The organism is Corallococcus sp. AB011P (genome assembly GCF_003611605.1).
In the GTDB taxonomy this organism is placed as follows: Bacteria; Myxococcota; Myxococcia; order Myxococcales; family Myxococcaceae; genus Corallococcus; species Corallococcus coralloides.
This window is the reverse complement of sequence record NZ_RAVX01000024.1, coordinates 57,672-115,342: the sequence shown is the minus strand read 5'-3', so window position 1 is coordinate 115,342 and position 57,671 is coordinate 57,672. Positions and strand designations below refer to the sequence as shown.

Annotated in this window: 48 protein-coding genes (2 of these 48 cut by a window edge); 28 read left to right on the top strand and 20 right to left on the bottom strand. The window is 71.6% G+C overall.

Features of this window, described 5'->3' with window-relative positions; translation table 11 throughout:
* Positions 1–626: the 5' portion of a hypothetical protein gene (locus D7X30_RS36275; protein ID WP_147443406.1), read on the bottom strand. Its footprint begins 298 nt before the window's first position; only the first 626 of its 924 coding nucleotides appear in the window; the start codon lies at positions 624–626; its stop codon lies off the left edge, out of view.
* A gap of 153 nt (positions 627–779) precedes the next feature.
* Between D7X30_RS36275 and D7X30_RS36270 the strand changes: the two genes are divergently transcribed.
* Complete coding sequence (locus tag D7X30_RS36270; protein WP_120567545.1) at positions 780–2,450, top strand: hypothetical protein; 1,671 nt, start codon at positions 780–782, stop codon at positions 2,448–2,450.
* Here the strand turns inward: D7X30_RS36270 and D7X30_RS36265 are convergent.
* Positions 2,441–3,547 carry a hypothetical protein gene (locus D7X30_RS36265; RefSeq protein WP_120567570.1) on the bottom strand — a complete coding sequence of 369 codons (1,107 nt, stop codon included), beginning with the start codon at positions 3,545–3,547 and terminating at the stop codon, positions 2,441–2,443. The genes D7X30_RS36270 and D7X30_RS36265 overlap by 10 nt on opposite strands.
* Before the next feature lie 206 nt (positions 3,548–3,753).
* Here D7X30_RS36265 and D7X30_RS36260 point away from each other — a divergent pair, with 206 nt between their 5' ends.
* From D7X30_RS36260 to D7X30_RS36250, 3 genes are all read left to right on the top strand, one after another.
* Complete coding sequence (locus D7X30_RS36260; protein WP_120567544.1) at positions 3,754–4,068, top strand: hypothetical protein; 315 nt, start codon at positions 3,754–3,756, stop codon at positions 4,066–4,068.
* Positions 4,069–4,302: 234 nt separating this feature from the next.
* Entirely contained in the window at positions 4,303–5,001 is a 699-nt protein-coding gene (locus D7X30_RS36255) for a LysM domain-containing protein (RefSeq protein WP_014393250.1), read from the top strand.
* Positions 5,002–5,231: 230 nt separating this feature from the next.
* Positions 5,232–5,618, top strand: a complete 387-nt coding sequence (locus D7X30_RS36250; protein WP_120567543.1) for a response regulator — start codon at positions 5,232–5,234, stop codon at positions 5,616–5,618.
* Here D7X30_RS36250 and D7X30_RS36245 read toward each other — a convergent pair.
* Both D7X30_RS36245 and D7X30_RS36240 read right to left on the bottom strand, forming a co-directional pair.
* Complete coding sequence (locus tag D7X30_RS36245) at positions 5,612–7,543, bottom strand: PAS domain-containing sensor histidine kinase (RefSeq protein ID WP_233592021.1); 1,932 nt, start codon at positions 7,541–7,543, stop codon at positions 5,612–5,614. The genes D7X30_RS36250 and D7X30_RS36245 overlap by 7 nt on opposite strands.
* 110 nt (positions 7,544–7,653) lie before the next feature.
* Entirely contained in the window at positions 7,654–7,926 is a 273-nt protein-coding gene (locus D7X30_RS36240; protein ID WP_120567542.1) for a hypothetical protein, read from the bottom strand.
* Between the two features lie 177 nt (positions 7,927–8,103).
* On the opposite strand from D7X30_RS36240, the gene D7X30_RS36235 reads away from it, so the two are divergent.
* Positions 8,104–8,790 carry a response regulator gene (locus tag D7X30_RS36235; RefSeq protein WP_120567541.1) on the top strand — a complete coding sequence of 229 codons (687 nt, stop codon included), beginning with the start codon at positions 8,104–8,106 and terminating at the stop codon, positions 8,788–8,790.
* Positions 8,791–8,799: 9 nt separating this feature from the next.
* Here the strand turns inward: D7X30_RS36235 and D7X30_RS36230 are convergent, their stop codons facing one another.
* Genes D7X30_RS36230 through D7X30_RS36220 form a run of 3 tightly spaced genes read right to left on the bottom strand, consistent with a single transcriptional unit; the run spans position 8,800 to position 13,951 of the window.
* Positions 8,800–11,655 carry a bpX6 domain-containing protein gene (locus D7X30_RS36230; protein WP_120567540.1) on the bottom strand — a complete coding sequence of 952 codons (2,856 nt, stop codon included), beginning with the start codon at positions 11,653–11,655 and terminating at the stop codon, positions 8,800–8,802.
* Positions 11,652–13,493 carry an LpqB family beta-propeller domain-containing protein gene (locus D7X30_RS36225; protein WP_120567539.1) on the bottom strand — a complete coding sequence of 614 codons (1,842 nt, stop codon included), beginning with the start codon at positions 13,491–13,493 and terminating at the stop codon, positions 11,652–11,654. Before D7X30_RS36225 ends, D7X30_RS36230 begins: the two co-directional genes overlap by 4 nt.
* Complete coding sequence (locus tag D7X30_RS36220; RefSeq protein WP_120567538.1) at positions 13,490–13,951, bottom strand: hypothetical protein; 462 nt, start codon at positions 13,949–13,951, stop codon at positions 13,490–13,492. Before D7X30_RS36220 ends, D7X30_RS36225 begins: the two co-directional genes overlap by 4 nt.
* 130 nt (positions 13,952–14,081) lie before the next feature.
* Here D7X30_RS36220 and D7X30_RS36215 point away from each other — a divergent pair, with 130 nt between their 5' ends.
* Entirely contained in the window at positions 14,082–14,552 is a 471-nt protein-coding gene (locus tag D7X30_RS36215) for an SRPBCC family protein (protein ID WP_233592019.1), read from the top strand.
* A gap of 228 nt (positions 14,553–14,780) precedes the next feature.
* On the opposite strand, the gene D7X30_RS36210 is transcribed toward D7X30_RS36215, so the two are convergent.
* Complete coding sequence (locus D7X30_RS36210; protein ID WP_120567536.1) at positions 14,781–15,935, bottom strand: AAA family ATPase; 1,155 nt, start codon at positions 15,933–15,935, stop codon at positions 14,781–14,783.
* A gap of 45 nt (positions 15,936–15,980) precedes the next feature.
* On the opposite strand from D7X30_RS36210, the gene D7X30_RS36205 reads away from it, so the two are divergent.
* From D7X30_RS36205 to D7X30_RS36195, 3 genes are all read left to right on the top strand, one after another.
* The gene (locus tag D7X30_RS36205) at positions 15,981–16,601 is read left to right on the top strand and encodes a hypothetical protein (protein ID WP_120567535.1); all 621 of its coding nucleotides are present in this window, start codon (positions 15,981–15,983) and stop codon (positions 16,599–16,601) included.
* 20 nt (positions 16,602–16,621) lie between these two features.
* Positions 16,622–17,332 carry a YqiA/YcfP family alpha/beta fold hydrolase gene (locus tag D7X30_RS36200; protein WP_120567534.1) on the top strand — a complete coding sequence of 237 codons (711 nt, stop codon included), beginning with the start codon at positions 16,622–16,624 and terminating at the stop codon, positions 17,330–17,332.
* Between the two features lie 62 nt (positions 17,333–17,394).
* Entirely contained in the window at positions 17,395–18,108 is a 714-nt protein-coding gene (locus D7X30_RS36195) for an esterase family protein (RefSeq protein WP_120567533.1), read from the top strand.
* An 86-nt stretch (positions 18,109–18,194) separates the two neighbouring features.
* Here D7X30_RS36195 and D7X30_RS36190 read toward each other — a convergent pair whose 3' ends face one another.
* The 5 genes from D7X30_RS36190 to D7X30_RS36170 form a co-directional block, all read right to left on the bottom strand.
* Entirely contained in the window at positions 18,195–18,833 is a 639-nt protein-coding gene (locus D7X30_RS36190) for a LysM domain-containing protein (RefSeq protein WP_199724646.1), read from the bottom strand.
* A 103-nt stretch (positions 18,834–18,936) separates the two neighbouring features.
* The gene (locus tag D7X30_RS36185) at positions 18,937–20,343 is read right to left on the bottom strand and encodes an MATE family efflux transporter (RefSeq protein ID WP_120567532.1); all 1,407 of its coding nucleotides are present in this window, start codon (positions 20,341–20,343) and stop codon (positions 18,937–18,939) included.
* 78 nt (positions 20,344–20,421) lie between these two features.
* Positions 20,422–22,566, bottom strand: a complete 2,145-nt coding sequence (locus D7X30_RS36180) for a beta-propeller domain-containing protein (protein WP_120567531.1) — start codon at positions 22,564–22,566, stop codon at positions 20,422–20,424.
* Positions 22,567–22,692: 126 nt separating this feature from the next.
* Entirely contained in the window at positions 22,693–23,865 is a 1,173-nt protein-coding gene (locus D7X30_RS36175; protein ID WP_120567530.1) for a TIGR02266 family protein, read from the bottom strand.
* A 93-nt stretch (positions 23,866–23,958) separates the two neighbouring features.
* Entirely contained in the window at positions 23,959–25,785 is a 1,827-nt protein-coding gene (locus D7X30_RS36170; RefSeq protein ID WP_120567567.1) for an Hsp70 family protein, read from the bottom strand.
* Positions 25,786–26,044: 259 nt separating this feature from the next.
* On the opposite strand from D7X30_RS36170, the gene atpH reads away from it, so the two are divergent.
* From atpH to atpA, 3 genes are all read left to right on the top strand, one after another.
* On the top strand, positions 26,045–26,587 hold the full coding sequence (gene atpH / locus D7X30_RS36165; RefSeq protein ID WP_120567529.1) for an ATP synthase F1 subunit delta: 543 nt from the start codon (positions 26,045–26,047) through the stop codon (positions 26,585–26,587).
* Between the two features lie 148 nt (positions 26,588–26,735).
* A complete protein-coding gene (locus tag D7X30_RS36160; protein WP_120567528.1) occupies positions 26,736–28,220 on the top strand; it encodes a PAS domain S-box protein in 1,485 nt (494 codons plus the stop codon).
* 231 nt (positions 28,221–28,451) lie between these two features.
* Entirely contained in the window at positions 28,452–29,999 is a 1,548-nt protein-coding gene (gene atpA, locus D7X30_RS36155) for a F0F1 ATP synthase subunit alpha (protein WP_120567527.1), read from the top strand.
* A gap of 94 nt (positions 30,000–30,093) precedes the next feature.
* On the opposite strand, the gene D7X30_RS36150 is transcribed toward atpA, so the two are convergent.
* On the bottom strand, positions 30,094–30,942 hold the full coding sequence (locus D7X30_RS36150) for an HAD family hydrolase (RefSeq protein ID WP_120567526.1): 849 nt from the start codon (positions 30,940–30,942) through the stop codon (positions 30,094–30,096).
* A 219-nt stretch (positions 30,943–31,161) separates the two neighbouring features.
* On the opposite strand from D7X30_RS36150, the gene D7X30_RS36145 reads away from it, so the two are divergent.
* The 4 genes from D7X30_RS36145 to D7X30_RS36130 all read left to right on the top strand — a co-directional run bounded on the left by D7X30_RS36145 (position 31,162) and on the right by D7X30_RS36130 (position 36,638).
* A complete protein-coding gene (locus D7X30_RS36145) occupies positions 31,162–33,759 on the top strand; it encodes a PAS domain-containing protein (protein WP_120567525.1) in 2,598 nt (865 codons plus the stop codon).
* Between the two features lie 69 nt (positions 33,760–33,828).
* Positions 33,829–34,695: an OmpA family protein gene (locus tag D7X30_RS36140; protein ID WP_147443405.1), complete on the top strand. Its 867-nt coding sequence runs from the start codon at positions 33,829–33,831 to the stop codon at positions 34,693–34,695.
* An 87-nt stretch (positions 34,696–34,782) separates the two neighbouring features.
* Complete coding sequence (locus tag D7X30_RS36135; protein ID WP_120567523.1) at positions 34,783–35,643, top strand: hypothetical protein; 861 nt, start codon at positions 34,783–34,785, stop codon at positions 35,641–35,643.
* A 161-nt stretch (positions 35,644–35,804) separates the two neighbouring features.
* Entirely contained in the window at positions 35,805–36,638 is an 834-nt protein-coding gene (locus D7X30_RS36130; RefSeq protein ID WP_120567522.1) for a hypothetical protein, read from the top strand.
* A 71-nt stretch (positions 36,639–36,709) separates the two neighbouring features.
* On the opposite strand, the gene D7X30_RS36125 is transcribed toward D7X30_RS36130, so the two are convergent.
* From D7X30_RS36125 to D7X30_RS36115, 3 genes are all read right to left on the bottom strand, one after another.
* Complete coding sequence (locus D7X30_RS36125; protein ID WP_120567521.1) at positions 36,710–37,399, bottom strand: NTP transferase domain-containing protein; 690 nt, start codon at positions 37,397–37,399, stop codon at positions 36,710–36,712.
* Positions 37,400–37,627: 228 nt separating this feature from the next.
* Positions 37,628–37,936, bottom strand: a complete 309-nt coding sequence (locus D7X30_RS36120) for a CBS domain-containing protein (RefSeq protein ID WP_120567520.1) — start codon at positions 37,934–37,936, stop codon at positions 37,628–37,630.
* Positions 37,937–38,068: 132 nt separating this feature from the next.
* Complete coding sequence (locus tag D7X30_RS36115; RefSeq protein WP_199724645.1) at positions 38,069–38,605, bottom strand: hypothetical protein; 537 nt, start codon at positions 38,603–38,605, stop codon at positions 38,069–38,071.
* Positions 38,606–38,806: 201 nt separating this feature from the next.
* On the opposite strand from D7X30_RS36115, the gene D7X30_RS36110 reads away from it, so the two are divergent.
* The 3 genes from D7X30_RS36110 to D7X30_RS36100 all read left to right on the top strand — a co-directional run bounded on the left by D7X30_RS36110 (position 38,807) and on the right by D7X30_RS36100 (position 44,320).
* Positions 38,807–41,722, top strand: coding sequence for a hypothetical protein (locus D7X30_RS36110; RefSeq protein ID WP_120567518.1), 2,916 nt, complete (start codon positions 38,807–38,809; stop codon positions 41,720–41,722).
* Positions 41,723–41,753: 31 nt separating this feature from the next.
* A complete protein-coding gene (locus tag D7X30_RS36105) occupies positions 41,754–42,944 on the top strand; it encodes an OmpP1/FadL family transporter (RefSeq protein ID WP_120567517.1) in 1,191 nt (396 codons plus the stop codon).
* 86 nt (positions 42,945–43,030) lie between these two features.
* Positions 43,031–44,320: a YecA family protein gene (locus D7X30_RS36100; protein WP_120567516.1), complete on the top strand. Its 1,290-nt coding sequence runs from the start codon at positions 43,031–43,033 to the stop codon at positions 44,318–44,320.
* Positions 44,321–44,327: 7 nt separating this feature from the next.
* Here D7X30_RS36100 and D7X30_RS36095 read toward each other — a convergent pair whose 3' ends face one another.
* Together D7X30_RS36095 and D7X30_RS36090 are read right to left on the bottom strand one after the other, a co-directional pair.
* Positions 44,328–45,497: a cyclic nucleotide-binding domain-containing protein gene (locus D7X30_RS36095; RefSeq protein ID WP_120567515.1), complete on the bottom strand. Its 1,170-nt coding sequence runs from the start codon at positions 45,495–45,497 to the stop codon at positions 44,328–44,330.
* Between the two features lie 107 nt (positions 45,498–45,604).
* Positions 45,605–46,819 carry a cyclic nucleotide-binding domain-containing protein gene (locus D7X30_RS36090; RefSeq protein WP_120567514.1) on the bottom strand — a complete coding sequence of 405 codons (1,215 nt, stop codon included), beginning with the start codon at positions 46,817–46,819 and terminating at the stop codon, positions 45,605–45,607.
* A 244-nt stretch (positions 46,820–47,063) separates the two neighbouring features.
* Between D7X30_RS36090 and D7X30_RS36085 the strand changes: the two genes are divergently transcribed.
* From D7X30_RS36085 to D7X30_RS36050, 8 genes are all read left to right on the top strand, one after another.
* Positions 47,064–47,861 (top strand): hypothetical protein, encoded by a 798-nt coding sequence (locus tag D7X30_RS36085; RefSeq protein WP_120567513.1) that lies wholly within the window; start codon positions 47,064–47,066, stop codon positions 47,859–47,861.
* Positions 47,862–48,015: 154 nt separating this feature from the next.
* Positions 48,016–49,299 (top strand): WD40/YVTN/BNR-like repeat-containing protein, encoded by a 1,284-nt coding sequence (locus D7X30_RS36080; protein ID WP_370051986.1) that lies wholly within the window; start codon positions 48,016–48,018, stop codon positions 49,297–49,299.
* A complete protein-coding gene (locus D7X30_RS36075) occupies positions 49,296–49,946 on the top strand; it encodes a hypothetical protein (protein ID WP_370051984.1) in 651 nt (216 codons plus the stop codon). Before D7X30_RS36080 ends, D7X30_RS36075 begins: the two co-directional genes overlap by 4 nt.
* Positions 49,943–51,181: a YncE family protein gene (locus tag D7X30_RS36070; RefSeq protein ID WP_120567511.1), complete on the top strand. Its 1,239-nt coding sequence runs from the start codon at positions 49,943–49,945 to the stop codon at positions 51,179–51,181. Before D7X30_RS36075 ends, D7X30_RS36070 begins: the two co-directional genes overlap by 4 nt.
* A complete protein-coding gene (locus D7X30_RS36065; RefSeq protein WP_120567510.1) occupies positions 51,178–51,900 on the top strand; it encodes a c-type cytochrome in 723 nt (240 codons plus the stop codon). Before D7X30_RS36070 ends, D7X30_RS36065 begins: the two co-directional genes overlap by 4 nt.
* A 150-nt stretch (positions 51,901–52,050) precedes the next feature.
* Positions 52,051–54,468 (top strand): PAS domain S-box protein, encoded by a 2,418-nt coding sequence (locus tag D7X30_RS36060; protein WP_158619450.1) that lies wholly within the window; start codon positions 52,051–52,053, stop codon positions 54,466–54,468.
* A gap of 224 nt (positions 54,469–54,692) precedes the next feature.
* Entirely contained in the window at positions 54,693–55,472 is a 780-nt protein-coding gene (locus D7X30_RS36055; protein WP_120567508.1) for a hypothetical protein, read from the top strand.
* A gap of 116 nt (positions 55,473–55,588) precedes the next feature.
* Positions 55,589–55,993: a DUF2203 domain-containing protein gene (locus D7X30_RS36050; RefSeq protein ID WP_120567507.1), complete on the top strand. Its 405-nt coding sequence runs from the start codon at positions 55,589–55,591 to the stop codon at positions 55,991–55,993.
* 9 nt (positions 55,994–56,002) lie between these two features.
* Here the strand turns inward: D7X30_RS36050 and D7X30_RS36045 are convergent, their stop codons facing one another.
* Positions 56,003–56,608 carry a hypothetical protein gene (locus D7X30_RS36045; protein ID WP_120567506.1) on the bottom strand — a complete coding sequence of 202 codons (606 nt, stop codon included), beginning with the start codon at positions 56,606–56,608 and terminating at the stop codon, positions 56,003–56,005.
* Positions 56,609–56,767: 159 nt separating this feature from the next.
* Between D7X30_RS36045 and D7X30_RS36040 the strand changes: the two genes are divergently transcribed.
* On the top strand, positions 56,768–57,671 hold the 5' portion of the coding sequence (locus D7X30_RS36040) for an NmrA/HSCARG family protein (RefSeq protein ID WP_199724644.1). It continues 23 nt past the right edge of the window; only the first 904 of its 927 coding nucleotides appear in the window; it begins with the start codon at positions 56,768–56,770; the stop codon falls past the right edge of the window.

Genomic DNA, 57,671 nt, shown 5'->3' with positions numbered 1-57,671 from the left:
CCCGAGACGGTGGTGCCGACGGGCACCGGGGTGGCTTCCGTGAGGGTGTTCGCGAAGTCGTCTGGCCCCAGGTCCAGCAGCCAGTATTTGTAGGAGGGGCTGAAGAAGGAGGGGGAGGCGGAGAAGGCCTGCACGCGGGCGTACACGGTGCCTTCCTGCGTGGCGAGCACGGCCGCCTGGTAGATCGAGCTCCCCCCCGAACCCGCCGAGCCCGGCAACCTGAGCCCGTCCGCGCCGAGGAGTTCGACCCTGCAGGCCGGGTCGTAGCTGGACTTGTTGCTGGAGCAGCTGAATTGGAAGATGCGGCCGGGCGTGACGTGGAACGAAAACAAGTCCACGTCCTCCATGGTGTCCAGGTTCGCGTCCCCCGATTGAGCGGGCTCCATGAGCTCCACGGGGGTCGCGGCCTCGACGTAGTCCCCATGGTCATCCCCCTCGCGCACGTCCCGCCTGCAGGACAGGTCCGCCGGGACGTAGCCCGTGGGGCATTCGCACGCGGCCTGTTCGGAGGACGGCACGCACTGGCCCGGACCGCAGTCGGCGTCCTCGCACGGGTCGGACTCTGAACAAGCACAGAGGATGGCGAGCGCGAGCGTCATCGCCAAAGAAGAAACAGAACGCAGCATGTCGTGGACTCCAACGGAGGCCCGGCCCCAATCCCCCCGCGCGACCATCGTTCGTGAAGGGCGACAGGGTCAACAGGCTGCTGGCCCGGGGCCTCGGGTGCGGCCCGGGGGACACACACCGGGCTGGCCCGGGGTTCGCAATAGGGGTGGCGCATGATGCTCTCCACCCTCACCGCGCTGACCCTCGCCGCCACCGTCACCAACACCGAGACCGTGCACGACCTGGAGCCGTTCGGCGGCCACGTCGTGGCGTGCACCGAAGGCGGCCTGGAGCTGTTCACGCCCGCGGGCCGTCCGGTGCGCGTGCTCACCGTGGAGGACGGACTCCCGAGCCACTACTGCCGCGCGCTGGAGTCCACGGGCGACCGGCTCTTCGTCGCCACGGATGAAGGGCTCGTGTCTCTGGATGCCCGCTTCCAGGTGACGCCCGTGCTGGACGTGCGCTGGCAAGCGCTGCCCGCCGCCGAGGACGCGAGCACGCCGGACTACGTGAGCCGGCTGGAGTCACTGGCCTCGGTGCTGACTCCGGGTGCGACGTACACGGCGTTCTCTCCGCGCTTCGCGGGCACGGCGGAGGGGCGACTGTTCGAGCTGGGCACCCAGCGCGCGTGGTCACTGCCGGGGCCGGTGCGCTTCATCTCCGACACGCACGACGGCGTGGACGTGGGCACCACCGAGGGCGCGTTCTCCATCAGCGCCAGTGGCCGGCTCTCCGCGCTGCGCGACGTGCCCACCGGGCCGCTGTCGTTCACCGTGACGGAGCAGGGCGTGCGCATCGTGGGCAGTCACGGTGAGGTGCACGCGTGGGAGACGGAGTCCGTGCCGCTCCAGGCCGTGAGCGTCCCCAAGGGCGCCACCGTGTTGAACTCAGAATGGGCGGGCACGCGGACCTCCGGCGTGTTCAAGCTCGGGCCGAAGGGGTGGCGCCGCGTCACCTCCACCGGGCAGCTCTGCGGCAATCACATCACCGCGCTGGCCCGGCATCAGGGCCGGCTGGTGGTGGGCACGTTCGACCGGGGCGCCTGCTGGCAGCGCGAGGACGGCAAGTGGCAGACCGTCCGCGCGCCCTCGCTTCCCAGCGACCAGGTGCTGGGCATCAGCAGCGATGGCCCGAACCTCTACGTCGCCACCACGTATGGCCTGGGCTTCCATGACGGGAAGACGTGGACGCAGATCGCCTACGGGTCTCGCAACCCCGTGGCCCTGGGGAAGCTGTCCGTGCTCAACGTGTCCCAGATGGATGACGGCGTCGCGCTGGTGGATGGCCGGGGCATGTCCCTGGTCACTCCCGGGACGGCTCCCCTGTCGCTCGTGAAGCGGCTGCCGCTGCCGAAGGAGTGGAGCAAGCACCCTTCCGTGGGTGAAGCCTCGGGCCGCTTCCTGTGGATGGGCAGCGAGGACCGGGGCCTGCTGCGCTGGGACGGCGCGAAGTGGCAGCGCTTCCACGACGGCCGCGATCTCACCGACAACTGGATCACCGCGCTGTCCACCGACGCGCAAGGACGCGCCGTCGCGGGCACCTGCCAGGATGGCTTCAGCTACTTCGACGGCGTGAAGTGGACTCGCGTGCGCGCCGCGCCCGGCCTGCCCTCGTCCGCCATCGTCTCCGCCGCGCTCGTGCCCGGTGGGGCGCTGGTGGGCACTCTGCTCGGCGCGTCGTACTTCAACGCGGCCACGGGGGAGACGCGGGCCCTGCCGAAGCTGGCCGACCCGCGCGTGTACGCCGTGCTCCCCGACGGCGACTCCGCCCTCTTCGGCACCGAGGGCGGGCTGTCGAGCACAACCTGGAAGGCTGTCTCAGCTCCGGCCCTCAGTCAGCGCTGAGACTTCGGCGCCGTGCCTCGCGCGGCCAGCTCGCGCTCCACGTACAGCCGCAGGATGTGCATGAAGTCCTGCGCGTTCGTCACCACGCCGAAGGCCTGGTGCGTGCCCCGGTCCTTCAGCTTGCTCACCACGAACTCGGACGAGTCCACGCAGATGGTGGGCAGCTCGCGCAAGGAGCCGTCCTTCTCCGTCACGAACGCGGGCAGCATGTTCCCCGTCGCGATGGCGTGCAGCGCCGTGGCCACGAGCACCGCCATCGTCGCCATCACCGCGTGCCGTCGCATTGCGTCCTGCGCCGCCAGATTGTCCGTCACCACGTCCGGCAACGGCCCGTCATCCCGGATGGAGCCCGTCAGCACGAACGGCACCCCGTGCTTCACGCACGCGTGCATGATGCCGTTGGTGATGACGCCCGCCTCCACCGCCTTCGCGATGGAGCCCGCCTGCCGCACCCGGTTGATGGCGCGCATGTGCAGCCCGTGCCCGCCCGACGTCGCCTCGCCCGCGCCGCTCATCCCCAGCGTCGTGCCGTAGATGGACGCCTCGATGTCGTGCACCGCCACCGCGTTGCCCGCGAGCAGCGCCCCCACGAAGCCGTTCTCCACGAACCACGTCATGTCCGCGCGCGCCCGCGAGTGCACCAGCGCCGGCCCCGTCACCCAGATGGGATAGCCGCCCCGCTCGCGCTCCTCCACCAGCAGCCGCGCCATGTGCGCGTAGTCGATGGGCTTCTCGCGCGACACCTCGCTCGTCATGAACTTGAACTCGCCCTCCCCGCCCCCCGCCAGGTAGGCCATGTTCACGTAGACGCCCTCGCTGCCGTCCTCCGCCTTCCCCACCACCACGCGCTCGCCCGCGCGCACCCGGCGGCCCTCACGCACCCAGAGCTCGCCCTGCGCGTCCAGCACCAGCGCGCCGTCCATGCGCGGCTCGCGCGGCATCCGCCACCGCCCGTCCACCCGCACGTACGTGGGCAGGTTCGTCGTGGTGAAGAAGCCCTCCGGCAGCACGCCGTCCGCCGGAGCCGGGGTGAAGCGCGCGTCCGGGTAGCTGGTGAACCGCGCCGCCGTGAAGTCGGGATGAGCAATGGTCGTCACCCCGCCACCATGCGCGGGCGCTCCCACCCGTTCAAGGGTGCCGCACGTCGCCATCCCCTTGGATTGTTTCCCCTTTCATAAGGGCCACCCACCTGGACGCACCCCGTCAAGAATGGCGCCCCGCAACCGCCGCGCGAATCCCGGGTTCAAGCCTTCAAGGACGACGCGCTGGCACTGAGGCCCGCGCCCATCGAGGAGGAATCACCATGAAGCGCAACGGACTGGGGATGCTCGCGGCGGTGCTGGGCCTGACGGTGGCGCTGCCGGCCGTGGCCGCGGAGGCCGACCGGCGCCAGGTGAACCAGCAGCAGCGCATCAACGAAGGCGTGAAGAGCGGCGAGCTCACGGGCCGCGAGGCCGTGCGCCTGGAGCGCCAGCACCGCTCGCTCAACCGCGAAATCCGCCGCGACCGCCGGGACGACGGCCACCTGGACGCCGCCGAGCGCGCCCGCATCGACGCGAAGCAGGACGCCCTCAGCCGCCGCATCGCCCGCCAGAAGCACGACGCCCAGAGCCGCTGAATCCCCGAAATTGCGCACCGCGACAAGGCCTCCCCGGGCGGCCCCCCGGGTGCCCTGCCGCCGGTGCGCGCCCTTTGGGGGGCCAGATTCCGCTCCGGGTACGCCCATTCGCCTGGATGTGTGCGCCTGGAGTGAAAAGCAGGTGGGGGACGCAACACCGGTTCTTGAACGGCGAGAATGGAAACAATCGCAGCCGGTGACCACCTCCGGGTCACTGCTCCTCAGGAGCCCCCCATGAGCTACCGCATCCAATCTGGCGACACCCTGTCTGGTCTGGCGAAGCGCTACGGCACCTCCGTGGACTCGCTGATGAAGGCCAACCCGGACATCCAGAACAAGGACCTCATCTACGCGGGCAAGACGCTGAACATCCCCGGCTCGCGCGACAGCTTCGAGCCCGGCACGCAGGGTGTGCGCGGTGGCGGTTCGGGTGGCTCCAGCGGCGCGGGCAACGTGACGGCGCCTCCGGGCGGCGCGGGCCCGGGCACGCGCGGCCCCGGTGGCAGCCCGTTCGACATCGCGATGTCTCACATGGGCAAGAACGCCGGCTCGCTGAAGTACGAGACGAGTGGCGTGGGCGCGGACATGGAGGACTGGGTCCCCAACAACGTCAACTGCGCCAACTTCGTCTCCGCGTGCCTGGAGCAGGCCGGGCAGATCAAGGACAGCCAGCACAGCGCGTCCGTGATGACGCTCCAGGCGAACCTGGACCGCGACCCGAACTTCAAGCGCGTGGACCTGAAGGACGCGAAGCCCGGCGACGTCGTCTCCATGAAGGTGGGCAGCGGCCAGCACGTGGTGATGTTCGCGGGCTGGAAGGACGGCAAGGCCCAGTTCATCGGCTCCAACAACATCAACTCGGACGGCTCGCAGCGCATCAGCCTCACGTCCATGAACTACCCCATCATGTCCGTGCACCAGTACCAGGGCTGAACAGACCTGTAGCCTGAAGTCCCCGGTGGGGCCTTCGCCTTCCGCGCTCCTGGCGCCTGGAAGGGGGAGGCCCCATCCGCTTTTCGCGGGCATGGAGCCAGGCGCCTGCCCTCCAAGGCACCCGGAGTGGCGCGGGCCGCACATTGCCAATGGCCTATCGTCCAGGGCTGGACGTTCCCTGGACACGGGGTCTTTCGGACGGAGCCGGACGGGGGGAGGCTCCCGGAGCAATGCGAAGCCTCATCCTCCTCGTGGAAGACCATGTCGACAGCCGTGAGATGCTGGAGGAGTTCCTCACGCTGGAAGGGTTCGCCGTGGAGGTCGCCGGCAACGGCCTGCACGCCTGGGAGCGCCTGAGGCGCGGCCCCACACCGGACGTGATGCTGCTGGATTTGATGATGCCGGTGATGAGCGGCTGGGAGCTGATGGAGCGCGTGCAGAAGGAGCCGCGCCTGAAGAACCTGCCCGTCATCGTCGTGTCGGGCGCGGGCGCCACCCGCCCCGTGCCCCAGGGCATCCGGGCGTCCATCCCCAAGCCGTTGGATCTGGACGACCTGATGCGCGCGTTGGAGCCGTTCCGCTCCTCCCCGCAGTCGCAGTTAGCCGCCGCCTACTGAGCCGCGGCCGGCGGCGTCGCGGGCTGCGCCGGCTCGCGAGGCAGGAGCACGCGGAAGACGGTGCCTTCCGACGCGCGCGAGCGCACCTCGATGCGGCCCCCGTGGCCCTTCACCACCTGTTCGACGATGTAGAGCCCCAGCCCCAGGCCGCCGTGCGTGTTGCTGCCCGCGCCGCGCCGGAAGGGGTCGAACAGACGCGGCAGCATGTCCGGCGGGATGGGGTCTCCGCCGTTCTGCACCTCCAGCACCACGTGCGCGTCCGCGTCCGACAGCGTGAAGCGCACGGGTGAGTCCGGCGGGCTGTACTGGAGCGCGTTGCCGCCCAGGTTGCTCACCACCTGGAGCAGCCGGCCCGAGTCCCAGGAGCCGTCGTAGCGGCCCGGGCCCACGTTCAACGTCAGCGAGCGCTCCGGCCACGCCGCCTCCAGCTCCTCCACCGCCTGGCGCACCACCGCGCGCACGTCGCCGGGCACCCGCTCAATCGGGATGCCGCCGCCCAGCCGGCTGCGGGTGAAGTCGAGCAGCTCCGAAATCATCCGCGCCATGCGCTCGGTGGAGCGCGCGATGCGGGACACCGCCTTGCGGTCGCGCTCCTGGAGCGCGTCGCCGTGCAAGAGCTTGGTGACGGACAGCTGGATGGCGTTGAGGGGGTTTCGCAGGTCGTGGCTGACGATGGCGATGAGCCGCTCGCCGAACTGCGCCGCCTCCCGCGCCGCATCTTCCGCGCGGCGGCGCTCGGTGACGTCCACCAGCGTGACGACACCCGCGACGATGTGGTCATCCCGGTCACGCACGGGCGCGCTGGAGCCCAGCAGGTGCGCGGTGGTGCCGTCCGGCCGGCGCACCTGGAGCGGCTCCGCCTGCCGCGTCTCACCGGTGCGCAGCGCGCGGGCCATGGGCCACGCGTCGTCCGCCAGCGGCTGGTTGTCCGCGGTGAACATCTGGTGGGACGACTCGTAGTCCGCCAGGCTGGCCGAGGGCCGGAACGGCTGCCCCAGCAGCGACTCCAGCGCGCGGTTGCCCAACAGCAGCCGGCCGCTGGGCGCCTCCGCGATGAGCACACCCGCGGGGAGCTGATCCAACACCGCCGCCAGCCGCGCGCGCTCCGCCTCGATGGTGGCCAGCAGGCGCTGCCGCTCCGCTTCCGCATTCCGGCGCTGGGTGATGTCCAGCACCGTGGCGGCGCGGCCCACGCGGCGGCCCGTGGCGTCCCTCAAGGACGTCACGTGCACGAACGCGGGGAAGCGGCTGCCGTCGCGGCGCAGGTGCAGCGCTTCGTATTCGTGGAACGGCTTGGAGCTGGCGGCGGCCATGTGCCGGGGCAGCGCGCCGCGCGACTCGGGCGCGACCAGGTCCTCCAGCCGCAGGCCCTTGAGCGCCTCCGCGGGCTGTCCGTGCATGCGCGCGAGCGCGGGGTTCGCCGCCACGAACGCGCTGTCCTCCGCGGCCATCACCGCCACGCCCACGCCCAGGTGCGTGAAGATGTCCTCCCACCGCTGGGGCCCGGACGCGTCCGGAGCGCCCTGCTCGCGCGCCGCCTCCGCCGCCTCGCGCGACGCGAGCATCCGCGCCTGGACGTGGGCCTCCAGCGCCGCGGCCTCCACCGCGTCCACGGCGTCGTGGAAGCGCTCCACCTGTTCTTCGTCGCCCGGGCCCCCGCCGCCCCGCTCCCGCCACAGCCGCAGCACCGTGTCGCGCAGGCGCCGGAAGTTCGTCGTCGTGGGGTGCCCGTTGGAGCCCTGCACCAGCAGCGACAGCTCGCGCGCCAGTGAGTCGGAGACGCGCGCGTCCGGGTTCGACATCCGCGCCGCCACCGCGGACAGCCCGTGCGTGAAGGTGTCGCCAGAGCCCGGGGCTTCGTGGAGCCACGCGTCCTGCAGGACGTCACGGGACTGGAAGAGGAAGTCGGCCAGGGGCAGGGACACGGTGCGAGGCTCGCGGGGCGAAGGGGACCTGGGCTGCGTCCGGTAGAAGAGGAGGTCACCTCCGACTTAGGCCCCCGCTTTCCATGCGACAAGGACCGTCTGACGACGTGTCAGGAGGAAGGCGAACGGACCAGGCCCAGCGGCAACAAGGCGGTCAACCGCAGGAGCCCCGCGTCCGGCTCCACGCGGTAGCGGACCTGGAAGCCGCAGGCGAGCACCGTCGCCCCCTCCCGCCCCGACGGCGGCACCGGCAGCCCCGGCATCCGGCTGGCGAGCGCCCCCAACTCCGCCTGAAGCCGCTCACGCACCGCGGGCGTACACGCCGTGAGCGTGCGCACCACCGGGGGTTCCAGCAGGCAGCGGTAGGCCATGAGCACCGCCAAGGGTGCGCATCTACAGCCCAACTACAAGATGACAGTGGCACGGTGACGCGAGCTGTCGGGCGCCGGGCGCCGGGGGGGAACATTCGCCGGGGCACACTGTCGGACAGATGACGCTGGGGCTCCCGCCAGACCCGGGTCCGCTTCAAGAACCCGAGGAAAAACAGGTCGAATCGGGGGATGGCCCTGGGCGTCCACCACCTGCTGCTCGTCGAGGACGACCGGACCTGGCGAGAGGGCGTGGGCCGCGCGGCGCGTGAAGCAGGCTTCGTGGTGTCGTCCGTGGCGGACGGCGCGGAGGCGTTGGACTGGCTGCGTCATCGCCCGCGCGCGCAGCACCCGGACCTCATCCTCCTGGACGTGGTGTTGCCCCGGTTGGATGGATGGGAGCTGTACGGCCACCTGCGCACGGACGCGCGGCTGCGGCACCTGACGGTGATGCTGATGTCCTCGGCGAGCGGAACGCCGGACGTGCCGCTGCACGGGGTGGTGGGCTTCCTGCACAAGCCGCCGCAGCCGGAGGAGCTGGTGCGGGCCCTGGCCGAGCGGCTGCGCGAGCTGCCCGGGCGACCGAAGGAGCCCCCGCGCGTGCCGTACGTGCTGCGGCTGACGGACGAGTCGCTCTACGCGCTGCACGCCCTGCCGGCCCCGGTCCGTCACGCGGTGCGCGTGCACCTGTTGCGCGCCTCGGAGCTGGCGGCCTCGGAGCTGCCCCTGGCGTCGTCGTGGCTGATGGCGCTGCACAGCGAGCAGCCCTCGCTGCTGGTGACGGTGGAGGGCGTGCGCGTGGTGCTGGAGGTGGACGACGCTGGCTGCGCGCTGACGGCGAGCATCGTCATCGTGCCCAGCCACCTGCGCTGCGCCTGACGTCGAGGTTCACACCACCGGAACGCGGTGGACCTCGCCGGAGTGCAGGTCCAACCACACCACGCGGCCGAGCAGGTCGTGGATGGCGCACCAGTCCTCCGTGAGGCGCACGACCTGGGGCGGGGTGCCGGAGAACTCCACCGTCACGCGGGCGTGGTCGGCGACGGTGCGCAGGACGGCCGTGTGCAGCTCGCCCTTCTGGAAGCGCGTCACGCGCCAGGAGTGCGAGAGCACCTCGCCCGCGCGCTCCGCGGCCCGCTGGGCCGGGCGGTGGAAGCGCCGCGCGCCGATGGGGGCCACGTAGGTCCACGCTCCGGGCTCCTCGCCCGCGGGCACCGCGCCGCGCCCGGCCATCGCCTCGCCGTCGGGCGTGAGCGCGAGGGCGTCCGGCGTCCCCCACGGAGCCGGCAGGTTCGAGCGTCCACGCAGGGTGGGGCCGCCCGGCAATTCGTAGCACCAGCGGTCCAGGTATTCGAAGACCTGCTCCGGGGTGAGGTGCAGGACGAGGAAGGACAGGTGCTTCGTGTCCACGGCCAGCCTGAGCACGACGCCGCCCTTCTCCGACACGCGCCACAGGGAGCGCGGCTCGGCGGCGAGCGTGTCCACCATGCTCACGGTGTCGCGCACGGCGGTGAACCACCGCTCCCCGTCGTAGGTGGGGGCCCACGCATCCAGCTCCAGGTCGCACCAGCGCGTGGCCCGGCGCTCCATCAGGTCCAGCCGCGACACGCGCCACAGGTCGCCCCGGCGCGCCAGCGCGAGGGCGCGGTTCCCCTGCTCGGACAGGACCAGCGAGAACGCCGGCACGTCGAAGCCCGCGAGCGTGCGTCCGTCCGGGCCCACCAGCCGCGCGCCCGCCTCCCCCAGTGCGAGCAGCACGCGCCGGCCCGGCAGCACCACGGCGTCATGCACGGCGTGGGCGCCCGCGTGGCTCCGGTCCATCCACACACGCACGTTCGGCAGGTCCGGCGACTCGGCCCAGGGCTGCTGGGGGGAGACCTTCGGCGCCGGCATGTCCGTGCGCAGCGCGGCCAACGCGGGGGCCTGTAGGCCGAGGAGTTGCTGGAGGAGCCTCGCGTTGGAGGGGAGCCCGTCCACCGCCTCGTCGCGCATCAGCGAGCGGATGGTGGGGACGAGGAGCGCGTCGCGGGTCTCGGGGGCGCCCGCGCGCGGCAGCACCGTGGCGAAGGCCAGGCGTTCCGGGGCGCGCGCGGCGGTTTCATCCGACAGCAGGGTCTGGATGTCCTCCCGCGCGGCGTCCAGGCCGTCCGGGAACTCGAGCGCCAGGCGCGCCAGGAGCTTCGCGCCCCCCATGCCGCCGGCCTGGATGCCCCGCTCCACCCAGGTGCGAGCGAGGTGACGCGCGGAGGCCACCGGCCACACGACGTCCACCGCGCTCGTCCAGTCTCCGGCCTCCGCGAGCGACTCCGCCCACAAGAGGCGCAGGGCCTGCGCTTCGGCGGAGTGGGTCTTCTCCAGGCGCAGCACGGCGTCCGCGAACACGCCCGAGCGCCGGGCGATGGCCACCGCGCGCTCCACATCCTTCGCGAGGAACCACTGGCGCACCACGAGGCCCGGCGCGAGGTTGCGCCCCTCGGCGAGCTCCGCCGCGAGCTGGAGGCGGCCGTGGCTCTCCAGGAAGGACACGGCCTCTTCGGCCGCGTCCAGCAGCTCCGCGAGGACGAAGGCGGCCTCGTCGATGCGGCCTTCGCGCTCCAGGCGGCGGAAGGTCTCGCGGTAGCGCTCGCGCAGCGCCGCGAACACGTCGGGGCCTCCGCCGAAGGACTGCGCGGCACCGCCCTGGCCGTAGGGCTGGATGCGCAACTCCTCGCGCGGGCCGGGCACACCGAGCGCGAGCTGCGCGCGTGCGTCCATCGTCTTGCTCAGGGGAACGGCGTGGCGCAGGGCCTCGTCGAGGTTGCCCTGCTCGAAGAGCTCGAAGAGGTGGCGCAGGTAGTCCTGCTTGCGCTGCCCCAGGGGCGTGTTCTGGAGGAGCCACGCCTTGAGCCATTCGAGCGCCCCCGGGCCCTGCGGTTCGGCGGGGCGCGTGCCGGCGCCGGAGGTCCGCGAGCCCTGTGAAGCCGTGGCGTTGGCGTGCCCGAGCATCCCGGCGAGCAGCCGCGAGAGCCAACCGGCACGACGTGGGGCCAACGTGCTGCCCGGTGCGCCTTGCGTGTCCGTACGGAAGGCCTGGCGCAGCCGCGCGAAGAAGCCCTCACGGCGCACGGTCAGGGTGGCGTCGCCGGGCCTCCGCGAGAAGGCCCGCCGCAGCCGCGCGAAGAAGCCCTCACGGCGCACCACGGGGACCTCACGCCCCTCCATGCGCGCCAGCATGCGCTCCGCTTCGGGCGCGAGCGCGGGCACCTTCGGTCCGAACCGCTCGCGCGTGGGCGGCGGCAGGGGCTCCAGCGCGACATTCATGGGCGGAGGCGGCGCGCCCAGGCCCTTCACCCGCACGCGCCGCCACTCCGATACGTCCAGCCACGTCCCCGGATCCACCTGGCGCAGCGCTCCGGGCCCGTACATCCGCGCGACACCCTCGTGCACCAGCACGACGGCTCCCGGCGGAGGCGCCAGCCGCTCGCGCTCCTTCGGGCTCAGCGGCGCGCTGGTGAGCACGCCGGACTCCAGCACCAACGGCAGTCCCGGCGCGGCCTCCACCGCGCTCTTGCACGGTGTCGACAGCTTCAGCAGATGGCCCCCCGCCAGCGCCCAGACCGTGGCGCCGGGCCTCCAGGCTGCCAGCACGCGGCGGCGCGCCTCGGCCTCTCCCAGCAGCCCGGGGTGGAACCACCAGGCCGCCACCACCACGGTGCCCCGGTGCACCTGGACGCGAGGACGCACGGCTTCCGACGCAGGGCTCACGACGCGGCCTCAGGGACGGAGCGGTACAACATCGCCTGCTCCGACAAGTCCCACAACACGAACTCCCCCGCCCGCGTCAGCCATCCCAACACCGGCTGCGCGTGGCTCGCCGCGGCCTGCACCACGGGGCCATTGGCCACCGCGAGCGTCCGCTCCGGGGAGCGCGAAGAGGAGGTTTGCGAGAAGAAGAGGAAGCTGCGCTGATCCGGATCCAATGCGACCAATCCCGGAAGAGACGGAGCGGGAGGCTGCACCACGCCCACCACACGGTAGCCTTCAGGCATGAGGACGATGGCGGTGACCGGGTCGAGGAACAACCTCCAGATGAACTCCTTGTCACGAACCGCGAGCAGTCCCGCATCGGGGTGCGTTCCCGACGGCGCGTAGCCGAAATACGCATCCCCCTGTTGGCTGCTGAGCGGGACCATGCGGGCCGGCTCCTCGCCCAGCATCTTGAGCCGCGAGATGCCCACCCGCCCCGCCCCTTCTCCCTGAGGCCGCAGTACACAAAGCGGGCGCGCCTTCACCTCCGCCATCGCGGAGACGCCCTCCTCCTCCACCTCGAGCGCCACGGTCCCCGCCGAGGAGGGAGGCGGCAGCGAGAACAGCCGGTCCTTGCCGTCCTTCAACCACACGCGTTCATGCCCGCCATGCCCGCGCCGCGCCCCCTGGCTCAAGAGGGTCAACGGGAGCGCGCCCGGCGAGGGGGCCGGCCGCACGGAGTCGTCCGACACGTGATAGCGCCCCGTCCGGAAACCCTCGGGTGCCCGCAGCTGCCCGTGCAGCACGTAGGTATCCCCATGGCGCGCGAGCACGAGCAGTCCACCCGAGGAGCGCCATCCCGCCGCGACCACGCGCTGCCCGGGAGGCACCTGGACGCGCCGGGGCTTGGGCACGGTCGCGCGAGGAGAATGCGGCACCGCCATGGCCTCGACGGCACCATCCGCGGAGAACAGCAGCACGCGCCGGCCATCCCCGGAGAAGGAGAAGCCCACGATGCGCCGGTCGGCCTTGCGCGGCGTCCCCCCGGCGGACGCCCGCTCGGAACGGAAGGGATTGCGCAGCAGGCGCAGACAATCCTCCGGAGGCGGAAGCTCCAGCACCACCGGGCGGGGAACACGGGCCGAGGGCCGCACGTCCACATTGAGCCGGTGCGCGCCGGGCTCCATCGGTTCGGAGACCTCCACGCGGGACATCCCCTCCGCGCCCTCCAGACGCCCCAGGCGCGAGGAGCCCACGAGCCACACGTCCTCGGGCGCCCGTGAAAGGTCCAGGGCCTCGCGCCACGAGGACAGGTGCAGCGACGAGGCGGGCGTGGTGGAGCGGGCGTTGAGCCACGCGTGGAGCGACGGGATGCCCAGGCCCGCATGGGTGGCGCGAGCGGGATCGGTCTGGAGCGCGCCCCAGGTGAACGCCGCACCCGCGGCCTCCGCGCGGCGCGCGAGCACGACCAGCAGCGAGAGGTGCGCGATGCGCGGCAGGCCCAGTTGATCCGGTCCCACGTCCAGCAGCACCACGGTGCGCCGAGCCCCCTGCGGCTGCCGGAACGCGGGCTTGAGGAACGACAGCTCGCCGTACGCCGCGCGGCGCACCAGTTCCTCCGGCGCCTCCAGTGCCCAGAGCCACTCACTGACGAGCAGCCGTTCGAAAGGCCCCCGGCGCGAAAGCCCGTCATAGCCTTGAGGCTCACCACCCTCGGCCTCACCGCGAGGCCGCAGCGTCCCGACCGCCGCGGACAACCGCGCCACGTGCGGCCCCAGGTGCCGCGCCAGGTCCTCCGGGAAGAGGGACAGCTGCGCCGCCCAGGGGCGCAGCGCGGGAGGCAACGCGGTCGTCACGAAGCGGCCTCCACGGCCGTGGCGGACAGCCACGCGGTCAACGAGGCGCGCGCGACAGGCTTGGCCGCCGCGACGGAGACGAGCATCCCTGACGCGGGCAGCACCGCGAGCGGCGCATCGCCCTGCCCCGCGAGCAGCGCGCGCTCCAGCAGCGAAGGCGCCACCTCCGGCTCCATCGCGCAGGGCAGCAGCAGCGCGGGCGCCAGCGGGTCACGCCCCAGGTACACCGCGCCATCCACCCAGGGCAGCGAAGCGGAGGTTCCCAACAGCACGAGCACGTCCGGACCCGCGACACCGTTCCATGAAGCGAGCGTCGCGTCCTCCGCCCGCGAAGCGCGGTGTCCCAGCGCGAGCGCCACGGGGCCGACGCCGGCCACGGCCACGGGCTCCAGGGGCAGGGCTCGGGGGCGCCAGCGCACGGGAAGTCCCGCGACGGCTGGTTCCAATGGCGGCCTCATGATGCCCTGCTCCCGCGCATCCCACGCCCGTTGATCACCCCGGCACTCTAGACCGCGCCGGGCATGACGCGCGACAGTCCGCCGGACTTCCGCTGTACAGCGTCCGGAGCCCCTGCCCATGCTCCCGAGCATGAGCACGACCCGGATCCGCCACCACCTGAAGGCCCCCCGTGCGCGCGTCTACAGCGCCCTGATTGACGCCCGCGCGGTCGCGACCTGGATGGTGCCCGACGGCATGACGAGTCAGGTGCACGTCTTCGAACCGCGCGAGGGCGGCGCGTTCCGAATCTCGCTCACCTACGACGCGCCCACGGAGACCGGCAAGACGACCGCGCACACGGACACGCATCACGGCCGCTTCGTGAAGCTCGTGCCGGATGAACAGGTCATCGAAACCACTGAGTTCGAGACTACCGACCCCGCGCTTCAAGGAGAGATGATCATCACGTTCACGCTCACCGACGCGCAAGGTGGGGGCACCGACCTCCTCGCCGTGCACGAAGGACTCCCACCCGGCGTGCCACCCGCCGACAATGAGATGGGATGGAGGATGTCCCTGGAGAAGCTCGCGAAGTACGTCGAGCAGAAGCCCTCGGCGTAACGACAGCGCCCGAGCCACGACCTTCAGCAGGGCCGATGAAGGTCGTGAAGTGCCGATGGGGGTGTGCGGCTGCGCATCGGCGTACCGGCAGCGCCCGAGCCGCGACTTTCAGCAGGGCACGTGTAGGACGTGTTGTGCCGCATCAGCGTGACGACAGCGCTCCCACCACGAAGCAAAGGGCGTGTCGTCCCGCCAGGGCATGCAGCTCCGAAGGAGAAGCCACCAGCGTCACGCCGCGCGCGTGCTCGCTTCTTCCTCCAGCACCACCGCCACCGCGCTACGCAACGCACGCAGCGTCTCCGGCAGTGCTTCCGGTGCGAAGCCCGCATCCATCTCGCGCGCCACGCCCTCCAGCTTGAGCCGCCACGCGGCCACCGCGTCCACGTCCACGGGCCGCGACTCCAGCAACACGTGCCCCGCCTGCGCGATGCGCTGGGCCCGAGCCAGCGGCCCCGCGCTCGCCTCCAGCGCCGCGGCCGGCAGCGCCAGGTTCTCCGACGCGGACAGCACGTCGCGCAGCACGTCGCGCGCCAGCGCCTGCGCCTCCTTCGTGGGCACCGCGTAGACGAGCGGCCACAGGTCCGCCACGCCCGGCGTCGTCCGCCCCGCCAGCGCCGCGGCGGCAGCCACCAACCGCTGCACCTTCACCGCGCGCCGGTCCGACAACGCGATGCCCGCGGCCCGCAACGTCCTCAGCGCTTGCGCCAGGTGCGGCCGCACCGGCCCCAGGTCCGCGCGCCTCGCCGCCTGGGCCACCACGTCCAGGGACGCAAGCGACGCCACTCGCGGCGCCGCGTCCGCCCACAGCGACGCGCCTCCCTCCAGCAGCTCCTCCAACCGCGGATCCGGCACCGGCTCCACGAAGATGCGCGCCAGGAACCGGTCCGCGAACGCGGCCAGCGCATCATCTTCGGGCAGCGCGTTGGACGCGCCCACGCACACCCGCAGCGGACACTGCATGCGCGTGTGGCCGCGCCGGAAGGTGCGCTCGTTCAGCAGCCCCAGCAGCGTGTTGAGGATGGCGGTGGAGCCCAGGAACACCTCATCCAGGAAGGCCACCTCCGCCTCCGGCAACATGCCCGCCGTCTCCGTCTCCACCAGCCCCTCGCGCAGCTTGCGCAGGTCCACCGGCCCGAAGATTTCAGACGGCTCCGTGAAGCGCCCCAGCAGGTACTCGAAGTAGGAGCCGCCCAGGCCGCGCGCCGTCCTGCGCACCGCCTCGCTCTTCGCGGTGCCCGGCGGTCCCACGACGAGCAGGTGCTCGCCCGCCACCGCCGACAGCGCCACCAGCTCCACCATCGCCTCGCGCTCGACCAGCCCCCGGCTCGCGTCGGTGAGCGCGTCGCGGACCTCGGCCACCGCGACCTCGAAAGATACGGACATGCCCGCAAGCCTAGCCTCGCCCCCGGTCCGGCATACAGTGGCGGCATGGATACGAAGTGGAAGTGGCTGGTCCTGGCGGGCGTCCTGGGCGCGGGGCCAGCGGTCGCGGACGGGTGGCATGGTTATGCCTCCCTGGGCGCGGGCATCACCCTGGATCATTTCAGCGACTGGCGCGCCAAGGGCCCCGCCCTCCAGGCCTGGCTCGGCGTGGAGACCCCGCCCGGCCTGTCCCTGGGCGTCGTCTTCGAGACCACCCAGACCTGGGGCCAGCAGTTCGCGGAGGCCCAGAACCCGTCCGAGATGAGCCGCGTGCAGCTCGACTACACCGCCGTGGGCCTGGAGGCCCGCCTGCGCTTCCTGGGCGACAAGCCGGTGACACCGTGGGTGGGTGCGCGCCTGGCGAAGAGCTGGTCGCAGCCCTTCACCCCGGACAGCCTGGGCCAGCTGCGCCGCGAGGACTTCGACGTCACCAGCATGGCCTTCCGCGTGGGCCTGGACGGCTGGATTAGCGACCGGTGGGGCATCTCCGTCGCCACCGCCATCCAGTTCTGCGACGTGAAGTTCACCAAGGCCACGGATGACACCAACGCCAGCGCGGGCGTCAGCGTGAACATGTGCGCCAAACCGCTCCAGAGCATCGTCGCCGGCCCCGTGCTGCGCTTCTAGCGCGGGTACAGTGCGCGCCCATGAACGCGCCGCCCCCCACCTCAGGTCCCCGCTGGCTCTACCTGCACGGCTTCGCCTCCGGCCCCCTCTCCGCCAAGGGCGTCTGGCTGGACGCGTACTGGGCGAAGCAAGGCATCTCCCTGGAGCGCCTCAACCTGCGCGTGCCGTCGCTGGAGCACCTGAGCCTGCACGCCATGCTGGACACCGTGCGGGACGCGCTGGGCGCCCCCAATGACCGCTCCGTCCTCATCGGCTCCAGCATGGGCGGGCTCGTCGCCGCGCGCACCGCCGAGCAGGACGCGCGCGTGGGCGCACTGGTCCTGCTGGCCCCCGCCTTCCGCTTCGTGGAGCAGCTCCAGCGCCGCCTGGGCCCCAACAACTGGACGGAGTGGAAGCGCACGGGCTACCTGGAGACGGACGACCACGCGGAGAAGCGCCGCACGCGTGTGCACCACGGCATCATGGAGGAGGCCCAGCTCATGGACACGAAGCGCGGCCCCTGGCCCGACGTGCGCGTGCCCACCCTCATCATCCACGGCCGCCAGGACGACACCTGCGACGTGCGCTATTCGCGCGAGTGGGCCCAGGGCAAGCGCCACGTCCGGCTGGTGGAGGTGGACGACGGCCACGAGCTGACCGCCTCGTTGGAGCTCATCGCGAAGGAGGCGGATGCCTTTCTCACCCCGTGGCGAGGTGTGGAGCAACCCCGGCAGGTGTTCACTGGCGGCTGACCGGTGCGCGTCCGCACCGCGGTCGTATTCGCGCCGCGAACGCGCCGGTTAAGGTGGCGGCCATGAACCGCGAATACCACCGCTGGCACAGCCCGCGGCTGAACCGGGACATGGAAGTGCTGCTGTACGGGCACTCGGGCGAACCCGTCATCCTGGTGCCCACGAGCAAGGGCCGCTTCTTCCAGGCCGAGGACTTCGGCCTCATCGGCGCCATCGCGGATGGCATCGCCGCGGGCCGCTACGTCGTGGTGTGCGTGGACTCGGTGGATGAGGAGTCCTGGTACAACAAGGACGTCGCCCCCGCCGTGCGCGTGGCCCGCCATGCCCAGTGGGAGGACTACCTGCTGCATGAGGTGGTGCCGCTCGCGAAGGGCCGCGCCGCCGGAGGCCGCCTCACGCTCGCCGGGTGCAGCCTGGGCGGCTTCCACACGTACAACGTGGGCCTGCGCCACCCGGACGTCTTCCAGCGCCTCATCTCCATGGGCGGCAAGTTCGAGACGGAGGACTTCCTCGACGGCCACCACGACGAACAGGTGTACTTCCACACCGCGCCGCAGTGGCTGCCCAACCTGCACGACATGGGGCGCCTGTCCGCCCTGCGCCGCGTGGAGATGACCCTGGCCGTGGGCGAGCACGACTTCTGCCGCCCCTCCAACGAGAACCTCTCCAAGGTCCTCTGGCAGAAGGACATCCGCAACGACCTGTCCATCTGGGACGGCGGCACCCATGACTGGCCCGTGTGGCGGCAGATGATCCGCCAGTACCTGCCGGCCTGAAGTCCCCGCGGACGCCGGACACGACAAAGCCTCCGGTCGGAAGGACCCGGAGGCTTGGGATGCACCATCGTGAGCAGCCGGAAGGGCTACTCGATGGGCATGAACACCTTGAAGCCGGTGCGGCCGCTGTTCGTCGTGTTGCGCTCGATGAAGTCGCTGGCGGACGAGTGGCCGTCGCCCAGCGTCACCGCCGTGTGGCCGTAGATGCTGCCCAGGCGCGTGGAGGTGGCCTCCCAGGTGAGCACGAGGCCCGGAATCTTCAGCGCATCCTCCAGGGACATGTTCACCTGGCGGAACTTGTCGCGCGGCAGGTTGTTGTCGATCTGGTTGCCGTTGCCCGACACGCCGATGCCCATCGAGTTGCGGATGGCCCGGCTCACGCCCGTGGCGCACAGGCCCTGGCTGTTGTAGCCGCCCATACCCATGGCCGCCGCGCGCGCCGCCTCCGCCAGCCGGCGCCCCTTGTCGGTCCCGCCGGTGGGGGCCACGCCCATCGGGCCGCCCACGTCCTGCCCACCACCCACGCCACGCCCACCGCGAACGCCCTGACGGCCACCGGCGTCGAAGCTGTCACGACCGGAGTGGCCGATGCGCAGCGTCCGACCCGAGAAGATGAGGTCCGGGTTCGAGATGTTGTTGTCGCGCGCCAGCTTCTGCACGGAGGTGCCAAAACGAGCGGCCAGGCCAGAGAGGGTGTCGCCGGGGCGGATGCGGTAGTTGGACATGTAAGCTCCTGGGACAATTGTCGGGTCTTCCAGATCCGTGTTGCGTCCGATTCCTAGATTCTTGGAGTTTCCGCCCACACTACAAGTTTACAACCCGCTCTCCTCAACCCTCCAGCGGCCTGAGGGTGCCCGCGCTGACACGCCAGAAGCGCCACAGCACGGCGGCGGCCACGGTGATGAGGCCCGCGCACAGGCCCCACCAGATGCCCAGCACGCCCATGCCCAGGTGGAAGCCCAGGAGCAGGGTCAGGGGCAGGCCCACGGCGTAGTGGCCCACGATGTTGGCCACGAAGGTGAAGCGCGTCTGGCCGGCGCCGCGCAGCACGCCCGCGCCCACGCCCTGCACGCCGTCGAAGACCTGGAAGATGGCGCTCACCATCAGCAGGGGCAGCAGGAGCGGCAGCACGTCCTCCGGAGCCCCGGCCAGCTTCGCCAGGCCCCGGGGGAAGAGCGCGAACACGAGCCCGCCGAGCGACATGACCACCGCGCCGAGGGCGAAGGCCATCAACCCGCTCCTGCGGGCCTGCGGCGTGTCATGCGCGCCCACGGCCCAGCCCACGCGCACGCTGCCCGCGTTGCCGATGCCCAGCGCCATGGTGAAGGTGAGGCTGGCGAAGGAGATGGCGATTTGATGCGCGCCCACGCTCTCCGGCCCCAGCTTCGCGGACAGCACGCCCGCCAGCGCGAACACGCCCACCTCCGCCGCGATGTGCAGGCCGATGGGCAGCCCCACCCGGAACGCCCGCAGCTGGTCCGCCACCACCGGCTTGCGTGACGGCGTGCCCGGCACCGGGATGGCCTGCACCGCCCGCGCGACGATGAGCACCTCCAGCGCCGTGCACAGGAGCGTGGACAGCGCCGCGCCCGCCGCGCCCATGGCCGGCACATGGGTGAGCGGTCCCGCCCACGTGGGCAGCGACTCGCCGCCGAAGACGAACAGCGGCACCAGCATCACGTTGATGATGTTGGCCAGCACGGCGGACACCACCAGCGGCCGGGGCGTCCCGATGGCCTGCAGGTACGCACGCACCGTGAGGAAGATGAGCATCAGGGGCAGGCTGGGCGCGCGGAAGTGCAGGAAGGCGCGCACCTGGACGATCTGCTCCTCCGCCACACCCACCCAGGGCAGGCCGGACGGCACGGTGATGAGCACCGCCCACAGCACCACGCCCACGAAGGCGGACAGCCACACCCCCTGCCAGAGCACGTCGCGCGCGCGGCGCGGGTTGCCGGCGCCAATGGCCTGGGACACCAGCGGGTCCACGCCCATCATCAGCCCCATCCCGAAGCTGCTGACGGCGAAGAAGAGGGCGTGGCTCAGGCCCACCGCCGCCAGGGCGGACGTGCCGGCCCGGCCGACGATGAAGGTGTCCGTCACGCTCATCAGGGACTGGCCCGCCTGCGCGATGCACAGGGGAATCGCCAGCGCCAGCAGGGCGCGCAGCTCCCCCTTGGCGCCGCGGGCCGGAGGGGAGGACGACACGGAGGGCTCGACGGCTTCGGGCGGCATGACGGGGCCTATAGGGAAGGGATTGCGCTGGTGCAAGCGACGCAATCCCCCGCCCTGTCTGACCGCCCGCCCTCCTCGTCAGGGCGTGCTGACCGGGAACGGTACCGTGACGAGCGGCGTCTGGAGGCTTTGCACCTTCGACACGCGCACCCCCGCGTCGCTGATGGCGTAGACGTAGTCATCCGCCATCACGCTGCGGCGCACTTCCGGCGTGTAGTAGTAGCTCCACTGCGGCAGGTTCGTGGTCTTGAACAGGTCCGACATGGGCACCGCGCCCACCGGAGAGATGCCCGCCGCCAGGTCCACGCGGAACACGCGCAGCTCCGTGCGGAAGCCCTGCCAGTAGTCGTCAGAGGACATGTAGGTCCTCGAGTAGTCCGTGAACGGGATGGCCACCAGCCCCTTGGCCGCGAAGTAGTTGAAGGCCTTGTGCTCGTAGAGGGCCTCGCTCCAGCCGTAGGCCTCGCCCACCAACTGCGTGGCGGTCTCCTTCGGGTTCGCCATGTCGCTCACGTCGAAGAGGGACAGCTTCAGGATGCGCGTCCCGCAGCAGCCGCCGTTGGGATCCGTGTGGATGCCCAGGGTCAGCAGGTGGTGGTCGCCCACCGGGTGCATGTACGTGGAGAAGCCGGGCACCTTCAGCTCGCCCACCTTGCGCGGGTGGGCCGGGTCGCTCAGGTCGAAGGTGAAGAGCGGATCCACCTGGAGGAAGGTGACCACGTAGCCGCGATTGCCCGCGAAGCGCGCGCTGAAGATGCGCTCGCCCTCGGCCAGGTCCTCGCTGCGGCCCAGCTCCGCCAGGTGCCCGTTCTTCACGCCCAGCGTCGTCACGCGGCTGGCCGTCGTGGTGCCGCCCCACCACCAATCCGCATGCTCCGGCTCCGGGAGGCGCGTGGTGACCGTGGTGGCCATGCGCAGCACGCCCTCGTATTCATCCAGGGCGAACTGGTTGATGGGCGTGCCCTCCACCGTCCCGGAGCCCGCGTACACCGCGCGGCCCGGCTGGCTCAGGTCGAACTTGTGCAGGTAGGTGAAGTCCTTCTGCCCCGGCTGCGGCCACCACCAGTAATGCGAGTGCGCCAGGTACAGCGACTCCTTGGACGCGTACACCGTGCCCGGCTCCGCCACCAGGCTGGTGCGCCCTGGCGCCGCCGTGCGCGCGTCCAGGTCCAGCGAAGCCACCGTCACGAAGCCCAGCGCGGACGGCGCGTTGCTCCGGTAGAAGTCACCGCAGGACGTGGGCAGCGACGTCTCCACGCCCGCCGCGTCCACGTGTTTGCCCGCGGGCAGCCACTGGTCCAGCGTGTTCGCGCGGATGTGCTTCTCGTTCTCGGCGATGAGCGCGTCGAGGGTCTTGGTGAGCTTCCCCTCGTCCTTGTAGAGGTCCTCCGAGTAGTCCACCCAGAACTTCACGGCCTCCGGCCAGCGGAACGCGTCCGCCAGCACCAGCCGCACGTTGCTGTCCACGCGGCGCGCCTGGTTGAAGACGCCGGGCAGGTAGACCTGATCAACCACCGTGGGGTGCGCCACGTCCGACACGTCCACCGTGGTCACCTTGGTGCTGTCCGCGTTGTAGTAGCCGCAGCCGAAGCCGTAGCAGGCCATGTCCACGACAGGCACCATGCCCCCGCCCACGCCCCCGCCCACCTTCGCCGGGGTGCCCGGCAGCGACCGCGCCACCTGCGAGACGATGACCAGCCGGTTCTGCGCGTCGAGCAGCATCTCCCGGGGCCAGCCCTCCACCTCCAGCGTCGCCGCCAGCGTGAGCTGCTCCGCGGGCCACGAGCGGTGCGCGTACAGCCGGTTGCCCGACAGCACGAAGATGCGCGTGCCGTCGTTCTGCACGAAGTCCGACTCGTGCACGCCCTCCACCTGGTTGTTGGTGCCGGTGGAGTCATTCGGCGCCTGGCTGCCGCCGCCGGAATTCGCGCCGCCCCCCGCCGCGTCCTCCGTGGGCATCGGCCCGAAGACGACGCCGCCGCGCGTCCCCCGCCCGAAACGCTCCCAATAACCGGGCTTCTGCTGCTCCAGGCTCGCGCGCATCTGCTTCGTCGCGGTGTCCTCGATGTAGCGCTCCAGCGCCGAGCAGTCGTTGAAGGTCTCCAGCTTCAGCGACTGCTGCACGGGTTCGTTGTCCAGGCCGTCCGGGGCCTTGCCCCCGCCGTCACCGCACCCCACCACCAGGAGCGTGAGCCCCACCGTTCCGAAAAGACTTGGCCGCATGCGTGAATCCTCCCTCGAAAGCCTCGCGGGGCGCAGCGCTCTGCCACGCCCATGCCAGGGGAGAATTCCGCGGCTTCTGTCTGTGATTGCGGGGGGTTGGGAGGTGCGCGGGGGCCACCGCCGCTCTCAGAAACCTGAGGCGCGCACGGGACCCGCGGTGGGAAAACCGAGGGACTGGGGCACGAAGCGCACGAAGCGCTGTTGCAGCTGCGCGTCCATGCCTTCCAGCCGCAGGCCCATGCCCGTCTGCGAGCGGAACGCGCTCCCCATCCCGGGCGGGTTGCACCACGCCACCACCGCCTGCGCCTCGCAGGGCGTGCGCTGGCCGGCCATCACCAGGCGCAGGGACAGCCGCGAGCCCTCGCGCGCGGGCGTGAGCGTGCGCACGAAGAGCCCCTGGGGGCTGGCGTCGTGGCTGAAGCCGCTGAGCGTGGGGCCGCCCGGCGTGTTGAACTCCACCACGGTGAAGAAGGGCACCCGCTCCGCGGCCCTCAGCGGCACCGTGCCCGGCGACAGGCGGGCCAGCACCTTCGCCAGCAGCTCGTCCGCGCCCAGCTGCCGCTTGAGCAGCAGCGGCGCGCCGCTCAGCTCCTGCGCGCGGGCCAGCACGTCCGGCGACTCCTCCACCCGCGACATCAGGACCAGCGGCTTGCGCACGAACTGCTCGCGCAGGCGCGTGGCCAGCGACAGGGCCTCGCGCGGCAGCCGCGACACGTCCACCACGAAGCCGTCCAGCTTTTCCCCGTGGGTGACGGCCTGCGCCGCCGCGTCGTCCAGGTCCTTGGCGTAGAGCACGTGCAGCCCCTCGTGCTCCAGCGCTCCGCCCAGGAAGGTGTGCAGGAACCGGCCGCCCTCCACCAGCAGCACGCCCCGCCCGCGCGGCGGGCCCGTCCAGGCGCGCTCGCGAGACAGGCGCACCGCGGCCACCTTCGCCGCCAGCGCCTCCTGGCTCACCGGCTTGGGCAGGAAGTCATCCGCGCCCGCGCGCCCGCAGTGCATCACCTCATGGGGCTCGTCCGCCGCGGTGAACATCACCACCGGCACGTTGCGCCCCGCAGGGTGCGCCTTGACCATCCGGCAGGCCTCGTCCCCCTGGAGCTTCTCCAGGTGCAGGTCCATCAGGATGAGCGCCGGCGTCCGCTGCGCCAGCTCCGCCAGGCACGCATCCGCGCCCTCCAGCCCCACCGCGTCACAGCCCATGCGCGACAGGTGCAGCCGCATCACGTCCCGCGCCGTCCGCGAGTCGTCCACCACGAAGACCAGATCTCTCGGGCGAGGAGAAAAGCCGGGGGTCGTCATGACTCCCGGAGATACGCGGACTCCGGGGAAGGCACCACGGACCCGGCGCCACAACGTGCGCTGGTGGACGCCTTTTCCGTGCGCCGCGGGACGTCAGCCGCGGGGCTCCGCGCGGCCGGACAGCAACTTCGTGAGCTGACGGGCAATGAGGGCGCACTGCGCGGCGTCACCGGCGGCCAGCGCGTCCTTGCCGCCCACCAGCAGTTGCTGCACGGTGCCCACGGCCGACTCGGCCTCCGGGCTGGGGTTCTCCCGGGCGCTCTGCTGGAGCAAGCGGGCCAGCTTCTCCCCGCGCTCCAGCAGCTTGCGGAAGGTCTCCTCCGCCTTGCGCGCGTCCACCACCCCTTGAGCCTGGGCGTAGTTGGACTGCTCCTGGCCCAGCTTCTCCGCCTCGCCCTGCGGCAAGCCGGCCCGGGCCTCCAGGCGCACCAACTCCATGTGGCCGGAGGTCAGGTCGGTGGCCTTCACCGCGAGGATGCCCTCGCCGGACAGCTCGAAGACGACCTCCAGCGGCGTCTCCCCGCGGTTGGCGACGTGCAGGTTCTTGAGGACCACCTCGCCCAGCTTGTGGTTCTCGTCCTGGAACTCGCTCTCCCCCTGGTACACGGGGATGCGCGCCTCGGACTGGCCGGAGGTGCCGGGGAAGAAGATGTCGCGCGCCACCACGGGCACGCCCGTGTTCTTGGGGATGAGCCGCTTCACCCGGCCGCCCATCACGCCCACGCCCAGGCTCTGGCTGGCCACGTCCAACAGCAGCGCCTGCCCCGCCTGGCGGACCAGCTCATCCGCCTGCACCGCGGCGCCCAGCGCCACGGCCTCGTCCGGGTGCACGTCCGTGGAGGGCGCGCGGCCAAAGAAGTCCGCCACCAGCCGGCGCACCAGCGGAACGCGGGTCATGCCGCCCACCAGCAGCACCACATCCACCGAGCGCGGATCCATCCGCGCCTCCGCCATCACGCTCTTGCAGACGTCCAGGCAGCGGCGCGACAGCGGCTCGGAGAGCGTCTCGAAGAAGCTGCGCGTGAGCGCGGTGTTGATTTCGGTGAAGCGCTTCACACCCGCCGTGTGGTCGCCCAGGCCGGACACGGAGATGGTGGCCTCCTCGGACTCGGTCAGCTCGCGCTTGGCCGCCTCCGCCGCCACCTTCAAGCGCCGCAGCGACTGCGCGTCCTTGGAGACCGCCTCCTGGAAGGCGTCCTCCACCTGCGCCAGCAGCCACTGGACGATGCGCTGATCGAAGTCCTCGCCGCCCAGCGCGTGGTCGCCGCCCGTGGCCTTCACCTCGAAGACGCCCGCCTTCACGTCCAGGATGGACACGTCGAAGGTGCCGCCGCCCAGGTCGAACACCAGCGCGCTGCCCTCGAAGCCGCGGGACAGGCCGTACGCCAGCGCCGCCGCGGTGGGCTCGTTGACCAGCCGCACCACCTCCAGCCCCGCGATGGCTGCCGCTTCCCGCGTGGCCTGGCGCTGGTTGTCGTCGAAGTTCGCGGGGACGGTGATGACGCACTTGCGCACGTCGCGCCCGAAGTGCGCCTGCGCGTCCAGGCGCAGCTCGCCCAGGATGAAGGCGGACACCTGCGTCGCCGGCAGCACGCGGCCGGACAGCTTCACGCGCACGTCGCCCGTGGGGCCGGCCACCAGCGGGTACGGCACCACCGCCTTCGCCTGCTGCACCAACTCCGGCGTGTAGCGGCGTCCCAGGAAGCGCTTGGTGGCCCACACCACCGCGTCCGGGTGCTCCTCCCCCAGCGCCTGGGCCGGCTGCCCCACCAGGCGGTCGCCCGCCCGGGTGAGGCCTACCACCGAGGGCGTGAGGCGTCCTCCCGCACGTGAGGGGATGAGGCGCGGGCGTCCGTCTTCCACGGTCGCGACGACGCTGTTGGTGGTGCCCAGGTCGATGCCGATGACAGGTTCTTGCATGGCGAGGGTGGGGCCCACGCTACGGGTAAGCGCCCGCTTCCGCCAAGTCCTGTCGCACCCCGGCCGTCCGTTGCCGGGCGCCGGGCTGCCTTTTGGGGCCCGGAGGCGGCCACCAGCTCACACCCGGAGTGCCCACCCGGGGACGCTTCCCCGCCCCCTCTCTCCAGACCTCGGGAGGCCCCAAGCGGCCACGGCGATCCAACGCATGGCACCGGCATCATTGCCGCCAGGGACGCCCCATGCTAAGGGCGCCAGCGTCATGGTGAACGTCTCCATCGCCCGCCGCTACGCCCGCGCCATCCTCGACGTCGCAGCGGAAGGCAACCGCACCGACGCCGTCGCCGAGCAGCTCAACGCCTTCGCCGCCGTCGTGGGCAAGAGCGCCGACCTGTCGGACGTGTTGCTCAACCCCGCCTACAGCCGCGCTCAGCGCAGCCGCGTGGTGGAGGGCCTGCTCCAGGCCATGCCCTCCCCCGCGGAGCCCGCGCTCGCCAACGCGCTGCGCCTGCTGGTGGACCGCAACCGCCTGGGCTACCTGCCCGACATCGCCCGGCTCTACCGCGACATGGCGGACGCCCGCGCGGGCCGCGTCCGGGGTCAGGTCACCAGCGCCGCCCCGCTCTCCGCGGACGCCCTCGCCCAGCTCCAGCAGTCGCTCCAGCAGCTGACCCAGCGCAACGTCGTGCTGGAGACCAGGGTGGATCCGTCGCTGCTCGGCGGTGTGGCCGCCCAGGTCGGTGGCACCCTCTACGACGGCACCCTGCGCACCCAGCTCGAGCAGATGCGCCGCGAGCTGAAGTAACCCCAACCCCCACTCCCGGTGCGGTGGACGTGCCGGGTTGTCAGGGTTGCCCGCAGTCCTAGTCAAACCTGTATTTCCCGTCGGCTCTGGGAATAGGTATACTTCTCGCCAACGCGGACAAGCCCGCGTTTTCCGAGACGACCCGCCCATGCCGCAGCCTGTGTTCCAACGGCTTCCCGGAGCCCTTCCGTCCCTGGGGGTTCCCGAGGAAACCCTGCCCTTTCTGAGTGCGTTGCTCAACGCGCCGGGTTGGGGGGTGGCGCTGGTGGACGGGGACTCCCGTCTCGTCTGGATGAACGACCTGCTGGCTTCGCTGTGCGGCCGCCCGGCGCAGCTGTGCGTGGGGCGCTTCCTGTCGGAGGCGTGGCCGGGTCTGGCGCCGCCGCTGTCGCCGCTGCTGGCGCGAGCGCAGTCCGGTGAGCGGGTGGCGGAGGAGCTGGTGTGGGGCCGCTTCGGCGAGGTGGGCACGCTGCGCCACCTGACGGTGAGCGCCATGCCGGCGGCCCCGGCGTCGGGCGTGCTCCTGCTCCTGCGGGACTCCTCCGCGCGCCTGCGCGAGGAGGCGGCGCTGCGCGCGAGCGAGGAGCACATGCGCTCCATCGTGGAGATCTCCTGCGACGGGTACTTCTTCCACGACCGCGGGCAGTTCCTGGACATCAGCCCCGGCCTGGGGCGCCTGATGGGCTATTATGAGACGGCGGAGCTGATCGGCCGGAACATCCTGGAGGTCGTGGCGCCGGAGTTCCGCGCCCCCGCGCGCGACGTGATGGACCGCGGCGTGGAGGCTCCGTACGAGCTGGCCGTGCTCCACCGCGACGGCCGCCGCATCCCCGTGGAGGTCATGGGCCGGCCGGCGACGTTCCAGGGCCGCTCGGTGCGCATGGGCGCGGTGTGGGACGTGAGCATCCGCAAGGCCGCCGAGGAGCGCCTGATGCGGATGGAGCACTTCCGCGACCAGTTCCTGGACGCGGCGGGGGACGGCTTCAAGGCCCCGCTCCAGTCGCTCCACTGCGAGGTGCTCGCCCTCCAGCACGCTCCGTCACTGCCGGAAGGGCTGACGGACCAGGTAGGACGGGTGGGCCAGGGCGTGCGCCGGGTGGAACGGCTGATCCGCCAGCTGCTGGATTTCACCCGCGCCCGGCTGTCCAACGGCCTGCCCATCCAGCCCTCCTCCATCCACCTGGGGCAGTTGGCGGAACGCGTGCTGGCGGACCGGCAGCGGGCCCACCCGGGCCGCGACCTGCGGCTCGTCACCAACGGCGACCTGAGGGGCGCCTGGGACGGCGAGCGGCTCTTCCAGTTGATGGATTCCCTGGTGGGCAACGCCCTGCACCACGGCCCCATGTCCTCATCCGTGGTGCTCCAACTGACGGGGCGCTTCGACGGCGTGACGGTGCAGGTGCACGACCCGGACTGCCGGGTGCCGCCGGAGTACCAGGGCACCCTCTTCGAGCCGTTCAAGCACCGCGCCCTGTGCTCCGCGGATGACGGGCTGGGGCTGTCGCTCTTCATCGTGCGGCAGATCGCCCTGGCCCACGGCGGGCGCATCTCCGTGGAGTCGGGGGCGGCGGACGGCACCCGCTTCATCGTGTGGCTGCCCCGCGAGGACGGCCCCTCCGTTTCCGGCGCCTGAAGCCGGGCTCGACGCCGGGCTCCCTGGGCTTGCGGGCGGGCGGGGCCCCTCACGTCCGGGCCGCCGGCTTACGTGCGCGATAAAGGGGTGCGGGGGTGGGGGAAGGCCCTGGCGCGTGGCGCGTTGCGAGAGTCCCGGTGCCCGTGATAGGGGGCCACCCGGTACATCAAGATTCGCGGCGGCCATCCCCGTTTCCTCAGGCCGCCCCCTCCGCAAGGACGCTAGACGCCCATGGAAATCCGCGCCGACGAGATCAGCAAAATCATCCGGGAGCAGATCAAGGACTACGGCAAGAAGGTCACCGTCGCCGAGACCGGCACCGTGCTGACCGTGGGCGACGGTATCGCCCGTGTGTACGGCCTGGAGGGCGCGCTCGCCGGTGAGCTGGTGGAGTTCACCAACGGCGTGCAGGGCCTGGTCCTCAACCTGGAAGAGGACAACGTCGGCGTCGCCATCATGGGTGAGTTCAAGGACATCCGCGAGGGTGACACCGTGAAGCGCACCGGGCAGATCGCCTCCGTGCCGGTGGGCAAGGGCCTGCTGGGCCGCGTGGTGAACGCGCTGGGCCAGCCGGTGGACGGCAAGGGCCCCATCGAGGCCACCGAGCACCGCCGCCTGGAGGTGAAGGCGCCCGGCATCGTGAAGCGCAAGTCCGTGCACGAGCCCCTGCAGACGGGCATCAAGGCGCTGGACGCGCTGGTGCCGGTGGGCCGCGGTCAGCGCGAGCTCATCATCGGTGACCGCCAGACGGGCAAGACGGCCGTCGCCATCGACGCCATCATCAACCAGAAGGGCCTGGGCGTTTACTGCATCTACGTCGCCATCGGGCAGAAGCAGTCCACCGTCGCGCAGGTGGTGGAGAAGCTGACCCGCTACGGCGCCATGGAGTACACGGTGGTGGTCGCGGCGAACGCGTCCGACCCGGCGCCCATGCAGTACTTCGCGCCGTACGCGGGTGTCGCCATCGGCGAGTACTTCCGCGACAACAAGATGCACGGCCTCATCGTGTACGACGACCTCTCCAAGCAGGCCGTGGCGTACCGCCAGCTGTCCCTGCTCCTGCGCCGCCCGCCGGGCCGCGAGGCGTACCCGGGCGACGTGTTCTACATCCACAGCCGCCTGCTGGAGCGCGCCGCCAAGCTGTCCGACGAGGAGGGCGCGGGCTCCCTCACTGCGCTGCCCATCATCGAGACGCAGGCGGGTGACGTGTCCGCCTACATCCCGACGAACGTCATCTCCATCACCGACGGGCAGATCTTCCTGGAGACGGACCTGTTCTTCTCCGGCGTCCGTCCGGCCATCAACGTGGGCCTCTCCGTGTCGCGCGTGGGTTCCGCGGCGCAGATCAAGGCCATGAAGCAGGTCGCGGGCTCCATGAAGCTGGAGCTGGCGCAGTACCGCGAGCTGGCCGCCTTCGCCCAGTTCGGCTCCGACCTGGACAAGGCCACGCAGGAGACGCTGGCGCGCGGCGCCCGCATGGTGGAGCTGCTCAAGCAGGGCCAGTACGAGCCGCTCTCCGTCGAGCGTCAGGTCATCCAGATCTACGCCGCGACCAACAAGGACGACGCCGGCAAGCGCGGGTGGATCCGCCAGGTGCCGGTGGGTGACGTGGTCCGCTGGATGAAGGAGATGCTGGAGTTCGTGGACAGCAAGTACCCGAACATCGTTCAGGACCTGGTCGCCAAGCGCGAGCTGACCGCCGACATCAAGGCGAACATCAACAAGGCGTTCACCGAGTTCAACGACCTGTTCCAGGCGACCCCGGGCGCCAAGGTCTAGTTTCGCGCCCCACGCGCGGTGCCTTGACGGACAGCCCCGCCCTCCCTTCCGAAGGGAGGCGGGGCTTTTCGTTTGCCCGGGGGAAGGCGGCCCTTCAGCGCAGCCGGGGCAGGATGGCGCGCAGGCTCTTGTCCGCGCTGCCACGCGCGCCCAGGCGCTGCACGGCGGCGCGCTCGTAGGGCATCACGTTGGCGCGCTCCACCAGCTGCACGTGCGCGCCCAGCGCGGCGGGCATGGCCAGGTCCAGCTCGAAGATGTCGCCCGCGACGAGCGTGGACTCCGGGCCCGTGTGCGTGGCGTCCCAGATGCGCTTGAGCGCGGAGAAGTAGCGCCCGCGGCGCAGGTACACCGGCCGGCCCAGCACGCCGTCCAGGTGGAGCGCGTCCGGCAGCGCGTCGAAGCGCGCGTCCTTCGGCTCCGTGTCCTCCAACTGGAACTTGCGCGCGTCGCCGAAGACCTTCAGCCGCTCGCGGCCCTTGGGGGCCAGCTTGTCCAGCTTCGCCTCCACCAGCTCCGTGTGCGCGTTCGTCACCACCGACACGGGCAGGCCCGTGGCGAGCAGCGCCTCCAGCACCTCCTTCGCCTCCGCCTTGAAGGCCGTGGCCGAGTGCCGGTACGCCTCCCGGTACAGCGCCTGCACCGTGTCCGTGCGCAGCGCTTCGTCGTCGCCCTTGCCGAAGCGCTTGAGCAGCCGGTGCGCGGTGCAGGTGGCCGTCAGGTAGGGGTCCGCGGTGGCCGGCGCCACGATGCGCCCCGCGACCTCCCAGCCGTACTGGTCCACGCCCTCATGCAGCGCGGCGACCTCCTCCGCCCACGCCTGGGACGCGTCCTGCCCCAGCACTCCGTACAGCGCGTCCTGGAAGTGCCTGAGGAAGGGCTCGCCCTCCGCCAGCACGTCCGTGAAGGTCCCATCGAAGTCCAGCACCACGCACGCGATTCCCATCCACCTATCCTTCTTGCAGCCCGGCCGCTTCGAAGCGCGGCCGTGAACGAAAGCCCCGAATGACGCCCCGTCGGCCGCTCCGAATCAAGCCCCCTGCCCTGCCTCCGGGTGGAGGCCGGTGCCAACTCCCGGAAAGCCGGATGGAACCCGGGTCGGGTGGTGCCGTTCCCCCGGCGCCCCCACCGTAGAGCCTCCCGCGGGGGAGGGGGCTCCGCGCCCATGTCCGAGCCGACTGGCACCTTTCTGGCGGAGTCCACACCCGTGCCGCAGGAGTGGCTGCGCACGGTGTTGCATCTGCTGCCGGTGGGGGTGGTCATCGTGGACACTGCGGGCCGCCTGCTCGCGGCCAACGCCGCCGCGAGCGCGCTGTGGGGCCAGGCCGCGCTGACGCGGATGCAGCTGGAGCGCTTTGGCACCTTCGAGGCGTACTGGCCCGGCACGGGCAGGCGCCTGCGCGGCGAGGAGTGGGCCGTGGCGCGCACGCTGCGCACCCGGCAGACCGTCTCCAACGAGGAGGTGGACATCGTCGGGAAGGACGGCGCGCGCCGCACCATCCTCAACTCCTCGGCGCCGCTGTACTCGGCGGAGAGCGGGCTGGTGGGCGCGGTGAACATCAACGTGGACATCACCGAGCGCAAGTCCACCGAGCGCGCGGAGTTCTTCGTCAGCGAGGCGAGCCGGCTGCTCGCCGAGTCCCTGGACTGGGAGACGACGCTCAAGGCCGTGGCGCGGCTGGCCACGCTGGAGTGGGCGGACTACTGCATGGTGGACGTGCTGGGACCGGACGGTGCGCTGCACCGGCTCGCGCTCAGCGCGAGGGACCCGCGGAAGCAGCCGCTGCTGGACCAGACCCTGCCCTTCCCGCCGAAGGCCGGCTCGGACACGCCGCTCGGCCGGGCATTCGCGCGGGGCAAGCCCGTGCTCGTCGCGGACATCACGCCCGGCTGGCTGGACGCGGTGTCCCTCTCGCCCGAGCACCGCCAGTTGCTGGAGGCGCTGGCGCCGCGCTCGTCCATGCTTCTGCCCCTGGCGGTGGGCCGGCGCCGCTTCGGCATCATCAACCTGGTCTCCGCGTCGCCCGCGCGCCGCTACACGAAGCGGGACATGGGCTACGCCACGGAGTTCGCGCGCCGCGCCGCCCTGGCGGTGGAGAGCGCCCGGCTGTACCGCGAGGCCCGCGAGGCCCTGCGCGAGCGCGACGCCTCCGCGGCCATGCTGGAGTCCTTCTTCGCCGCGTCGCCGGTGGGCATGGGCTTCGTGAACCAGGACCTGCGCTACGTGCAGCTCAACAAGGTCATCGCGGAGAACAACGGCATCCCCCTGGAGAAGCACCTGGGCCTCACGCCCCGCGAGCTGATGGGCCCGGCGGGCGGCCCCATCGAGGACCTCTTGCGCCAGGTGCTGGAGTCGGAGGTGGCCGTGGTGGACGACCCGGTGGAGTACGTCGTGGGCCCGGAGCCGCGCACCTTCCTGGCCACGTACTTCCCCGTGCGCTCCGGCATGGAGCTCCTGGGCGTGGGCGGCGTGGTGCGCGAAATCACCGAGCAGCGCCGCATGGAGACCCACCTGCGCTTCCTCACGGACGCCACCACCCGGCTGGCCACGTCCCTGGACTGGCGCACCACCGTGCGCAACGTGGCGGAGCTGGTGGTGGCGCAGATGGCGGACTACTGCCTGGTGGACATGCTGGGCGAGGACGGCCAGCACCTGGAGCGCGTGGAGCGCCGCGCCGTCGACGACCGGCTCCAGGCCCAGTTGGAGAAGTCCATGCCCTACGCGCCGCAACCCGGCACCCACACCCTGCTGCGCAAGGTGCTGGAGACGGGGCGCTCGGAGCTGGTGGCGGAGGTGGACGAAGACGCCATGCGCGCCTTCGCCGTCAACGACGTGCACCGGGAGGTCCTGGAAGGGCTGAGCCCGCGCTCGGTGATGATCGTCCCGCTGATGGCGCGCGGGCGCACGCTGGGCATCGTGAGCGCGGCGACGTGCTCGCCCACGCGGCGCTTCAACACGCGGGACCTGTCGCAGCTGGAGGACCTGGCCTGGCGCGCGGCGCTGGCCGTGGACAACGCGCGGCTGTACCGGCAGGCGGAGCAGGCCGTGGCCGCGCGCGACGAGTTCGTGGCGGTGGCGACGCACGAACTGCGCACGCCCCTGTCCGCGCTGCACCTGCAGCTATCGTCACTGCAGCGCACGGTGGACAAGCTCGCGTCGGATGAATCCGAGCGGCTGGGCCAGGGGCTGTCGGGGGCGCTCCGGCAGGCGGACCGGCTGACGCGGCTGGTGGCGCACCTGTTCGACGTGGCGCGGCTGGGCACGGGGCAGATGGCGCTGGAATTGGGCGCGGTGGAGCTGTCCTCGCTGGTGCACGCGCTGGTGGCGCGGATGGAGGATGCGCTGGCCACCGCGGGCTGCGTGGCGGTGGTGCACGCGGACCAGCCGGTGGTGGCGCTGGCGGACCGGCCGCGCGTGGAGCAGGTGCTGATGAACCTGCTCACCAACGCGATGAAGTACGCGCCCGGCCTGCCGGTGGAGCTGTACGTGGAGCGCGACGGGGAGAAGGCCATCATCGCCGTGCGCGACTGGGGCCCCGGCATTCCCCCGGAGGCACGCGAGCGCATCTTCGAGCGCTTCACGCGCAACAGCGGCGAGCACGCGCGCGCGAGCCTGGGCCTGGGCCTCTACATCTCCCGGCAGCTCGCCCGCGCGCACGGCGGCGACCTGTTCGTGGAGACGCCGCCGGAGGGAGGGCCCGGTTCGCGCTTCGTGCTGTACCTGCCCCGCTGGAAGAAACCGTCCGGGGCGGCCCCCGGCTGAAGCAGGCAGGCGGTGTCGCACGGCGCCACCTTGCCGCCCACACCCGGGGGGCCATTACCCTTCAGGGCCATGGACGACGCGCGAACGACAGCAGCGCTCGGACGCTGGCGGTGGCTGCCCTGGGGGCTGCTGGCCGTCGCAGTGGCGGTGGCCTCCACGGGCGCGTGGCTGGGCTCGCGCTCGCTCCACGCGCTGGAGGCCCGGAGCGCGCAGCTGGAGCACGAAGCCACCGAGTCGGAGACCCACGTCGCGCAATTGCAGACGCTGCGGCAGGCCATGGAGCAGCGGCTGCGCGCGCTGGAGCGTCAACAGCAGGCGCAGGAGTGGGGCGGTGCCGCGGCGGAGCTCCAGGCGAAGAGCGCGGAGGCGCAGCACACGCGGCGCGAGGCGGCGCTCGAGACGCTGGGCAGGACGCTGAAGGACGCGCTCCAGGCGGGCGACGTGGCCGTGGCGCTGGAGGACGACGCCCTGCGCGTGGAGGTGTCCGAGCGGATCCTCTTCGCGCCCGCCACGACGTCGCTCACGCCGGAGGGCGCTGGCGTGTTGAAGCAGGCCGCGGCGGTGTTCCGGGGTCCGCTCGCCGACCACCGCGTCGCGGTGGAGGCCCACACCGACGAGGTGCTCCCCGCCGCGCCCGGGAGTCCCGCCACCACCGCGTGGGAGCTGTCCGCCGCGCGGGCCGTGGTGGTGGTGCGGCAGCTGGGCGAGCGCGAGGGCCTGGCTCCGGAGCGCCTGAGCGCCACGGGCCACGCCGCGTACCGGCCGCTGGTGCCCAACGACAGCCCGCCCCACCGCGCCAGCAACCGGCGCGTCACGCTGCGGCTGTCCCCCACGCCGGTGACGCCGGAGAGCGCGGCCGTGGCCCGCACGGAGCCGCCGCCGCGGCCCATGAAGCGCCAGGCGAAGGCCAAGGCGAAGAAGACGGCGCAGCGCTGACGCACGGGACGCGGAGTGAATAGAACGCCTGGCTGCCCGTCCAGGGGTGCAGAGGGTTTCCACCTCGCCCCTGCCTCGGAGCCTCCCGTGTCCGCCTTCCGCCCCGCGCTGTGCTCCGCCTTCGCCGCCGGCCTCCTCCTGGCCGCGTCTCCCGCCGAGGCTCGCTTCGGCAAGAAGTCCCCGGACACGGCCGAGAACAAGAAGGAGGACAAGAAGCGCGACGACAAGGGCTCCAAGGTCCACGCCGCCACGCCCGTCCGCTCCGGCTCGCGCAACGTAGTCTCCAGCCGCCCGCCCCCGCGCGACCGGCCCTCGTACTCCGCTCACGTCCACGGTGACGCCATCGTGGCGGCCGCGGAGTTGCTGACCGTCGCCGTGGAGGCCTCCAGCCCGCGGCCCAGCATGGCCGTCCGCGAGCAGCGCGACGTCCAGCCGCTCACCCTGCGCGCGGGCCTCAACGTGGGCGCCCTGGGCGGCGGCGTCGCCGGGGACGCGTTCCTGGGCATCGAGGGTGAGACGCTGGGCATCGCCGTGCAGGGCACGCAGCTGGTGCTGCCCACCGACGACGGCACGCGCGGCACGGACGACATCCGCCTGGCGACCATGCACCTCACCTATGCGCCCGTGTCCACCGACCGCGTGCGCTGGCGCCTCGAGGGCGGTCTCTCCACCGCCCACGCGCCGGACGTCTTCTTCGTGGGCCCCAGCCTCGCCACGTCCCTGGAGGTCTGCGTGGCGGGCCCGCTGGACCTGGAGGCGCGCGTGCAGGGCACGGCCGGCACCTACCGGCAGCTGGACGCGAGCGCCGGCATCGCGCTGCACCTGGGCGCCCTCAACCTGCGCGGCGGCGTGCGTGGCCTCATCCTGGACGACGCGGGCCGGGTGGACGGCATCCAGCACGTGGACAGCTTCGTGGGCCCCTACGCCGGCGCCGGCCTGGCCTTCTGAAGCACCCGCATGTCCGGGGGTGTACATGCCCCCTTCCGGACACCGCCCCCCATCCCCGGGGCCCTGGTTTCACCTGGGGTGATGAGGGTTGAATATTCCGGGCGAGCAGGCGTCCACATGCCGCGGCCCATCCCGTGGGCCCATGAAGAGGAGAGGTCGCCGTGGGCTTCTGGAAGACGCTGTGCGCCGCGCTCGCTGTCGCCGTCCTGCTGGGGTCCGCGCCCGCCGAGGCCCGCTTCGGCAAGCGCTCCAAGCCGAACAGCTCCGACTCCAAGGACTCCGACGACAAGGACGGCAAGAAGGAGCACCGCGCCACCCCGGTGGGCCGCTCCTCGGACGCGCCGGTGCGCTCCAGCGTGCGCTCCTCCGGCGTCGGCGTCGGCTGGTTCGACGTCCTCTTCATCGCCGGCCCGTCCAGCTACCACCGCCGCGCGCGCGCGGAGGTGCCCCGCGGCCAGCGCGCGCCCCGGCCCGCGCCGCTCGTGCACCTGAACGTGCAGGGCAACAGCTTCGGCGACGTGGGCGGCGCGCTGGACCTCTTCATGGCCCTGGACGGTCAGCGCTGGGGCATGGACGCGCGTGTGAGCGGCATCGCGCTGGAGGCGGATGACGGCTCGGCGGGCACGGACCGGCTGACGCTGCTGGACGCGCACCTGACCATCTCGCCGTGGTCCACCGAGCGCGGCCGCTTCCGCATGGAGGCCGGCATCGCCAGCGCGCACGCGCCGGACGCCATCTTCGTGGGCCCCAGCCTCGCCGCGTCGCTGGCGGCGTGCCTGGGCCCGTCGCCCTTCGACGTGGAGGCGCGCATCCAGGTGGTGCCCTTCCCGCACCGCCAGGTGGACATGCAGGCCGGCCTGGCGCTGCACCTGGGCGCCCTCAACCTGCGCGGCGGCTGGCGCACCCTGTACCTCAGCGACGGCGGCCACCTGGACGGCGTGGTGCACGCGGACCACTTCACCGGCCCCTACCTGGGCCTGGGCCTGTCGTTCTGAAGGCCGGAAGGCTGAAGTAAAAACTCCCGGGTCCCCGTACCGTGCGGGCCCCGGGAGTCTTCGCGTCGGGGCTACTCCTCCGACGACGCCGCGTAGGACGTCGGGGTGGTGTCCGCCCCGGAGCCGTTGGACGCGCCCGCGCGCTTCATGCGCCGCTTGGGCGGCGGGGCCAGCTTGGGCTCCATGCTGAAGACGCGCCCGTAGATTTCAGGCGTGTTGATGTTCACGATGACGCCGGGGTCCTTCACGTTCAGGCGGCGCGGGTTGATCACCTTGAGCGCCGCCTCCAGGTCCTCGCCCTCCGCCTCGAAGAGCTTGCGCGCAGCGCCCTTCGACAGCACCACCGGCCAGCCCGTGGCGTTGTCGTACTCCGGCCGCAGCGCCATGACGCCGTCGGTGCCGCCGCGCTCCATGTCCTTGAGCATGGACTTCACGGTGGTGACGCGCAGGGCCGGCATGTCCACCGGATGCACCAGCACCACGTCAGCGTCCTCGGCCATGGCCGCCTCCAACCCGGCCTTCACCGACGCCAGCAGGCTCTTCTCCCAGTCCCTGCTCGTCACCAGCTCCAGGCTCGGGTGCTGCTCGCGCACCGCGTCCTCGTCGCTGCCCACCACGCCCAGCACCCCGCACCCCGCCTTTCCGAAGGTGGACGCCAACGACTGAAGGAAGCTCTTGCCCCCTTCATGCTCGATGAGCGCCTTGGGGTGGGACATCCGCCGGGCCTTGCCCGCCGCCAGGATGATCGCCACTGCCTTCATGACCCGCCTCCTCGCCCTCGACGGAAAGCCGGGGGCACCGCCAACAGGCTGTTGACCTCCTTCCGGGATTGCAGCCCGCCCGCCAGTACGAGTCGTCAGACAGCCGCCAGTCACACGAGGAGGTGTTCGCTGCCAGCCCTTTGGGCAAGGGCGGGTGTCCACCAGCGGTCAGCCGGACTGGCCAGGGGGCTTCCCCTCCCCGGCGCCGGATGGGCGCCGACAGGCCCTTCAGTGCAGCCAGCCACTGGAGGCCGCCAGCCGCAGCGGGGCGGCCGTCTCCACGGTCGTTTCTTCCGGCGCCGCCAGCGCCTTCACGGTCAGAATTTCAGCCAGCCGGGCCAGCGGGCGGCGGCGGGCCACGCGGTGCAGCTCGTCCTCCGTCACCTCGCCCAGCAGGTCGCCCCCACGCCCCTCCACCACGGGCAGCACGTGCACGCCGTGGCGGTACATCTGCTGGAGCGCTCCCAGGACGGTGTCCTCCGGGAACAGGTTGATGGCGCGGGAGAGGAGGTTCTGGAACTCAGGGCTGCGGCACATCGACACGTGAGGCCTCCGGTGCTCGGCGTTCGGGCGCCGTGTGCCGGAAGGCCTTAGCAATCCGCTTGCCGACGCCCGCGCGAGGGGGGCCGGAGCTTCTCCAGGGCCCCTTGGCGGATCCGCCTGTCCGCCCTATTTCTTCGGCGCGGGCTTCACCGACTCCACCATCTTGCGGAAGCCCTTCTCCGCGCCGTTCACCGTCTTCTCCGGCCCGGTGAGCTTGTAGAAGATGGCGCCCTCCGGCCCCTCCACGATGGCGCCGCGCAGCTTGAAGTGCGGCTTGGGCGTGGAAGGCCCCATCATGGGACCGCCGCCCGCGTACGTGCCCTTCACCTCCACCGTGGTGACGGGCAGCCCGTTCACCTTCTCCTGCTTCGTCTTCGCGTCCTTGTCCTCCAGGGGCTTGCCGTCGGGCTTCTGGAACTGCGCCACCCAGCGCTTCACGTTCGCGTCCACCGCGCCGCCCTGTCCCTGCCCGAAGTAGAAGACAGCCAGCTCCGCGTCTTCCGCGTCCCCCTTCGCGGCGGGCACCTTGTACGTCGCCGCGCGCATCGGCCGGGGAGGCTGGGCGGCCCACTCCGGCGGCGCGCTCCACGTCAGGCCTCCGGCCTCCTCCGCGCTCGCGCTCATCGCCACGGTCATCGCCAACACAGTCAGCAGTCGTTTCATGGGCGGCAGCGTATCCGCGTTCCTCCGCGCGTCACGCCCCTCGCGCCGCGCACGCCGCGTGAGACGTCCACCTGCGTGCACGCGCGGAAACCCCATAGCTGACTCGGCGCGTCAATCCCTCTCACTTTGTGACCGGGGGAGGGCGTGCTAGTCACTGACGTGTTTCCAGCAGTTCACCTTGGGCTGGAGGGGATTCCCACCATGAAGAAACAGTTGTTCCTCGGGGCCATGGCCCTGGGAGCCGTCGCCTGCACGCCGGAGATTGCGCAGGAGGCTCCGAATCTGAACGTCGGCCTGGCGGAGTTCGACCCCTCGGCGTCTCCCGCCGTGGTTCCCTCCCCCAACGACCTGGCCATCAACCAGCAGACGAAGCGGGTGCAGGCGCCCATCAACCCGGCGGCGTCCGCGGCGGAGCAGGAGTTCACGCGCGACTACCTGAACTCGCTCAACGGCTTCCCCACGTCCGCCATCGCGAACACCAAGATCAAGGACCTGGATCCGAGCTCGGTGAGCCCGAAGACGGTCATCTTCATCGACATGTACGCGGGCACGCCGCTGGCGACGAAGCCGGTGACGCCGACCCTCGCGTACAACGAGGACACGGACCTCCTCAACATCATCCCCCCGGTGGACCTGAACACGGGCCTGCCGGCGTGGCCGAAGGGCTCGCGCTACGCGGTGGCGCTGGTCGGCGGTGAGAACGGCCTGAAGACGACCTCCGGCCAGTCCATCATCGGATCCGCCACGTGGGCCTTCATCAACTCCGACAAGTCGCTGGTCACCTGCGACGACCTGACGTCGCCGGACTGCGGCCCGGCCACGGAGCTCATCCCCTCCACGGAGACGGACCCGGCCAAGCGCCTGGCGGACCAGACCGCCAAGTCGCTGCAGTTGGAGCAGCTGCGCCTGGGCTACAAGCAGATCTTCGACAAGGCCCTGGCCCCGCAGGGGTTCAAGCGTGAGGACATCGTCCTCATCTGGACCTTCAGCATCCTCAACCAGCCGGAGGCCACCATCAACCTGGCGGCCAACGAGCGGCTGCCGCTGATCGTCCCCTTCCCCAACAACCTGATTCGCAAGGCGGACGGCACCCTGGACTTCCCGGTCCCGGCGACGCCGGGCCTGCAGCAGGACCTGTTCACGGGCCTCAACACCCTGGACGGCTTCTCCACCACGGGCGCCACCGTCGCGGAGAACGGCGATGATCACGGCGTGCTGGACGGCACCATGTACCGCGTGGCCGCGGACGGCCCCGCCCCCAAGGTGGATCCGGCGTCGCTCGCCGATGGCGTGAAGTTCTTCAAGGTCACCAACCAGGACAAGGGCACCCAGCCGGACGTGGTGACCTGCCTGGTGAACAACGCCGGTGACTGCGGCACCAGCGTGGGCGCCGAAGGCATCGTCCCCGTGCCCCAGCAGCTGCAGATCATCCCGAAGGCTCCGCTGGATGGCGCCACCGAGTACGGCGCGGTGCTGACCACGGACCTGAAGGACATGGATGGCCGCAACGTGGCTCCGTCCACGGCCTTCGCGCTGCTGCGCCTGGCCAACCCGGTGTACGACGAGGCCACCAAGAAGAGCACCATCTCCTCCGTGCCGGACGGGCTCGCCTTCCTGCTGGAGCCGCGGCGCAAGCTGCTCAAGCCCTACTTCGACAAGGTGGCGGCGCCGGTCAAGGACGGCGGCCTGGGCATCCCGCGCTCGAAGATCGCGCTCGGATGGAACTTCACCACCCAGAGCACCACGTCCGTCCTGCAGCAGCTGTACACGCTGCCCGGCGGCGTGTTCGGGACGCCCGCGGCGCCCACCTCCATCTTCCCCATCACGTCGCAGGTGAAGGCGGCGATGGCGGGGGCCGGGTTCGCGTCCGCCAACGTCAACGCGGTCTACGAGGTGCGGGCCAACACGCCGTTGCTGCTCACGGGCCCCTTCGGCACGCTGAACCCCGGCGCGAAGCGCGACACGCGCTACCCGTTCATGCTGTTCATGCCGACCGGCACGATGCCCGAGGGTGGCTGGCCGGTGGCGGTGTTCGGCCACGGACTGACCAGCAACCGCACCGCGGTGCTCGGCGTGGCCAACTCGCTGAACGCCGCGGGCTACGCGGTGGCCGCGATGGACGCCGTCTACCACGGTGAGCGCACCAGCTGCGTGGGCGCCGCCGCGGTGCTCCCCACGCCGAACCCGGCGGGCGACTCCGCCGCGTGCGCCAACCCCGCCGCCCAGCGCTGCGAGGACAACGCCGCCAGCCCGTCCTACGGCCGCTGCGTGGCGCGCACGGACGCGGCCCGCGCGGACTGCAGCCCCGGTGCGCTCCCGGCGGGCGTGCCTGCGGACGTGTACTGCTCCAACCTCGTCTCCCCGTCGCAGGGCCAGTGCATGGCGGACAACAAGTGCGAGGGCGGCGACTTCCTGCGCAACGCCCAGGGCATCCCGTCCATCTCCGGCTGGAACTTCCTGAACCTGGGCAACCTGTTCACCACGCGCGACAACTTCCGCCACCACGTGGTGGACTTCAGCCAGTTCCTGCGCGTGCTGGCCAGCCAGGAGCTGTCCGACGCCGTGGGCGGCCTGAACGCGGCCCAGGTGGACTACGTGGGCCAGAGCCTCGGCGGCATCATGGGCACCATGTCCACCGCGGTGTCCCCGCGCGTGCGCCGCTCGGTGCTCAACGTGGCCGGTGGCAACCTGGCCGGCGTGCTGCTGACGGCGCCCGCCTTCGAGACGCAGCGCACCGCGTTCCTGCTCCAGCTGTCCCAGGCGGGCATCAAGCCGGGCATGCGTCAGTTCGACACGTTCATCAGCCTGGTGAACACCATCCTGGACCCGGCGGACGCGCGCAACTACGCGTACCTGCTGGAGAACAACGTGGCGGCCAGCACGAACGCCGCCGAGCACCGCGCGTTCATCCAGTACATCGAGGGCGATACTGTCATCCCGAACGCGAACACGGTGGCGCTGATCAACGCGGCCAACCGCAAGGACGCGCCCCGCACGGTGGCTTCGTACATGTTCCCCGTGTCGGAGTCGCCGGCGGGTCACAGCTTCCTGGTCTACAGCGCGAACGCCCAGAATCAGGCCGTCGCGTTCCTGAAGACCGGCGCCCAGCCCCAGTAACGCGAACCACTGAGAGAGGAATCAAACACTCATGAAAAAGACACTCTCCCTCGTGGCGATTCTGGCGGCCGGTACCAGCCAGGCCGCGGGCTTCCAGGTCGACACCCACAGCGCTCGCGCCACTGGCGCGGGCGGCGCGGCCACGGCATGGCTGGAGGACTCGTCCTCCATCTATTACAACGTGGCGAACATGGTCGGCGTGAAGACGCTGGACATCACGCTGGGCGACACGGGCATCCTCCCCAGCATCACGTTCCAGCGGCCGAACATGGAGGCGGAAGGGCAGCGCACCACGCTGTCTCCTCCCCCGCACCTGTTCATCGTCTACAAGCCGTTCGAGAAGGCGGCGTTCGGCGTGGGCGTGTTCACGCCGTACGGCGCGCGCAGCCGCTGGGAAGAGGGCTTCAGCGGCCGCTTCCGCGGCTACGAGTCCTCGCTGGCGACGTACTACATCAACCCGTCGTTCGCGTATGAGCTGCACCCGCGCTTCCGCTTCGGCGCGGGTCTGGACATCGCCCGGGCCACCATCGAGCTGACGCGCGGCCTGGACTTCGTGAACAGCGAGGGCTCCGTCCACCTGGGTGGCGCGGACTGGGGCTCCGGCTTCAACATTGGCGTGCAGGCCAAGTTGCTGGACAACCTGGACATGGGCCTCCACTACCGGAGCGCCATCGACATCGCGTTCCAGGGCCAGGCGGACTTCCAGAACATCCCGGTGGAGTTCCAGAGCCGGCTGACGGACCAGAAGGCGCACGCGGACGTCATCCTGCCGTCCACCGTGACGGCGGGCCTGGCGTACCGGCCGCTGAACAACCTGCTGCTGGCGTTCGACGCGAGCTGGGTGGACTGGTCCACGTTCTCTGAGCTGGCCATCCGCTTCGAGAACCCGTCCATCGACAACCCGATCCCCAAGCGCTGGCGTGCGAAGTGGAAGTACTCGCTGGGCGGTGAGTACGGCGTGTCGGACGCGCTCCAGGTGCGCCTGGGTCTCACGTACGACCCGTCCCCCAGCCCCGACAGCACGCTGACGCCGGACCTCCCGGACGCCAACCGCTTCAAGGTGTCCGCGGGCGTGGGCTACCAGTTCAAGCCGTTCCGCGCGGACCTGGGCTACCAGTTCGTCGCGCTGGCGGACAAGGAGAGCACGGCTCCGGGCATGCCCGGCACCTACTCCGGCAACGCGCACGTGCTGGGCCTGACGCTGGGCTTCAACCTGCAGTAACCGGCTGAACCGATTCCTGAAGTAGCGGGCGCCCGGCTCCTTCCGTTCATGGAAGGGCCGGGCGCTTTCGCTTACGGTGCCGGGCCGTGAGCCCTTCCAAGCCCGGCCGCAACGACCCGTGCCCGTGTGGCAGCGGGAAGAAGTACAAGGCCTGTCACGCCGCCGAGGACCGCGCGAAAGCCGCGCCGCCTCCCACCGCCCCCGCCCACCCGCTGAAGCAGGACCTGGAGGCGGCCATGTCGCTTCTGGGCGACGCGGACGTGTCCCGCCTGTCGCAGGCGCTGGAGCACCTGGGCGTGCTGCTACAGGCCGCGGGGCCCCAGCCGGGGCTGAGATACGACGACAAGGCCTTCAGCGACCACGTGGGCCAGGCGCTCGCGAAGCTGGCCGCGCAGGAAGGCCTGGACGCGATGGAGGCGCGCAACAGCCTGCGCGTGGGCGTGGTGCGGGAGCTGGGCACGCGCGGCTACCAGGAGAAGCTGGGCGCGGGGCTGCTCGCGCAGGCGGCGAAGGGTGGACGCACGCCGGAGGAGCGGCGCGCGCTGTGCGTGGGCGCGCTGCTGGCCACGGCGGCGAAGAAGACGGGCAAGGTGCGGCCGGAGGACAACCCCGTGCTGGACGTCGTCTTCGACGTGCAGTTCCGCGAGTGGAGCCAGAAGCACGCGGAGGTGGTGCGCAAGTACGAGTCCCTGGTCGCGCAGATGGAGCCAGAGGCCCTCACGCCCGAGGCCTCGGAGGCCCTGCGCAAGGCGGAGGCCGGCGAGCTGGACGCGCTGGTGAAGCACGTGCAGGCGGACCCCGCGCTGGTGGAGCGCATCTCGCGCGAGGCGAAGGAGCGCGCGCAGCGGGTGGAGGCGAAGCTGCGCGACCCGGCCACGCCGTCCGTCTTCTCCCCGGAAGAGGAGCTGTGGCTCACCGTCGCGCTGTGGGAACCGCTGCGCGCGATGAAGTCCCAGCCCAAGGAGCCGGAAGGAAGGCGGCAGGTCATCGCGGCGCTCTTGCGAGCCGTGAAGGGCGCCGTGGACGCGGACTTCCTCGAAGGGATGCTGGAGCGCATGCGCGACGGAGCGAAGGACCCGGCGGCGGACGAGCCCACACGAGAGTGGCTCACCGACGCGGCCATCGCCTTCGAGGCGGAGCCCGCGCGGCTGGTGCTGGCGGCGCTGCTCACCGCGCGGCAGGAGGCGAAGGGACGGAGCGCGGAGGAGATGGTGGCGCTCGCGGACCTGAAGGCCCTGCCCGCGTGGACGCCGGAGCAGTTGGAGCCCTACCGGCAACTGCTGGAGAAGGAGGGCCGCGCGGCCGGCGCCCAGCGGATCCGCCGCGCGCAGGACTGGCTGCGCGAGCACCCCGTGCAGCTGGACGCGGAGGCCTGACGCGCTTTCAGACGAAGAGCGCCTTCGCGGTCTGCTGGAGGCGCTCCGTGCCCATGCGCATGAGCTGGCCCTTGAGGCCGGGCTGGCTCACGACGTGCCGCTCGAAGGCGGCGCGCTCCAGGCGCAGCACCACGCACGGAGTCTTCGTGCGCACCGTCGCGGACACGGGCTTGTCCAACAGCAGGGAGATTTCGCCGAACACGTCGCCTTCGCGCAGCTCCGGCAGCAACACGATGCGGCCCGGCTGCTCCAGCGACAGCTGACACTGGCCGCGCAGCAGCAGGTAGAAGGCGTCGCCCGGCTGCCCTTGCGTGAGGAGCACCTGGCCCGCGGGCACGGCGCGCAGGTCGAACTCGCGCGACATCGCCTGCTTCAGCGCGGGCGACAGGTTGGTGAACAGGGGGCTGGTCCGCAGCAGGTTGTCCACCAGCCGGCGCTGGTAGAAGGCCTGCACGGCCGCGTCCACCTCCGGGTGCGCCGCGCTGACGCGGGCCAGGGAGGAGCGCTTGAACTCCAGCAGCACGGAGCGCTCACGCACCTCCACGCTGGCCAGCCTGGGCCCTTCGGATACCAGCGCCACCTCGCCGAAGAAGTCCCCCGGCCCCAGCGTGGCCACGACCTGCCGCGCGTTGCCCTCCACCCGGCGCGTCACCTCCGCGCGGCCCTCCACCAGCGCGAACATGGAGTCGCCCGGCTGCCCCTCCTCCACCACGCGCTGGCCCGGCCAGAAGGCGCGCACCTCCAGCGCCTCCACCAGCGCCACGAAGGCGTCGCGCCCCACGCCGGACAGGACGGGCACGCCCGCGTCCTTGCCGTCGGGCACCCAGGCGAAGGTGGGGGCCAGCGCGCCGGGCGGCAGGGCGAAGCGCTCCGCCAGGGCGCGCACCGTCTTGGGACGCGCGCCGCGCAGGCCTCGCGACAGCACCGTGGCGGCCACCGCGCGCAGCAGCCCTCCCGCGCGCATCCAGGCGAGCGCCGCGTCGTCGTAGGCGTGGGCGGCCTCCGGGGTGCGCTCCAGCCACTCGAGCAGCTCGGCGACGCGCTGGTGGACCTCCGCGTCCCCCGGCTCCGCGCGCAGGGCGTCCTGGTAGCCGGCCAGCGCCGCTTCGAGCTTCCCCTCGGCGGCGAGCGTCGCCGCCTGGGCCTTCAGGGACCGCGCGTGTGGGGAGTCCGCCATGCGGGCCTCTGTAACCCAGCCGCGCCGCGCACGCATCCGTTCGGCGGTCCCGACGGGGTGTCACCGAACACCACCCGCCGGGGTGTCCCTTGTCACACCCCGGATTTTCAGCTGCTCAGGTCCCGGACGCGCTCCGCCAGGCTCTGCGTGAAGAGGCGGTAGATGCGCAGGGCCGCGGCCTCGTGCGCCTCCAGGAAGTATTGGAAGTCCGTCCGCGTGACGCGCAGGGCGCGCACCACCGTGTGCGCGCGCACGTGCGCGGACACCGGGCCATCCAGGATGAGGGAGATTTCGCCCAGGAACGCGCCCGGCCCCAGCATGTTGAGCTGGCGCGCGTCCGGGCCCGGACCGGTGGACACGCTCACCATGCCCTCCAGCAGCACCACCAGCCCCATTCCCTTCGCGCCCTTCTCCAGCACCGTCGTGCCCGCCGGCACCAGCACGGGCCGCGCCAGGCGATAGAGGTCGCGCATGTCTTCCAAAGACAGACCATCGAAGATGGGAATGGCTTTCAGATAGCCATAGCCATCCACCACCGGCTGCGCCTTCTCCGCCGCGACCGAGCCCTCCGGCGCCGACGCGAGCCCCAGCTGCTGGAGCAGCCGCGCCTGCTCCGCCTGGAGCAGCAGCAGCCCCGCCCCCGACGCGTGCTTGATGCCGTCCGCCAGGAGCACCAGCGCGCGCCACGTCGCGCCCTCCGCGTCCAGCAGCTCACACATGCGCAGCACCGCCTCCGGCCGCTGCGAGTCATCCGCGGGCACCGCGCGCAGCATCTCCAGCTCCGCGTGCCCGTTGCCCAACACCCGGAACACCTGCGCCGCCTCCATGGGCCGGTGCATGCGGCCCAAGAGGTGCGCCAGCGACTCGCGCGCGCCCAGCGCCTGGTACAGCGACAGCGCCTGCTCCAGCGAGCCGGCCCGCTCGAAGGCCGCCGCCGCGCGGGCCTGCTCCCCCACCCTCAGCCACGCCTCCGCCGCCAGGAGCGGCGCTCCCGCCTGTTCGTACAGCGGCGCCGCGCCCCCGTCGTCTCCATCCGATTCCAACAGCCGCGCCGCGCCCGCGAAGTCGCGCGCCTGCCGCAGCACCTCCACCAGCCGGGTGCGCGTGTCGGCGGGCACCACCAGCGCCTCCTCCAGGACCCGCTCGCGCTGCGCCGCGCCCATCGCCTCGTAGGCACGCACCGCGTCCTCCACCGCGCCCTTCATCACCCGCGCCCACACGCCCCGCGTGACGCTGGAGCCAGGGCCCACGGCCACGTCACCCACGTTCGAATCGTCTGGAGTCACGGCCTTGTCGTCCCTCCCGGACACCCTGGCGGACAAAGGGGGTCCACGCCTGGGTCCGGGCTCCTGATTCCGTAGCATTCTGAAACAGGGAAAGCCAGCCAGCGCGGTGAAGAGCGGCAGGCCTTGGACACACTGTCCACCGCGTGAATCGGATGCGCAAAACCTGAGAGGTTGGGGTGGGCGCGAACCCTGCGCTTCAGGGTGGCTGTCTTGCGTGAGAGGGATTCCCCACCTTCAGGCATCCCTGCCCCAGGGACTCCTACCCAAGGTGTCTTCCCTCATGACGTCGCGCCCCGCTTCCTTCCGTTCTCTCAAGGTCCTGGAGTCGTCCCACTCGCGCCGCGCGCTGGACCTCTTCGCGCGAGGCGGCTGCCTGCTGATGCTCGCGTCCGGAGCCGCCCGCGCCAACGAGCCTGAGGCCCCCGAAGCGCCGGTGCAGGCCGAAACCCAGGTGCAGGCCGAGGCGCCGGCGCGAACCGGGGCGCCTGTGCAAGGGGACGCGGCCCCGGCGGATGACGCGGTGTGGGGCGAGGAGGCGCTGGCGCAGGCGGAGCTGCCGGCGTCGATGACGGACGCGGCGCGGACGCTGGAGGATTCGCCGGTGGTGGTGTGCTCGGGGTCGCTCCAGCAGGTCTACCGTCCCGGGCTCCTGCTCACCACGCCCCGGAACTCCGTGCAGCGCGAGTCGCTCCAGTTCAGCGGCTGCCCGGTCAACGACGGCGTGGTGATGACGGCCGTCGGAATGGAGACCCAGCACCTGAAGCGCGCGACCTGCATCGGCGGCACGGGCGGCGCGTCCACCGCCACGGTGACCTGGTCCAATGGGGAGAAGTCCTCCGTGAAACTGAACCGCGTGGAGGCTGTCGTGGACGGAGGGATGCAGGTCTTCACGTCCGAGGGGACCATCGGCTCCGGGCGTCACGCGAGCCACGGTGTGCGCATGGTCACCGCCGTGCCCACCCTCACCACGCTGGCGGCCTGCGTCCAGCCGTCGGGCCTCACGGCGAACGTGGGTGTCGCCACCCTCACCGTGCTGGACCTGCCCACCGTCCTGGACCTGCCCACCGGGGAGCGGTGACCGCGCGCCTGCTCCTCTGCTGAGCGGAGCACTTCCGGGCCGCACCCACCGCTATGCAGACGCGGGCCGGGCGTTATCGTGGGGGGCCATGAGGCCTGCCCCGGAGCGCCGGATGCGAACGCGACGAATCACGGGGGGTTGGAGGGGGGCGGCGGTGGCCGGACTCCTGGGCTCGGGCTCGGCGTGGGCGCACGCGGGCCTGCCGGAGACGTCCAACGTCACGCTGCGGCGCGGCCACTCCGAGGACTTCTTCGTGGGGGCCACGTTCGGCGCGGTCATCTCGCGCGACAGTGGGCGGACGTGGCGCTGGGTGTGTCCGGATGCCATGGGGTATGGCGGCTGGCGCCCGGAGTCCTTTGTCTGGCGCGAGACGGGGGAGCTGCTGGCGGCCACCGGCAACGCGCTGCTGTCCTCGAAGGACGGCGCGTGTTCGTGGGCGTCGCACCCGGCGTTCAAGGACACCTGGGTGACGGGGCTCGCGGCGCACCCCACGGATGACGCGGTGCTGTACGTGGCCACGGGCCGATCCACGTCGGCGACGAACGGGGTGTTCCGCTCGGACGACGGCGGGGAGACGTGGCGGCCGCTGGGGCTCCAGCGCGCGGGGGTCCTCTTCTCCGCGGTGCGTGTGTCCACCGCGGATCCGCGCGCGCTCTATGTGTCCGCGTCGGACACGACACGCATGTACCTGTTCCGCAGCGACGACGCGGGCGAGACGTGGGAGGAGTTGCCGCAGGCCTTCCCGGACCTGGTGCGCCCGTTCGACTTCGTGGTGACGGCGACGGACCCGGTGGCGCCGCTCGGCGTCTGGGCGCGAGTGTCCGCGCAGGGCTACACGCACATCCTGCACAGCACGGACGGCGGGCGCACCTTCACCGCGCGCACGGGCGCCGGCATCGACGACGTGTTCATCAACATGGACGTCTCCGCCGACGGCGGCACCACGTGGGTGTCCACGTACAACTCCTTCTTCCGCAGCCAGCAGGGCGGGGCCTTCTCCAAGCTGACGCTGCCCACCGGCAACGCGTGCGTGACGCGCGTGGGAGACGTCATCTACGGCTGCGGCTCGCCGTGGCTGCATGACTGGTCGCTGGCGCGCAGCACCGACGACGGCACCACGTGGGAGCCCCTCTTCAGCCTGGAGCAGATCCAAGGCAGCCATCAGTGCCCTGTGGGCACGCCCGTGCGGGAGCTGTGCCCGTCTCGCTGGCCCCAGGTCGCGGAGACGATTGGCGCGCCGCTCTACCCGGATGGCGTTCCAGACGCGGGCGTGCCGGATGCCGGCGTGCAGCCGGTGGAGGACGCGGGCACGCCTTCCGACCCGAAGCCGAAGCCGTCCTCCGGCTGCGCCGCCGCGCCCGCGGGCATGCTGCTTCCGCTGTTCCTGCTTCCCTTGCTTCCATCGACGCGCCGCGGCCGGCGGCGCGAGGCCCCATGACCATGAAGCTGAAGACGTCCCTGCGCTGGAGTACCGCCGCGGCCGCGCTGCTCGCCCTGAGCGCGTGCAATGGCGATGACGAGGAGCCCCAGGTCACCGAGTGCGAGGAGCCCCTGTACGCGGGCGGCGCCACGGACGAGGCATGGCGCACGCTGGTGGATGCGCGGAACCAGCCCCAGGACAGCTCGCGCGCGGTGACACTCACATCGCCCGAGTCCGAGCAGGCCTACTGGACGGACCAGTCCGCGCCGCTGTGGCAGTGGATGTCCCCACTGCGCGCGTCGCTGGAGCGCCCGAGCCGCACCTCGCCCCTCTTGGAGGGCCGCCCTCGCGAGTCGAAGCGCTCGGTGCTCGCGTGGCTGGGGAACTGGATACTGCCCACCGCCGAGGCCCACCTGCCGCCGTACACGGGCGACCTCTACTGGGTGAAGGTCCATGCCGCCGGGCGCGAGTGCCCCATCGCGCAGGTGTTGACGTCGGAGTTGCAGTGGCAACTGGATGACGGCTCCTGGCAGACGGTGAAGGACGCGGCGGGCAAGGCGCTGACGGTGCAGGTGGTGAGCGCGTACCTGGTGCAGAACCGCATCACGGAGGGGCCGTACTCGCTGGGGACTCCGGTGCCCTTCGCGATGGGGAGGAGCAAGTGAGGCGCGCGGTCTGGCTTTGCGCGCTGGCGCTGGGCGCGTGCCAGGAGAGCGCACCGCCGGAGCCGGGTACGGACGTGCCCGAGCTGACGTACGCGGATCCGAACCCGTGGACGCGGGGAGGGACGACGGTGCCTCCTCCGGGGCCGTCCGGGCGGCTGCTGGTGACGAACAGCCTGGATGACTCCGTGAGCCTGCTGGACATGGACGGGCTGGGGACGCCGGGCTGGGGCGAGCTGGCGCGCGTGCCGGTGGGGCTCCACCCGGTGGAGCTGGAGGGACCGCACCACACGGCGGTGTCGCCCGCTGGCGACTATTACTACGTGGGCATCTCCAACTACGTGCCTGGAGGCGGCTCGGGTCCTCATGGCGCGCATGGCACGGGGACCGCGGACGGCTACTGCCTGAAGCTGAGCGCGAAGGACAACCGGCTGGTGGCGTCCACGCGCGTGGACCGCAACCCGGGGGACGTCATCGTCAGCGCGGACGGGCGCACGCTGTACCAGACGCACTTCGACCTGCTGCGCATCGCGGACGTGGCGCGGAAGGGCGGGCCGGAGGAGGACATGGTCGCGCGCCTGGTCATCCTCGATGCGGAGACGATGACGGTGAAGGAGCGGGTGAAGGTGTGCCCCGCGCCGCACGCGGTGCGCCTGTCCGCGGATGAGCGCACGGCGTACGTGGCGTGCTGGTCGGACGAGGTCGCGGTGGTGGACCTGGCGGCGGCGGGCATGCCGGTGACACGCGTGAAGGTGGCGGCGGGCTCGGGCACGGCGGTGAATCCGCGCCATCAGCCGTACGCGCTCACGGTGTCGCCCACGACGGGGGACGTGTGGGTGAGCTCGCTCGCGAGCAAGCAGGTGCAGGTGCTGGAGCCCGGGACACGCACGATGAACCCGGAGCGCACGGTGTACCTGCGCGGCGCACCCATGTTCGGCGCGTTCACGCAGGACGGGCGCACACTCTACCTGCCCTATCAGCAGGAGGACGCGGTGGCGGTCATCGACGCGGCGACGTCCACGGTGCAGCGCACGGTGCAGCTGTCGCAGGCGGGCTGTCTCAACGTGCACCAGTTCATGCTGACGCCGGACGAGCGCCACGGATTGGCGGTCTGTGAAGGGGACCACATCGGCCCGGGCACGTTGCACGTCGTGGACCTGGCGGAGGGCACGGTGCTGTCCACGGTGAAGATGGGCATCTTCCCGGACTCGGTGAGCCTGCTGCGGGGGCAGCCATGAGGGGCCCGCGTGGAGGAGTGGCGGCGCTGCTCGTGGGGGTGTTGGCCGGGTGCGGTGGTGACACGGCGGGGCCCCAGGCCGCGGCGGACTATGGGAAAGCGCTGTTCCAGGACGCGTGGCTGTCGCCCAGCGAGTACAACAAGTTCTCGTGCGCGACGTGTCATGTGACGACGCCGGAGACGTCGGCGGGGCGCATCGACTCAGGGCACACGCTGTACAACGTGGCGGCGCGGCCGAGCTGGTGGGGCGGCAACGAGACGCAACTGCTGGACGCGGTGAACTTCTGCTACGTGAACTTCATGCGCGGGGTGACGAAGCTGGGGGCGGAGGAGCCGCGCTCCCGCGCGCTGTATGAGTACCTGTCGCGGATCAGCCCGGACGCGCAGGCACCGGCGCTGCCGTTCGCGGTGGTGAAGGACATCCAGGACGTGCCCCGGGGCGACGCCACGCGAGGCGAAGCGGTGTACCAGGCGGCGTGCCATCACTGCCACGGCGCGCCACACACAGGAGAGGGCCGGTTGACGGACTTCGCGTCGGTGCTGCCGGAGGTGACGCAGACCTACGACCAGGCCTTCCCAGGCATCCCGCACGCGCAGGTGGTCATCGAAAAGGTGCGGCACGGGCCGTTCTTCGGCGTGGGGGGCAACATGCCGCTCTACAGCACGGAGGCCCTGTCCGACGCGGACCTGGGCGCGCTGCTCACGTACCTGGGGCTGTAGCCGTGCGCTGAAGCCGTCTGACCGCTACACAGGCAAGGAGGGAGGCGCAGGGCATCCAGCCCCTGCCCATGCGCGCCCGGCCGCCGCACCTCAAGAGCATTCATGTCTTCGTCGGGTCCACAGGAGCACGGCCCTTCATCCGAAGAGCCCATGCCCACGAGGGGCCAGTCCCCTGCGTCCCTGGCCGAGCTGCTGAACACCGACCGCGAGGCGCTCCTGGAGGACTGGTGCGCCCGGGTGTCGCCCCTCTTCACCACCCTGCGCCTGTCACGCGAGCAGTTCGTCGACGCCCTGCCCGCCTTGCTCGATGAGCTCCACACCGCGCTCGTGGACGCGGAGGAGGACGCGGACGGCCTTCCCCCGCTCCACCACAGCGAGGCCGCTGGAGCCCACGGCCGCCTGCGCCTGCGCCTGGGCGCGGACGTGTCCCTGCTCACGCGCGAATACGCCCTCCTGCGCGACTGCATCCTGGCCCGGGCCGAGCGCGCCAACGTGGACGTGCCGCTGCATCAACTGCGCGTGCTCAGCGCCTGTATCGACAACGCGCTCGCCCAGGCCGTCATCCCGTTCGCGTTCGACAGCGCCGAGCGCCGCCACGCCGAGGTCGAGGATCGCGAGCGCTTCTTCCAACTGTCCCCGGACATGTTCAGCGTCGCGGGCATGGACGGGTACTTCAAGCGCGTGAACGCGTACTTCGTCCACGTGCTCGGGTGGAGCGAGGCGGAGCTCTACCAGCGCCCCTTCATGGAACTGGTCCACCCCGACGACCAGGCCTCCACCCGCGCGGAGATGCGCAAGCTGGCCCAGGGCATCCCCACCCTGCGCTTCCAGAACCGCGTCCGCACCCGCGACGGCCGCTACCGCTGGCTCGCGTGGGCTTCGCGCCCCGTGCCCGAGCTGGGCCTCATCTACGCCGCCGCGCGCGACATCACCGAACAGAAGACCGTGGCCCAGGAACGCGAACAACTGCTGGAGGCCGTGCGCGACAGCGAGGCCCGCTTCCGCAACATGGCGGACCACGCCCCCGTCATGCTCTGGGTGACGGATGCGCAGGGCTCCACGACGTACATGAACCGGGGCTGGTACGCCTTCACCGGCCAGACCGAGGCCACGGGCCTGGGCCTGGGTTGGTTCGACGCCCTCCACCCCGATGACCTGGAGCGCACGCGGCGGACCTTCACGGACTCCAACGCCGCCCGCCGGCCCTTCCGCCTGGACTACCGGCTGCGCGGCACGGACGGACACTACCGGTGGGCCGTGGACACCGGCTCGCCCCGCTTCGACGCGGACGGGAACTTCCTGGGCTACATCGGCAGCGTCATCGACATCTCCGACCGCAAGCAGGCGGAGGTCGAACGTGAAGCCCTGCTCGCCCGCGAGAGCGCCGCGCGCCACGAGGCGGAAGAAGCCAATCAGCTCAAGGACGAGTTCCTCGCCACCATCAGCCACGAGCTGCGCACGCCCCTCACGGCCATCCTCGGCTGGGTGCAGCTGCTGCGCACCGGCAACCTGCGAGAGTCCCGCCAGGAGCGCGCGCTGGAGACCATCGAGCGCAACGCGCGCGCGCAGGGACAGCTCATCGAGGACCTGCTCGACGTCAGCCGCATCGTGTCCGGCAAGCTCAAGCTGGACGTGGCGCCCGTGGACCTGTCCGCGGTGGTGCAGCAGGCGCTGGAGTCCGTGCGGCCCGCGGCGGACGCGCGCCACATCGAGGTGCGGGCCACGGTGGACACCTCCAGCTGCGTGATGGGCGACCCGCACCGGCTCCAGCAGGTGGCGTGGAACCTGCTGTCCAACGCGGTGAAGTTCACGCCCAAGGGCGGCCACGTGCGGCTGGTGGTGTGCCGGCGCGACTCCATCGTGGAGCTCACCGTGGAGGACACCGGCCAGGGCATCTCCGAGGCCTTCCTCCCCCACGTCTTCGAGCGCTTCCGCCAGGCCGACAGCGGCAGCACGCGCAAGACGGGCGGGCTGGGACTGGGGCTGTCCATCGTGCGCCACATCGTGGAGATGCACGGCGGCACCGTCTCCGCCGCCAGCGACGGCGCGGGCCGGGGCGCCACCTTCACCGTGCGGCTGCCCCTGTCCGTCACGCAGTGGCGCGACCCCGCCATGCCGCCGTCGCCGAAACCTCCCGTGGCGGAGCGGATGCCCACGCCCCCGCCGGAGCTGGGCGGCGTGCGCGTGCTCGTGGTGGATGACGAGGAGGACGCGCGCGAGCTCCTGCGCACACTCCTGGAGGACAGCGGCGCCCACGTGGTGACCGCGGGCTCCGCGATGGAGGGGCTCCAGGTGCTCCAGGCGGAGCATCCGGACGTGCTCGTCTCCGACATCGGCATGCCGGTCACGGACGGCTACGGCTTCATCGAGCGCGTGCGCGCGCTGTCCGCAGAGAAGGGAGGCCACACCCCGGCGGTGGCCATCACCGCCTACGCCCGCTCGGAGGACCGCACCCGCGTGCTGCGCGCCGGCTTCCAGAGCCACGTGCCCAAGCCGGTGGAGCCCGGGGAGCTGCTCGCCGTCATCGCCTCGCTCGCGGACCGGTACCCCGCGCTTCCGAAGGCGTGACGGCCCCCGGCCCGGGTGGAACGCCTGACACGCCCGGGCCCCGGCGAGGCCTCCGACGCCGGTGGAGGCCCGGCCTTCCGGCCACTGGACGCGCGCGGCGCTCGAGGCCGAGCAGCCCACGGCCCACGTAGGACGCCGGACACGGCGCCACGCATCCTCCTGGCCAGCGGGCGGGGACAGGGCTTACCTTTCCCACAATGCGTCCGCCGCCCGGACAACTGGCGATGTTCGACGCCCCGGCGCCCGGGCGTGAGCCGGCGCGCTCGCGGCTGCCCTCGCGCGAGGACGCGCTGCCCCGGGCCGCGGACCTGGCCCGGCGCGTGTCCGCCCTGCTGGGCCAGCCCGTGCACCTGCGCCTGACGGACAACCGCGCCACCCTGGTGAGCTACCGCCGCCTCCCCGAAGGCGTGCGCCTGCGCCTGCACCACCTCTTCCTGGACGCGCCCGACACCGTGGTGCGCGCCCTGGCCCTCTACGTGTCCGGCGACACCGCCGCCCGCGAGGTGCTGGAGGCCTTCAGCCACGCCCACCACGACCAGGTGCGGCGGGAGCGCGGGCCCGGCGCCCCGCTGCGCACGCGCGGCCGCTGCTTCGACCTCAAGGCCGTCCACGCCCGGCTGGACGCGGCGTACTTCGACGGGCGCGTGCACGCCGTGGAGGTGGGCTGGGCCCGCCGTCCCGCGCGCCGCACCCGACGCACCATCCACCTGGGCGGCTACGACGCACGCCTGCGCGAGGTGCGCGTCCACCCCGCGCTGGACCGCCCCACCGTGCCCGCCTTCGTCGTGGACTTCATCGTCTTCCACGCCCTGCTGCACGCGGACCTCGCCGCCACCCATGCCGGCCAGGACGCCGGCCCCGACACCCACGACACCCCCGACGACGCCGGCCGCTGCGCCGCGGACCACACCCCTGACTTCCTCGCGCGCGAGGCCGCCTTCCCCCTGCGCGAAGCCGCCTGGCGCTGGCTCCTGGAAAACCTGTCGTCGCTGCGGCGCGGGTGACCACCCGTCCCACCCGCTGCCATGTTTCAGACATGTCACGGCCGCCGTGACATGCCCTCCCCCCCACCCCGAAGGGAGTGGCCTGCGGGGGGCTCACACTGCATGCTGTCCCCTCGATGCGCTTTTTCAGCGTGGAAGAGGCCAGCCGGCTGGTGCCGTTGCTGACGAAGACCTTCGGGCGCGTGCGCCCCTGGGTGGAGCGCGTGCAGAAGCTGGCGGAGGTGCTGGACGGCCCGGAGGCCCCACCCGACACCGTCGAGGTGCGCTCCTTCCGCGAGGAGCGCGACGAGCTCCTTGAGCGCATCCGCGGTGAGCTGGGCCCGCTCCAGGAGATGGGCCTGGAGATAAAAGGCGCGGACGGCCTGGTGGACTTCCACGCGCGGCGCGGCGAGGAGCCCGTGTATCTCTGCTGGCGCTACGGCGAGAACGCCGTGGCGCACTGGCATGACCTGAAGGCCGGCTTCTCCGGACGCCGCCCCATCGACAGCCCGGACGACTTCGAGCCCACCTACCTCAGCTGAAGCGCCCGCTCACTTCGACAGGCTCTGGTGCAACAGGCCCAGCTTGTTGCGCGCGGAGAGCAGCTGCTGACGCAGCGACTCCGCCTGCCGGCCGATGTCGGTGAACTTCGCCTCCTCCGCCGCGCGCGTCAGCGTGGCCGCATCGTCCGCCACCTCCGCCATGCGCGCCTGGAGCGCGGTGAAGACCTCCGTGAGCCGCGCGTCCTCCTCCGCCGTGCGCGTGGCCTGCTGGCGCAGCGCCGCGAACTCCTGCATGCGCCCGTTGAGGTCCGCCGCGCTCTGCCCCAGCGCCCCGTAGCGCGTGAGCAGCTCCTTGAACACCTCCGTGCGCTGCTGCAGCTCCTGCGCGCACACGTTGACCGCGTCCGCCTGCGTCTGCTGCCGGTTGCGCACCCCGGTGATGGCCTGCACCAACGCGCCCACGCGCATCCGAAGCGCGTCGTCCAGGTCCGCCAGGTCCTTGAGCGTCTTCGACGCGCGCTCCAGGTGCTTCTCCGACGTCAGGGGCGCCTCCTTCAGCTGCTCCGCCAGCGCTTCGAAGCGCAGCAGTTCGGCGTCGAGCGCCTGGGCGGCGGAGACCAGTTCGGAGGGCGGGGGCGTGTCACGCTTGCTCATGGGCCCGGGAGGATGCCACGCCGCCTGTCCCTCCCTTCAGGTCGCCTGCCTGCCTCGGGAGCCTGTGCTCGGGGGAGGACACTGCGTCTTCCAGGCCTCGCCAATGGACAGGGGCGTCTCCAGTTTTCCGTGACACGTCGCGTCCGGAGGTCTGAAGCCATGCCCGTGGATTTCTCCATCACCGTGCTCGTCACTGGCGCCACCGGCCAGCAGGGCGGTGCCGTCCTCCGCAAGCTCGCCGACCGGGGGCACCACGTGGTGGCGCTGGTGCGGGACGCGGACGCCCCGGCCGCCCGCGCCCTGCGCAGGCCCGGCGTCACCCTGGCCCAGGGCGACTTCGACGACCCCGTCTCCCTGGAGAGCGCCATGCACGGCGTGGACGCCGTCTACGCCATGGCCACGCCCTTCGGCGCGGGCGGCGTGGACGCGGAGGTCCAGCACGGCAAGAACCTGGCGGACGCGGCGAAGCGCGCCAACGTGCGGCACTTCGTGTACTCGTCCGTGGCGGGCGCGTCGGAGCTCACCGGCATCCCGCACTTCGACAGCAAGCACGCCGTGGAGCTGTACCTGCGGCGGCGGGACATGCCCTTCACCATCCTGGGCCCCACCTTCTTCATGGAGAACCTCCTCCACCCGCCCACGCGCGACATGCTGGCGGAGGGGAAGCTGGCCCTGGGGCTGCCCGCGACGCGCGGCCTCCAGATGGTCGCGGTGGAGGACCTGGCCGGCTTCGCGCTGCACGTGCTGGGAGACCCGGAGCGCTTCATCGGCGAGCGCATCGAGGTCGCCTCCGACGAGGTGACGGGCCAGCAGGCCGCCGCGCTGCTCTCCATGGTGAGCGGCCACCGCATCCACTTCGAACAGATTCCCCTGGTTCAGCTCCAACAGCAGAGCGAGGACCTGGCGGCCATGTTCGAGTGGCTCGACCGCGTGGGCTACCACGCGGACATCCTCACCCTGCGCAACAGCTACCTGCGCGTGAGCTGGCAGCCCTTCGAGACCTGGGCGCGCCATCAGGACTGGGACTTCGTCAACGCGCCCTCCTGGCCCGCCACCGCCGCCG

Coding starts and splice junctions, on each gene's coding strand:
- D7X30_RS36270 (WP_120567545.1), top strand. CDS start 780: ATGATGCTCTCCACCCTCACCGCGCTGACCCTCGCCGCCACCGTCACC.
- D7X30_RS36260 (WP_120567544.1), top strand. CDS start 3,754: ATGAAGCGCAACGGACTGGGGATGCTCGCGGCGGTGCTGGGCCTGACG.
- D7X30_RS36255 (WP_014393250.1), top strand. CDS start 4,303: ATGAGCTACCGCATCCAATCTGGCGACACCCTGTCTGGTCTGGCGAAG.
- D7X30_RS36250 (WP_120567543.1), top strand. CDS start 5,232: ATGCGAAGCCTCATCCTCCTCGTGGAAGACCATGTCGACAGCCGTGAG.
- D7X30_RS36235 (WP_120567541.1), top strand. CDS start 8,104: ATGGCCCTGGGCGTCCACCACCTGCTGCTCGTCGAGGACGACCGGACC.
- D7X30_RS36220 (WP_120567538.1), bottom strand. CDS start 13,951: ATGAGGCCGCCATTGGAACCAGCCGTCGCGGGACTTCCCGTGCGCTGG.
- D7X30_RS36215 (WP_233592019.1), top strand. CDS start 14,082: ATGAGCACGACCCGGATCCGCCACCACCTGAAGGCCCCCCGTGCGCGC.
- D7X30_RS36210 (WP_120567536.1), bottom strand. CDS start 15,935: ATGTCCGTATCTTTCGAGGTCGCGGTGGCCGAGGTCCGCGACGCGCTC.
- D7X30_RS36205 (WP_120567535.1), top strand. CDS start 15,981: ATGGATACGAAGTGGAAGTGGCTGGTCCTGGCGGGCGTCCTGGGCGCG.
- D7X30_RS36200 (WP_120567534.1), top strand. CDS start 16,622: ATGAACGCGCCGCCCCCCACCTCAGGTCCCCGCTGGCTCTACCTGCAC.
- D7X30_RS36195 (WP_120567533.1), top strand. CDS start 17,395: ATGAACCGCGAATACCACCGCTGGCACAGCCCGCGGCTGAACCGGGAC.
- D7X30_RS36190 (WP_199724646.1), bottom strand. CDS start 18,833: ATGTCCAACTACCGCATCCGCCCCGGCGACACCCTCTCTGGCCTGGCC.
- D7X30_RS36185 (WP_120567532.1), bottom strand. CDS start 20,343: ATGCCGCCCGAAGCCGTCGAGCCCTCCGTGTCGTCCTCCCCTCCGGCC.
- D7X30_RS36180 (WP_120567531.1), bottom strand. CDS start 22,566: ATGCGGCCAAGTCTTTTCGGAACGGTGGGGCTCACGCTCCTGGTGGTG.
- D7X30_RS36175 (WP_120567530.1), bottom strand. CDS start 23,865: ATGACGACCCCCGGCTTTTCTCCTCGCCCGAGAGATCTGGTCTTCGTG.
- D7X30_RS36170 (WP_120567567.1), bottom strand. CDS start 25,785: ATGCAAGAACCTGTCATCGGCATCGACCTGGGCACCACCAACAGCGTC.
- atpH (WP_120567529.1), top strand. CDS start 26,045: ATGGTGAACGTCTCCATCGCCCGCCGCTACGCCCGCGCCATCCTCGAC.
- D7X30_RS36160 (WP_120567528.1), top strand. CDS start 26,736: ATGCCGCAGCCTGTGTTCCAACGGCTTCCCGGAGCCCTTCCGTCCCTG.
- atpA (WP_120567527.1), top strand. CDS start 28,452: ATGGAAATCCGCGCCGACGAGATCAGCAAAATCATCCGGGAGCAGATC.
- D7X30_RS36150 (WP_120567526.1), bottom strand. CDS start 30,942: ATGGGAATCGCGTGCGTGGTGCTGGACTTCGATGGGACCTTCACGGAC.
- D7X30_RS36145 (WP_120567525.1), top strand. CDS start 31,162: ATGTCCGAGCCGACTGGCACCTTTCTGGCGGAGTCCACACCCGTGCCG.
- D7X30_RS36140 (WP_147443405.1), top strand. CDS start 33,829: ATGGACGACGCGCGAACGACAGCAGCGCTCGGACGCTGGCGGTGGCTG.
- D7X30_RS36125 (WP_120567521.1), bottom strand. CDS start 37,399: ATGAAGGCAGTGGCGATCATCCTGGCGGCGGGCAAGGCCCGGCGGATG.
- D7X30_RS36120 (WP_120567520.1), bottom strand. CDS start 37,936: ATGTGCCGCAGCCCTGAGTTCCAGAACCTCCTCTCCCGCGCCATCAAC.
- D7X30_RS36115 (WP_199724645.1), bottom strand. CDS start 38,605: ATGAAACGACTGCTGACTGTGTTGGCGATGACCGTGGCGATGAGCGCG.
- D7X30_RS36110 (WP_120567518.1), top strand. CDS start 38,807: ATGAAGAAACAGTTGTTCCTCGGGGCCATGGCCCTGGGAGCCGTCGCC.
- D7X30_RS36105 (WP_120567517.1), top strand. CDS start 41,754: ATGAAAAAGACACTCTCCCTCGTGGCGATTCTGGCGGCCGGTACCAGC.
- D7X30_RS36095 (WP_120567515.1), bottom strand. CDS start 45,497: ATGGCGGACTCCCCACACGCGCGGTCCCTGAAGGCCCAGGCGGCGACG.
- D7X30_RS36085 (WP_120567513.1), top strand. CDS start 47,064: ATGACGTCGCGCCCCGCTTCCTTCCGTTCTCTCAAGGTCCTGGAGTCG.
- D7X30_RS36075 (WP_370051984.1), top strand. CDS start 49,296: ATGACCATGAAGCTGAAGACGTCCCTGCGCTGGAGTACCGCCGCGGCC.
- D7X30_RS36065 (WP_120567510.1), top strand. CDS start 51,178: ATGAGGGGCCCGCGTGGAGGAGTGGCGGCGCTGCTCGTGGGGGTGTTG.
- D7X30_RS36060 (WP_158619450.1), top strand. CDS start 52,051: ATGCCCACGAGGGGCCAGTCCCCTGCGTCCCTGGCCGAGCTGCTGAAC.
- D7X30_RS36055 (WP_120567508.1), top strand. CDS start 54,693: ATGTTCGACGCCCCGGCGCCCGGGCGTGAGCCGGCGCGCTCGCGGCTG.
- D7X30_RS36050 (WP_120567507.1), top strand. CDS start 55,589: ATGCGCTTTTTCAGCGTGGAAGAGGCCAGCCGGCTGGTGCCGTTGCTG.
- D7X30_RS36045 (WP_120567506.1), bottom strand. CDS start 56,608: ATGAGCAAGCGTGACACGCCCCCGCCCTCCGAACTGGTCTCCGCCGCC.